This is a genomic window from Lentzea sp. HUAS TT2, assembly GCF_051853195.1.
Lineage (GTDB): Bacteria > Actinomycetota > Actinomycetes > Mycobacteriales > Pseudonocardiaceae > Lentzea.
The window spans coordinates 6376419-6434089 of sequence record NZ_CP196667.1 but is presented as its reverse complement, the minus strand read 5'-3'; the positions used below and the strand labels follow the sequence as shown (position 1 = coordinate 6434089).

General features: G+C 69.7%; 50 protein-coding genes (2 of these 50 cut by a window edge). 22 read left to right on the top strand and 28 right to left on the bottom strand.

Translation table 11 applies throughout. The features are described 5' to 3' along the window. From ACSHWB_RS31305 to ACSHWB_RS31290, 4 genes are all read left to right on the top strand, one after another. On the top strand, positions 1–324 hold the 3' portion of the coding sequence (locus ACSHWB_RS31305) for an SDR family oxidoreductase (RefSeq protein WP_439656873.1). It extends 444 nt beyond the left edge of the window; only the last 324 of its 768 coding nucleotides appear in the window; the start codon falls outside the window, past its left edge; it ends in the stop codon at positions 322–324. Between the two features lie 22 nt (positions 325–346). Next, on the top strand, positions 347–1822 hold the full coding sequence (locus ACSHWB_RS31300) for an FAD-binding oxidoreductase (protein ID WP_439656872.1): 1476 nt from the start codon (positions 347–349) through the stop codon (positions 1820–1822). Next, the gene (locus ACSHWB_RS31295) at positions 1819–3198 is read left to right on the top strand and encodes an FGGY-family carbohydrate kinase (protein WP_439656871.1); all 1380 of its coding nucleotides are present in this window, start codon (positions 1819–1821) and stop codon (positions 3196–3198) included. Before ACSHWB_RS31300 ends, ACSHWB_RS31295 begins: the two co-directional genes overlap by 4 nt. A gap of 87 nt (positions 3199–3285) precedes the next feature. Next, positions 3286–5493: a hypothetical protein gene (locus tag ACSHWB_RS31290; RefSeq protein ID WP_439656870.1), complete on the top strand. Its 2208-nt coding sequence runs from the start codon at positions 3286–3288 to the stop codon at positions 5491–5493. Positions 5494–5697: 204 nt separating this feature from the next. Here ACSHWB_RS31290 and ACSHWB_RS31285 read toward each other — a convergent pair whose 3' ends face one another. Continuing rightward, a complete protein-coding gene (locus ACSHWB_RS31285) occupies positions 5698–6399 on the bottom strand; it encodes an AfsR/SARP family transcriptional regulator (RefSeq protein ID WP_439656869.1) in 702 nt (233 codons plus the stop codon). Positions 6400–6540: 141 nt separating this feature from the next. Between ACSHWB_RS31285 and ACSHWB_RS31280 the strand changes: the two genes are divergently transcribed. The 9 genes from ACSHWB_RS31280 (at position 6541) to ACSHWB_RS31240 (ending at position 20920) form a co-directional block, all read left to right on the top strand. Next, entirely contained in the window at positions 6541–8865 is a 2325-nt protein-coding gene (locus tag ACSHWB_RS31280; protein WP_439656868.1) for a glycoside hydrolase family 3 C-terminal domain-containing protein, read from the top strand. Between the two features lie 9 nt (positions 8866–8874). After that, a complete protein-coding gene (locus tag ACSHWB_RS31275) occupies positions 8875–9498 on the top strand; it encodes a TetR/AcrR family transcriptional regulator (protein ID WP_439656867.1) in 624 nt (207 codons plus the stop codon). Between the two features lie 311 nt (positions 9499–9809). After that, positions 9810–12494 (top strand): BTAD domain-containing putative transcriptional regulator, encoded by a 2685-nt coding sequence (locus ACSHWB_RS31270; RefSeq protein WP_439656866.1) that lies wholly within the window; start codon positions 9810–9812, stop codon positions 12492–12494. Positions 12495–12593: 99 nt separating this feature from the next. Continuing rightward, positions 12594–12773 (top strand): thiazolylpeptide-type bacteriocin, encoded by a 180-nt coding sequence (locus ACSHWB_RS31265; RefSeq protein ID WP_439656865.1) that lies wholly within the window; start codon positions 12594–12596, stop codon positions 12771–12773. Then, a complete protein-coding gene (locus ACSHWB_RS31260; RefSeq protein WP_439656864.1) occupies positions 12770–15187 on the top strand; it encodes a lantibiotic dehydratase in 2418 nt (805 codons plus the stop codon). The genes ACSHWB_RS31265 and ACSHWB_RS31260 overlap by 4 nt, the downstream gene beginning before the upstream one ends. Beyond that, complete coding sequence (locus ACSHWB_RS31255) at positions 15184–16263, top strand: hypothetical protein (RefSeq protein ID WP_439656863.1); 1080 nt, start codon at positions 15184–15186, stop codon at positions 16261–16263. The genes ACSHWB_RS31260 and ACSHWB_RS31255 overlap by 4 nt, the downstream gene beginning before the upstream one ends. After that, entirely contained in the window at positions 16260–17879 is a 1620-nt protein-coding gene (locus ACSHWB_RS31250; protein WP_439656862.1) for a hypothetical protein, read from the top strand. The genes ACSHWB_RS31255 and ACSHWB_RS31250 overlap by 4 nt, the downstream gene beginning before the upstream one ends. Beyond that, positions 17876–19411 carry a YcaO-like family protein gene (locus ACSHWB_RS31245; RefSeq protein ID WP_439656861.1) on the top strand — a complete coding sequence of 512 codons (1536 nt, stop codon included), beginning with the start codon at positions 17876–17878 and terminating at the stop codon, positions 19409–19411. Before ACSHWB_RS31250 ends, ACSHWB_RS31245 begins: the two co-directional genes overlap by 4 nt. A gap of 18 nt (positions 19412–19429) precedes the next feature. Further along, positions 19430–20920, top strand: a complete 1491-nt coding sequence (locus ACSHWB_RS31240) for a thiopeptide-type bacteriocin biosynthesis protein (protein WP_439656860.1) — start codon at positions 19430–19432, stop codon at positions 20918–20920. Between the two features lie 11 nt (positions 20921–20931). On the opposite strand, the gene ACSHWB_RS31235 is transcribed toward ACSHWB_RS31240, so the two are convergent. The 6 genes from ACSHWB_RS31235 to ACSHWB_RS31210 form a co-directional block, all read right to left on the bottom strand. Next, positions 20932–21918, bottom strand: a complete 987-nt coding sequence (locus ACSHWB_RS31235; protein ID WP_439656859.1) for an acyl-CoA dehydrogenase family protein — start codon at positions 21916–21918, stop codon at positions 20932–20934. Further along, positions 21915–23456 carry an aldehyde dehydrogenase family protein gene (locus ACSHWB_RS31230; protein ID WP_439656858.1) on the bottom strand — a complete coding sequence of 514 codons (1542 nt, stop codon included), beginning with the start codon at positions 23454–23456 and terminating at the stop codon, positions 21915–21917. The genes ACSHWB_RS31235 and ACSHWB_RS31230 overlap by 4 nt, the downstream gene beginning before the upstream one ends. A 37-nt stretch (positions 23457–23493) precedes the next feature. Further along, positions 23494–24417: a 2Fe-2S iron-sulfur cluster-binding protein gene (locus ACSHWB_RS31225; RefSeq protein WP_439656857.1), complete on the bottom strand. Its 924-nt coding sequence runs from the start codon at positions 24415–24417 to the stop codon at positions 23494–23496. Then, positions 24414–26183 (bottom strand): NAD(P)H-dependent oxidoreductase subunit E, encoded by a 1770-nt coding sequence (locus ACSHWB_RS31220; RefSeq protein ID WP_439656856.1) that lies wholly within the window; start codon positions 26181–26183, stop codon positions 24414–24416. Before ACSHWB_RS31220 ends, ACSHWB_RS31225 begins: the two co-directional genes overlap by 4 nt. Then, complete coding sequence (locus ACSHWB_RS31215; protein WP_439656855.1) at positions 26184–28109, bottom strand: molybdopterin oxidoreductase family protein; 1926 nt, start codon at positions 28107–28109, stop codon at positions 26184–26186. A gap of 98 nt (positions 28110–28207) precedes the next feature. Then, positions 28208–28786 (bottom strand): TetR/AcrR family transcriptional regulator, encoded by a 579-nt coding sequence (locus tag ACSHWB_RS31210; RefSeq protein WP_439656854.1) that lies wholly within the window; start codon positions 28784–28786, stop codon positions 28208–28210. 92 nt (positions 28787–28878) lie between these two features. On the opposite strand from ACSHWB_RS31210, the gene ACSHWB_RS31205 reads away from it, so the two are divergent. Beyond that, positions 28879–29709, top strand: coding sequence for an alpha/beta fold hydrolase (locus ACSHWB_RS31205; protein ID WP_439656853.1), 831 nt, complete (start codon positions 28879–28881; stop codon positions 29707–29709). On the opposite strand, the gene ACSHWB_RS31200 is transcribed toward ACSHWB_RS31205, so the two are convergent. After that, positions 29699–30736, bottom strand: coding sequence for an aldo/keto reductase (locus tag ACSHWB_RS31200; protein ID WP_439656852.1), 1038 nt, complete (start codon positions 30734–30736; stop codon positions 29699–29701). The genes ACSHWB_RS31205 and ACSHWB_RS31200 overlap by 11 nt on opposite strands. A 112-nt stretch (positions 30737–30848) precedes the next feature. On the opposite strand from ACSHWB_RS31200, the gene ACSHWB_RS31195 reads away from it, so the two are divergent. Next, entirely contained in the window at positions 30849–31727 is an 879-nt protein-coding gene (locus tag ACSHWB_RS31195) for an AraC family transcriptional regulator N-terminal domain-containing protein (protein ID WP_439656851.1), read from the top strand. Here ACSHWB_RS31195 and ACSHWB_RS31190 read toward each other — a convergent pair. After that, the gene (locus ACSHWB_RS31190) at positions 31692–32657 is read right to left on the bottom strand and encodes a BTAD domain-containing putative transcriptional regulator (protein WP_439656850.1); all 966 of its coding nucleotides are present in this window, start codon (positions 32655–32657) and stop codon (positions 31692–31694) included. The two genes, ACSHWB_RS31195 and ACSHWB_RS31190, sit on opposite strands and share 36 nt — an antisense overlap. A 268-nt stretch (positions 32658–32925) precedes the next feature. Between ACSHWB_RS31190 and ACSHWB_RS31185 the strand changes: the two genes are divergently transcribed. After that, a complete protein-coding gene (locus ACSHWB_RS31185) occupies positions 32926–33546 on the top strand; it encodes a hypothetical protein (protein WP_439656849.1) in 621 nt (206 codons plus the stop codon). Between the two features lie 51 nt (positions 33547–33597). Here ACSHWB_RS31185 and ACSHWB_RS31180 read toward each other — a convergent pair whose 3' ends face one another. Continuing rightward, entirely contained in the window at positions 33598–34515 is a 918-nt protein-coding gene (locus ACSHWB_RS31180; RefSeq protein ID WP_439656848.1) for a LysR family transcriptional regulator, read from the bottom strand. A 1-nt stretch (position 34516) separates the two neighbouring features. Beyond that, on the bottom strand, positions 34517–35494 hold the full coding sequence (locus tag ACSHWB_RS31175) for a 2-dehydropantoate 2-reductase (protein ID WP_439656847.1): 978 nt from the start codon (positions 35492–35494) through the stop codon (positions 34517–34519). 111 nt (positions 35495–35605) lie between these two features. On the opposite strand from ACSHWB_RS31175, the gene ACSHWB_RS31170 reads away from it, so the two are divergent. Both ACSHWB_RS31170 and ACSHWB_RS31165 read left to right on the top strand, forming a co-directional pair. Continuing rightward, positions 35606–36331 (top strand): GntR family transcriptional regulator, encoded by a 726-nt coding sequence (locus tag ACSHWB_RS31170; RefSeq protein WP_439656846.1) that lies wholly within the window; start codon positions 35606–35608, stop codon positions 36329–36331. Positions 36332–36597: 266 nt separating this feature from the next. Further along, positions 36598–36783, top strand: coding sequence for a hypothetical protein (locus tag ACSHWB_RS31165; protein WP_439656845.1), 186 nt, complete (start codon positions 36598–36600; stop codon positions 36781–36783). On the opposite strand, the gene ACSHWB_RS31160 is transcribed toward ACSHWB_RS31165, so the two are convergent. The 6 genes from ACSHWB_RS31160 to ACSHWB_RS31135 form a co-directional block, all read right to left on the bottom strand. Next, positions 36774–37787 (bottom strand): TerC family protein, encoded by a 1014-nt coding sequence (locus tag ACSHWB_RS31160; protein ID WP_439664700.1) that lies wholly within the window; start codon positions 37785–37787, stop codon positions 36774–36776. The genes ACSHWB_RS31165 and ACSHWB_RS31160 overlap by 10 nt on opposite strands. Before the next feature lie 31 nt (positions 37788–37818). Next, complete coding sequence (locus ACSHWB_RS31155) at positions 37819–38247, bottom strand: hypothetical protein (protein ID WP_439656844.1); 429 nt, start codon at positions 38245–38247, stop codon at positions 37819–37821. A 1-nt stretch (position 38248) separates the two neighbouring features. Next, a complete protein-coding gene (locus tag ACSHWB_RS31150) occupies positions 38249–39655 on the bottom strand; it encodes an Nramp family divalent metal transporter (RefSeq protein ID WP_439656843.1) in 1407 nt (468 codons plus the stop codon). Positions 39656–39909: 254 nt separating this feature from the next. Continuing rightward, positions 39910–42057 (bottom strand): acetate--CoA ligase family protein, encoded by a 2148-nt coding sequence (locus tag ACSHWB_RS31145; protein ID WP_439656842.1) that lies wholly within the window; start codon positions 42055–42057, stop codon positions 39910–39912. A gap of 21 nt (positions 42058–42078) precedes the next feature. Next, positions 42079–43308, bottom strand: coding sequence for a formyl-CoA transferase (gene frc, locus ACSHWB_RS31140; RefSeq protein WP_439656841.1), 1230 nt, complete (start codon positions 43306–43308; stop codon positions 42079–42081). Between the two features lie 10 nt (positions 43309–43318). Next, entirely contained in the window at positions 43319–45004 is a 1686-nt protein-coding gene (locus ACSHWB_RS31135; protein ID WP_439656840.1) for a thiamine pyrophosphate-binding protein, read from the bottom strand. Positions 45005–45131: 127 nt separating this feature from the next. On the opposite strand from ACSHWB_RS31135, the gene sucC reads away from it, so the two are divergent. Further along, the gene (gene sucC, locus ACSHWB_RS31130) at positions 45132–46232 is read left to right on the top strand and encodes an ADP-forming succinate--CoA ligase subunit beta (protein ID WP_439656839.1); all 1101 of its coding nucleotides are present in this window, start codon (positions 45132–45134) and stop codon (positions 46230–46232) included. Beyond that, entirely contained in the window at positions 46232–47110 is an 879-nt protein-coding gene (gene sucD / locus ACSHWB_RS31125) for a succinate--CoA ligase subunit alpha (RefSeq protein WP_439656838.1), read from the top strand. Before sucC ends, sucD begins: the two co-directional genes overlap by 1 nt. On the opposite strand, the gene ACSHWB_RS31120 is transcribed toward sucD, so the two are convergent. The 8 genes from ACSHWB_RS31120 to ACSHWB_RS31085 all read right to left on the bottom strand — a co-directional run bounded on the left by ACSHWB_RS31120 (position 47107) and on the right by ACSHWB_RS31085 (position 53796). Then, positions 47107–48168, bottom strand: coding sequence for a serine hydrolase domain-containing protein (locus tag ACSHWB_RS31120; RefSeq protein WP_439656837.1), 1062 nt, complete (start codon positions 48166–48168; stop codon positions 47107–47109). The genes sucD and ACSHWB_RS31120 overlap by 4 nt on opposite strands. Continuing rightward, on the bottom strand, positions 48165–48962 hold the full coding sequence (locus tag ACSHWB_RS31115) for a hypothetical protein (protein ID WP_439656836.1): 798 nt from the start codon (positions 48960–48962) through the stop codon (positions 48165–48167). The genes ACSHWB_RS31120 and ACSHWB_RS31115 overlap by 4 nt, the downstream gene beginning before the upstream one ends. After that, positions 48959–49258: a type VII secretion target gene (locus tag ACSHWB_RS31110; protein WP_439656835.1), complete on the bottom strand. Its 300-nt coding sequence runs from the start codon at positions 49256–49258 to the stop codon at positions 48959–48961. The genes ACSHWB_RS31115 and ACSHWB_RS31110 overlap by 4 nt, the downstream gene beginning before the upstream one ends. Then, positions 49255–49599: a YbaB/EbfC family nucleoid-associated protein gene (locus ACSHWB_RS31105; RefSeq protein ID WP_439656834.1), complete on the bottom strand. Its 345-nt coding sequence runs from the start codon at positions 49597–49599 to the stop codon at positions 49255–49257. Before ACSHWB_RS31105 ends, ACSHWB_RS31110 begins: the two co-directional genes overlap by 4 nt. Positions 49600–49612: 13 nt before the next feature. Continuing rightward, positions 49613–50230: an ESX secretion-associated protein EspG gene (locus ACSHWB_RS31100; RefSeq protein WP_439656833.1), complete on the bottom strand. Its 618-nt coding sequence runs from the start codon at positions 50228–50230 to the stop codon at positions 49613–49615. Then, positions 50227–50529 (bottom strand): hypothetical protein, encoded by a 303-nt coding sequence (locus ACSHWB_RS31095; protein ID WP_439656832.1) that lies wholly within the window; start codon positions 50527–50529, stop codon positions 50227–50229. Before ACSHWB_RS31095 ends, ACSHWB_RS31100 begins: the two co-directional genes overlap by 4 nt. Continuing rightward, positions 50526–51593, bottom strand: a complete 1068-nt coding sequence (locus ACSHWB_RS31090) for a hypothetical protein (protein ID WP_439656831.1) — start codon at positions 51591–51593, stop codon at positions 50526–50528. Before ACSHWB_RS31090 ends, ACSHWB_RS31095 begins: the two co-directional genes overlap by 4 nt. A gap of 94 nt (positions 51594–51687) precedes the next feature. Beyond that, the gene (locus ACSHWB_RS31085) at positions 51688–53796 is read right to left on the bottom strand and encodes a helix-turn-helix domain-containing protein (protein WP_439656830.1); all 2109 of its coding nucleotides are present in this window, start codon (positions 53794–53796) and stop codon (positions 51688–51690) included. A gap of 88 nt (positions 53797–53884) precedes the next feature. On the opposite strand from ACSHWB_RS31085, the gene ACSHWB_RS31080 reads away from it, so the two are divergent. Then, positions 53885–54484 carry a DedA family protein gene (locus ACSHWB_RS31080; RefSeq protein WP_439656829.1) on the top strand — a complete coding sequence of 200 codons (600 nt, stop codon included), beginning with the start codon at positions 53885–53887 and terminating at the stop codon, positions 54482–54484. On the opposite strand, the gene ACSHWB_RS31075 is transcribed toward ACSHWB_RS31080, so the two are convergent. Further along, a complete protein-coding gene (locus ACSHWB_RS31075; protein ID WP_439656828.1) occupies positions 54447–55166 on the bottom strand; it encodes an SDR family oxidoreductase in 720 nt (239 codons plus the stop codon). The genes ACSHWB_RS31080 and ACSHWB_RS31075 overlap by 38 nt on opposite strands. 109 nt (positions 55167–55275) lie before the next feature. On the opposite strand from ACSHWB_RS31075, the gene ACSHWB_RS31070 reads away from it, so the two are divergent. Next, on the top strand, positions 55276–56118 hold the full coding sequence (locus tag ACSHWB_RS31070; protein WP_439656827.1) for an alpha/beta fold hydrolase: 843 nt from the start codon (positions 55276–55278) through the stop codon (positions 56116–56118). On the opposite strand, the gene ACSHWB_RS31065 is transcribed toward ACSHWB_RS31070, so the two are convergent. Continuing rightward, a complete protein-coding gene (locus ACSHWB_RS31065; protein ID WP_439656826.1) occupies positions 56093–57196 on the bottom strand; it encodes a macrolide family glycosyltransferase in 1104 nt (367 codons plus the stop codon). The genes ACSHWB_RS31070 and ACSHWB_RS31065 overlap by 26 nt on opposite strands. Positions 57197–57227: 31 nt before the next feature. After that, on the bottom strand, positions 57228–57671 hold the 3' portion of the coding sequence (locus ACSHWB_RS31060) for a Gfo/Idh/MocA family protein (RefSeq protein ID WP_439656825.1). Its footprint extends 468 nt past the window's final position; the window shows 444 of its 912 coding nt (coding positions 469–912); the start codon falls outside the window, past its right edge; it ends in the stop codon at positions 57228–57230.

Here is a 57671-nt window from a genome sequence, read left to right as displayed (position 1 = left end):
TTCTCGTTCCTGGGCGGCCGCCAGTCCCCGGCCTACGCGGCGACCAAGCACGGCATCGCGGGGTTCACCAAGGCCTACTGCGACGAGCTGGCACAGCACAACATCCAGGTCAACGCGCTGGCTCCGGGCTACTTCGCCACGAAGATCACCGAGGCCACCCGGTCCGATCCCGAGACCAACCAGCGCGTGATCGACCACATCCCCGCCGGCCGCTGGGGCGACCCGAGCGACCTCATGGGCGCACTGGTGTTCCTCGCCTGCCGCGCCTCCGACTACGTCAACGGCCACACGCTCGTGGTCGACGGCGGCTATCTCGTCCGCTGACTCTCTCTTCGAAGGCAGAGCCATGTTTCCTGCACCGCCGCCCTCCGTCCCCTCCGCCTCCGACCTGAGCCGCGAGCAGATCGTCGCCGGCCTCACCGAGCTGCTCGGGCCCGCGAAGGTCTCCACCGACGAGCACGAGCTGCGCGAGGCCAGCGTCGACAGGTTCCGCAAGTACACCTCGGTGCACGGGATCTTCACCGGCCCGATCCCGGCCGCGATCGTGACGCCGTCGACCACTCAAGAGGTCTCGGCGGTGCTGGCGTTCGCCAACGACCACCGGATCAACGTGGTCCCGCGCACCGGCCGCACCGCCACCGAGGGCGGCCTGGAGACGCTGGTGGAGGACACCATCGTCCTCGACGGCTCCACAATGGACTCCATCGTCCGGATCGACCCGGTCGACATGATGGTCACCGCGCAGTGCGGTGTTCCGTTGCAGCAGCTGGAGGACGCGCTGCGCGAGCGCGGCCTGACCACCGGCCACTCGCCGCAGTCCAAGCCGCTCGCGCAGATGGGCGGCCTGGTCGCGACCCGGTCGATCGGCCAGTTCTCCACGCTGTACGGCGGGATCGAGGACATGGTCGTCGGCCTGGAGGCGGTGTTCCCGGACGGCACGGTCACCCGGATCAAGAACGTCCCCCGGCGCGCGGCGGGCCCGGACATCCGGCACGTCGTGATCGGCAACGAGGGCGCGCTGTGCGTGATCACCGAGGTCACCGTGAAGCTGTTCCGCTACCAGCCGGAGCACAACCACTACTTCGGCTTCCTCACCGACGACTTCGGCGATGCCGTCGAGCGGCTGCGGACGTTGATCACCGACGGCTACCGGCCTTCAGTGTGCCGCGTCTACTCCCCCGAGGACGCGAACCAGCACTTCAGCCACTTCTCCAACGACAAGAACGTGGTCGTGCTCGTCGCGGAGGGCCCGGAGGGCATCGCGCGGGCCACCGCCGAGGCGATCGAGAAGACGTTCGCGGGCACCGAGGCCGTGGATCCGAAGCTGATCGTCGAGTGGTTCGACAACCTCAACTGGGGCCAGGACAAGATCGACGCCGAGAAGCGCGCGATGCTGGAGACGCGGCACCTCGGCTACACCACCGAGGTCTCCGTCGACTGGTCCAACGTCACACCGCTGTACGAGGCGATCATGAACCGGTTGCGGACCGAGTTCCCGCGCTTCGCCGACCTCACGATGCTCGGCGCGCACTCGTCGCACAGCTACCAGACCGGCACGAACCTCTACTTCGTCTACGACTACGACATCACCTGCGAGCCCGAGCAGGAGATCACCGAGTACCACATCCCGCTCAACGCGATCATCGTCGAGGAGTCGCTGCGGCTGGGCGGTTCGATGGTGCACCACCACGGCATCGGCAAGTACCGCACGCCGTGGACGCGCGAGGAGCACGGCAGCGCCTACCACCTCCTGGAGGTGCTCAAGCGCGGCTTCGACCCGAACGGGATCATGAACGCCGGCACGATCTTCCCGGTGTCATGAGCTACCTGATCGCGATCGACAACGGCTCGCAGAGCACGAAGGTGTCGATCGTCGACGAGGTCGGCCGGGTGCACGCCTCCGCCCAGCGCCCGCTGCGGCCGTACGCGCACCCGAAGCCGGGCCAGGTCGTGCACCCGGACGACGACGTCTGGGACTCGATCGCCGAGGCCTGCACCGAGGCGATGCAACGGTTCACCGGCGCGCCGGGCGAGATCGCGGGTGTCGGGCTGTGCACGATCCGGTTCTGCCGGGCCCTGATGGACTCCAACGGCAGGCTCACCGAGCCGTTGCTGAGCTGGATGGACGACAGGCTCGCGCAGCCTCAACGAGAAGACGACGCGGTCCGGTTCGTCTCGACGTCCTCGGGGTACGTGACGCTGCGGCTCACCGGCGAACGACGCGACACGGCAGGCAACTACGAGGGCATGTGGCCCATCGACCACGAGACGTGGCGCTGGCCGGACTCGTCACCGTCCTATGCAGACACCGGCATGCGGCGCGAGGAGCTGTTCGAGCTGGTCGACCCCGGCGCGTTGCTCGGGACCGTCACCGGCGACGCGGCGAGGGCGACCGGTCTGCCCGCCGGACTGCCGGTGTACGCGACCTCGAACGACAAGGCGGTCGAGGCACTGGGCAGCGGGCTCGGTGACGAGCTCCTGGTCTCGCTCGGCACCTACATCGCCGCGATGACCACCGGGGACCACCACACCGTCGATCCGGAAGGCCGCTTCTGGTCGAACTTCGGCTCGGTGCCGGGCAGATACCTGTACGAGAGCAACGGGATCCGGCGCGGCATGTGGACGGTCAGCTGGTACCGCCAGCTGGTCGACTCGGACCTCGGCGAACTGGAGGCCGGTGCGGCGAACGTCGAACCGGGCTGCGGCGGGCTGATGACCGTACTCGACTGGCTGGCCCCCGGCGACCACCCGTACCGGCGCGGCGCACTCCTCGGGTTCGACGGTTCCCAAGGCCGCTACCACCTCTACCGCTCGATCCTGGAAGGCATCGCGCTGACCATGCACCGGCACAGCGCGTCGATGGCAAAGGCGTTGGGACGCGAGTTCCCGGAACTGATCGTGTCCGGCGGCGGTTCCCGGTCCGACCTGATGATGCAGATCTTCGCCGACGTGTTCGGACGGCCGGTGCGGCGCACGAGGATGAGCGACGCCGCCGGTCTGGGCGCCGCGATCTGCGCGGCGGTCGGCAGCGGCGTGCACCCGGACTGGGACAGCGCGGTCAAGGCCATGGTCACCACGGCCGACGTCTTCACCCCCTCGCCCGCCGAGCCGTACGAGGAGATCGCCCGGGACCACGCCCGCATCACGGAGTACACCGATCCGCTGTTCGCATCAATGAACCAGAACCTTCGCGCCTAAATGCGTGTTGACCGCGTATGTGGCGGTCACCGTCCTCCGCTAGGTTTCCCCAGTCCTGGCTGAGGAAGTGCATTCGAGGGTGAAGCGGTGCTGGTGCCGGAGTCGGCGTTCGAACAGGCGGAACTGGGGTACGGGCAGCTCGTCGCGGTCACCCGGCCACCGGGTGCGGAACGCACGCAGTACCTGGTCCGGGCCGTGGAACTGGCTCAGGCGCAGGGGCTCGCCGTCGTCTGGACGACCTGCCGCGCGGACGCCCCTGCGTACTGGCCGTGGCACTCGATCCTCGCCGGTCTGGGCGGCGACGCGGCGGCACTGGACGCCGAACCCGAGGTGTGCGCGCAGAAGGTCCTCGACGTCCTCCAGCGCACACCCGCGTTGATCCTGATCGACGACGTCGACGTGGCGGGCGAGGAGGCGTTCCAGCTGACGCAGCTGGTGGCCGGGAGCGTGCACCAGCTGCCTGTGGTCATCGTTGTCACCTCCACCGGCACCACCGCCCTCAGCGCCACGGTCCGTCTCGTCCACCGCGCGCACACCGTCCTCGCCGAAGGCCGGATCACCGAGGCACGGGACCTGCTCGACCAGGCCGCGCGCGACGGCGACCCTGAGGCGGCGCTCGGGCTGCCGGGCATGTGGGTCAACAAGTACCGCGGCAGGGCCGATCGCGCGCTGGCGATCGCCCGCCTGCGCGAGGCACTGACCGCCGAGCCGGCCGAACCGTTGCGCACCAGGCTGATCACCAGGCTCGCGGCCGAGCACGCCTACGACCGGCGCGAGACCGAGTCCGTGCTGCAGGCGCTGGAGCAGGCCAGGAACACCGGTGACCAGCTGACGTTGGCCGAGGCCTTGTCGTTGGCACATCACGCGTTGTGGTCCCCTGAGCACACCGCCTTCCGGCTGGCGCTGGCCGACGAGCTGATCTCCGTGGCGTCCGCGGCGGGGCTCGACCTGTTGGCGCTCAGCGGTTTGTGCCGCCGCACGATGGATCTGTTCTGCCTGGGCGACCCGCACGCGGAACGGTCGCAGGTCGAGCTGGCCCGGCGCGCGTCCGGTTACCCGGCCCTGCTGTTCTTCCACTCCGCGATGGACGTGATGCGCACGATCCGCGCGGGACGGTTCGCCGAGGCCGAGCAGAAGTCCCTGGCGTGCCTGCGACTCGGGCTCGAGGCAGGTGACGTGGACGCGGAGACGTTCCACAGCACGCACCTCTTCGCGATCCGGTGGCTGCAGGGCCGCGGCGGCGAGCTGGTCGACCTGGCCGAGCAGGTGACGCACTCCCCCACGTTGCCGGACCTGGAGTTCAGCTTCGAGGCGGCGCTCGCGTTGCTGGCTCTCGAGGCGGGCCAACGGGATCGCGCGCGGTCGGCGTTGCACCGGCTCACCATCAACGGGCTCACAGCCGTCCCGTTGTCCAGCACCTGGATCACGTGCATGTTCTGCGTGGTGCACGTGGCCGCGGCGCTGGGCGAGGCGGAGATCGCCCGCGAGGCCTACCGGCTGCTCGAACCGTTCGCGCCGCTGCCCGTCGTGCCGGCCACCGCGATCGTCTGCTTCGGCTCGACCGAGCTGCTGCTGGGCATCGCCGCCACGACGTTCGGCGACTCCGCGCTCGCCACCGAGCACCTGGAACGCGCCGTCACCACCAACATCCGGCTCGGCAACCTGCCGATGACCGCCTACGCCCGCGCCACCCTCGCCCAGGCCACCGGCGGCGAACGGGGACGGGCGCTGTTCGACGTCGCCATCGACGACGCGAACGCGATCGGCATGACCGCGCGCGCGACGATGTGGGCGCAGGCCCGCGACGGGTTGTCCGGCCTGATCCTGATCCGCAAGGAGAACGTGTGGTGGGTCGTGTCCCACCACGGCAGGGAAATCCGCGTCGAGGACCTGGTGGGCATGCGGTACCTCGCGCGGCTCGTGGCCGATCCCGGCGTCGAGATCTCCGCGCTGGAGCTCGTCGGCGGGCAGGACAGCGGCAACCAGCCGGTGCTCGACCCGGTGGCCCGCGCCGCCTATCTCACCCGCATCCGCGACCTTCGCGCCCAACTCGACGACAACCCGACGCCGCGCGCCGAGGCCGAACTGGAAGCGCTGCTCAGCCATCTCGAACGCGAGACCGGCATGGGCGGGCGCGGCCGGAACTTCGCGGGCCCGGCCGAACGCGCCAGAACGGCCGTGCGCAAGGCGATCCGCCGCGCCATCGACACCATCGCGGCGACCGACCAGCCGACGGCCGACGCGTTGCGCGCAACCGTGACCACGGGCTACCGCTGTTCGTACCAACCGCACTGATCTTGACCACCGCCCGGCCACCGGTTCGCCACCAGGACTTCGCAGAATTGCGGCCAAGGGGAGAACCAGTTCGGACCGGGTCGTGGCTCGCACCCCCCAGGGCGAGCCACGACCTGTCCTGGTCAGTCCTTCCGAGGGGGACGGACTGGCCGGTCGCTGAAGTGCCGTGACCCGCACCCCCGACACGGGTCGCGGCGCTTCAGCTCAGCCCGCCAGCACCGCCGCCTCCCTGCGGCGCAACGCTGAGCCGGGTTCCATGCCGAACTCCTCCACGAGCAGCGCCCGCACCCGCCGGTACGTCCGCAGCGCGTCACCGGCGCGACCGGCACGGTGCTGGGCCTCCATCAGCAGGTCCCACAACGACTCCCGCAGCGGGTACAGCGCGACGAGCCGTTCGAGTTGGGCCACGGCCTCGGCGTAACGGCCGTCCAGGCACAGCGCCGCCGCGTGGTTCTCCTCCGCGAACGCCAGCGCCTCCCGCAGCCGCACGACCTCCGCGGCCGCCCAGCCCTCGACCGGGCAGTCCGCCAGCGGGTCGCCGCGGTGCAGGGCCAGCGCCTGCGTGTAACGGCCGCACCGCAGGTGTTCCTCGAACTCCTCGACATCGACCACGACCTGTGTGACGTCGAGCAGGTAGCCGGGTTCGCGCGTCAGCACCACGCCGTCCGCGCCGGCCAGTTCCAGCGCCCTGCGGACCTTCGCCACGTGCCCCTGCAGCGTCTTGGTGCCCGTGGGCGGCACGTCCTCGCCCCACAGGCCGTCGACCAGTGCCGATCTCGACACCAGGCGGCCGGTTCTGAGCGCCAGCATCGCGAACACGGCCCGCCGCCGTGCCCCGGTGAAGTGCACCGGCCCGTTCGGTCCGCGCACTTCCAGCGGCCCGAGGAGCCGCACCTCGATCTTCATCACCATTCCCCTCCCCTTGGACACAAACCAAGGCGTGCCACGGGTGTGCCGCGTCGCGTCACATCACTGCCAGGTAACCGAGCGATAACGGGCCGATATACCGACCGACCACTCAGTCGGTGCTTCTGGTGTGCTCGGGGCATGGACATCGAGACGGCGATCGCCAAGCTGGACCTGCCCCGAAAGGTCCGGCTGCTGACCGGATCCGCGCTGTTCGCGCTGCACGCGGAGCCGGAGATCGGCCTGGCGTCGCTGAAGGTGTCCGACGGCCCGACCGGTGTCCGCGGCGCCGAGCTCAGGGGCGGCACGATCGCGTGCGTGCTGCCGAACGCCACGTTGCTCGCCCAGCACTGGGACACCGCGCTGGCCCGCGAGGTCGGCGAGGTGCTCGCGGACGAGGCCGCGGCACAACAGGTCCACGTCGTGCTCGGCCCGACGATCAACCTGCACCGCACGGCGCTCGGCGGCAGGCTGTTCGAGGCCTACAGCGAGGATCCGCTGCTCACTGGCGCGATCGCCGCCGCGTACGTGCGCGGCCTGCAGGACAAGGGCATCGCGGCGACGCCGAAGCACTACGTGGCGAACGAGTCCGAGACCGAGCGGCGCACGGCGAGCATGGTGCTGGACGAGAAGACGTTGCGCGAGATCTACCTGCTGCCGTTCGAGATCGTGGTCGAGGACTCGGCGCCGTGGGCGATCATGGCGGCCTACAACCTGGTCAACGGCGTTCCCGCGACCGAGCACACCGAACTGGTCGAGGGCGTGCTGAAGGGCGAGTGGGGGTTCGACGGCCTGCTCATGTCCGACTGGTTCGCCACGAAGTCCACGGCGGCGAGCGCGAACGGCGGCCTCGACCTGGTCATGCCCGGTCCCGGCGGGCCGTGGGAGGACGAGCTGGTCGCGGCCGTGCAGGCAGGCGAGGTCGCGGAGTCGGTCATCGACGACCACCTGGGCCGGTTGCTGCTCCTGGCGTCGCGGACCGGGGCGCTCGGCGAGCAACGCACGTGGCCCGGCGATCTGCCCGCGCCGGACAGCCCGGTGCGCCGTGAGCAGCTGCGGAGGTTCGCGGCGGGTGGCATGACCGTGCTGAAGAACTCCGGTGTGCTGCCGTTGCAGGACTCCCGCGTCGCGCTGATCGGCCGGCACGCGATCGACACCGTGGCGCAGGGCGGCGGTTCGGCAGGGGTGCGGCCGCCGCACGTCATCAGCATCGCGGACGGCCTGACCTCACAGCTCGGCGCCGCGGTGTCCGTTGTGGACGGTGTGGAGGTCCGGCTGCGGTACGCCGCTCCCGGCGCCGGGGTGCTGAAGGACATCCGCGCCACGACCTACGACGCCGACGGCCAGGTCCTGGCGTCGCGCGAGATGGAGATCGCCGAGCTCGCGGCGTACGGCGGCTGGGCGCAGGGTGCCGCGTCGATCGAGGTGTCCGGCGAGGTCGTGCTGGACGAGCCGACGCGGATGCTGGTCGGTGTGCGCGGGTTCGGCGACTGGACCATGGACGTCGGCGGACGGCAGTACGCCACGCTGCTGGCCTGGGCGAACGGCATCGTCGAGGAGGCACTGCTCAAGCCGCCGCACTGGACGGCCGAGGTCCTGCTGTCCCCCGGTGACCGGATCACGGCCCGTGTCCGCGAGGCCAGCGCGCTGGTCGGCCTGATCACCCAGCCGGTACCCCGTTCTCCCGCCGAGGCGATCGGCGCTGCGGTGCGGGCCGCGCGCGAGGCCGACGTGGCGGTCGTGGTCGTCGGGCTCACCGAGGAGCAGGAGACCGAGGGCTTCGACAAGACCACGCTCGCGTTGCCCGGCGAGCAGGACGCGCTGGTCGCGGCGGTGGCCGCGGCCGCTCGGCACACCGTCGTCGTGGTGAACGCAGCGACACCGGTGCTCATGCCGTGGCTCGCGCAGGTCGACGCCGTGCTGTGGGCCGGGCTTCCCGGCCAGGAGGCCGGTGACGCCGTGGCGGCCGCGTTGCTCGGGCACGTCGAACCCGCTGGACGCCTGGTCACGACGTTCCCGCGCGCCGACTCCGACGCGTTGCCGCTGGTCCCTTCCGACGGTGAGCTGGTGTACTCCGAAGGCACTGCGATCGGCTACCGAGGCGCTTCCGACCCGTTGTTCTGGTTCGGGCACGGGCTCGGCTACACGACCTGGGAGTACGGCACCGCCAGCGCGTCCACTGTGGACGGTGTGGTCGGCGCTGTGGCGGTGGAGGTGACCAACACCGGTGACCGGCCCGGCCGCGAGGTCGTGCAGGTCTACCTCCGCCCGGCCGGCGAGCCTGTCCGCCTCATCGGTTTCGCGGTGGCCGACGTCGAGGCAGGTCGGACCGCACGCGTCGAGGTGCCGTGCGACCCGAGGGCCCAGCGGGTGTGGACGGACGGCTGGCAGCCGGTCGGTGGTGAGGTGCTGATCGCCCGCGGCCTCGGCGACGTCCGCGTTACCCTGCCCGCTGATCAGGAGTGAGGTGACGCCGTGTCGGTCCCGCCCCGATACCGGGCCAAGTCGCGGGTGGACGTCTCCGGTGAGGAGTCCAGGGCCAAAGCGGTGGCCGTCGCGACCGAACTGTTCGCGCTGACCGGTTTCAAGGGAACCTCGGTCGCGGCCGTGGCGGCGCGGACGGGACTGTCGCAGTCCGGTCTGCTGCACCACTTCCCGAGCAAGGCCGCGCTGCTGACGGCCGTGCTGGAGGAACGCGACAAGCAGGACGGCGACTTCCTGGCCGGCAGCGCGGGACCTCCGCTGGGCTGGGCGGCGTTCGACGCGCTGGCCGCTCTCGTGGCGCGCAACTCGACGCGGCCACACCTGGTCGGCCTGTTCGTGCGGCTGGCGGCGGAGGCGACCGAACCCGCACATCCCGCGCACACGTGGGTGCGTCAGCACTACAGCGATCTGCAGCGATGGCTGACCGATGCCGTGCGCACAGGTCAAGAACAGGGTGAGATCGCGGCGGACGCACCCGTCGGCACACTGGTGCGCACGACGATCGCGGTGATCGACGGCTTGCAGCAGCAGTGGCTGCTCCAACCGGACGAAGTGTCGATGACCGCCGAGTTCGAGGCGTTCGCGGCAGTCCTGCGCGCCCGCTGGGCGGTCTGACCCCTCTTCCGCAAGGTGGTGGCCCGGTTTCAGTCTGGGGGACCCGTCCGGGCCACCGGTCTTGCGGAAAGTTGGCCGACGTGCGCGGTGACTTTCACACGCCGGCCGGGTTCTGGGGGAACCAGACCCGGCAACTGCGCCGACCCCCACTCCCAGGAGTTTCTCGGGCCTGGCGGCGCAGGTACCGGTTCTGGACACAAAGATGACAGGGGGCGTGCACAGATTTCGCCCAGGCCGCGCACAGACCGCCGCAAAGTGCGCGAGGATGGTCTTGCACCCCAACGCCTGGATCATCGAGGAGCGATATACCCGTGGAGTTCCTGCTGCTCGGCTCGCTGGCGGTTCGGCGGGAGGGCACACTGCTGGAGCTGGGCGGACCCCGGCAGCGCGCGGTGCTCACCATGCTGCTGCTGCACGCGAACGAGGCGGTCAGCGTCGCACAGCTGACGGAGGCGGTCTGGGACTCGCCGCCCGTGTCGCCGGAGTCGAACCTGCGCACGTACGTCGCCGGGTTGCGCAAGGTCCTCGGCGAACGGCTGAAAACCCATCCCGGCCACGGCTACCAGCTCGTGGTCGAGCCGGGCGAGCTGGACCTCGACGCGTTCGACCAGCTCGTGCGCGACGGTGAGAACGCTCTTTCGGACGGTGACACGGAAGCGGCGGCCGACCTCTTCGGCCGCGCGCTGCTGAGCTGGCACGGCATCCCGACCGCCGAGCTGAACGCCGGGCCGTTGCTGCGCGCCGAGTTCACCCGCATCCAGGAGCGCAGGCTCACGGCCGTCGAGCGGTTCGCCAAGGCGTCGCTGGAGCTCGGCCGGTTCGACGACGTGATCGACCGGCTGCGGCGGGAGTCCGCGCTGCACCCGTTGCGCGAGGAGCTCTGGGCCCAGCTGATGCTGGCGCTGGACCGCTCCGGCCGCCGTGGCGAGGCGCTCGAGGCCTATGTGGCGGCCCGCAAGCACATGGTCGAGGTGGTCGGCGTCGAGCCGGGCGCGCGGTTGCGCCAGCTGCAGCAGGTGATCCTCGAAAGCCGGGTGCCCTCGCCCGCGGCTTTGAACGCGCACCGGCAGCTGCCGATGGACATCGCCGAGTTCACCGGGCGGGAGTCCGAGCTGCGGCGGCTGTGCGAACCGGGGCCGCAGACCACCGTCGTGATCTCCGCGATCGAGGGCATGGCCGGTGTCGGCAAGACGAAGCTGGCGGTCCGTGCGGCGCACCGGCTCGTTCAGCGTTACCCGGACGTGCAACTGTGGGCCGACTTGCACGGCTTCGACCCCGACGAGCTGCCCGCGGACCCGTCCGCCGTGCTGGAGAGCTTCCTGCGGCTGCTGGGGGTGCCCGGCGCGCAGATCCCGCCGTCGCTGGAGGAACGGGCGGCACTCTACCGCGACCGGCTGACGGGCACGCGCGCGTTGGTGCTGCTCGACAACGCCGCCGGCGAGGACCAGGTGCTGCCGTTGCTGCCGGGCAGCCCCACCTGCATGGTGCTGATCACCAGCCGCCGCACGCTGCTGCGGCTCGACGGCGTGAAGTCGGTCTTCCTCGACGTCTTCACGCCCGGTGAGGCGCTCGCGCTGCTGTCCAGGATCGCCGGTGAGGACCGGGTGCAGGCCGATCGCGAGGCCGCGCAACGCATCGCGGACCTGTGCGGGCACCTGCCCATCGCCATCGCGCTGGCCGCCAAGCGTCTCGCCCGTCGTCCACAGTGGACGACGCGGGACCTGGTGGCGCAGCTGGAACGGGGAGGCGGTCTCGGCATCCGGGGCGTGTTCGACCTCTCGTACCAGGCGTTGCCGGAGAACCAGAGGCGTCTGTTTCGACTCCTCGGGCTCCACCCGGGAGAGGACGTCACCGCCGACTCGGCCGCCGCACTCGCCGGGCTGACCGCGTACGAGGCCGGCGACCTGCTGGAGACGTTGCTCGACGAACACCTGCTGCAGCAGCACACTCCCGGCCGCTACAGCCTGCACGACCTGTTGCGCGCGTACGCCGTCGAGCAGGTCACGGCCGCCGAACCACCGCCGGCCAGGGCTCTGGCGCGGCGTCGCGTGCTCGACTGGTACGTGCACACGTCGTGGCACAGCGCCCAGCAGCTCAACCCGCAGCGCAAGCTGGAGATCAACCCCGCGGACCCTGCCGTGCACCCGCGCACGTTCGCCGACAGGGACGCCGCCCTGCTGTGGTGCGACACCGAACGCGCGAACCTGGTCGCGGCGGTGCGCGACGCCGCCGAGCACGAGCTGGCGGAGCACTGCTGGAGCCTGGCTCAATGCCTGTGGGACTTCTTCAACCTGCGCAAGCACTGGGCGGACTGGCTGGACACGCACGGCGTCGCGCTCGCCGCCGCGCGCTCGGTCGGTGACCGCGCCGCCGAGGGCCGGATGCTGATCACCCTGGGCATCGCGTTGCGCGAGGTCCGCCGGCACGACGAGTCGATCGAGTGCAACCTGCAGGCGCTCGCGATCTTCCGCGCGATCGGCGACAGGTCCCGGCAGGAACCGACCCTCAACAACCTCGGCATCGTCTACATGGTGCAGGGCCGCTCCGAGGACGCGCTGGCGTGCTACGAGCAGTCCGCCGAGATCGCCCGTGAGCTCGGCAACCTGCACTCCGAAGCCGTGACGCTGAACAACATCGCGCTGCTGCACGCCGACGCGGGCCGGTTCGACATCGCGTTGTCGCGGTACCTGCGGGCGCTGGAGATCCGTCAGGACATCAAGGACCCGTACAGCGAGGCGATCCTGCTCAACAACATCGGCGAGGTGTACCGGGGGCTGCTCGACTTCCCCGAGGCCGCGTCGTACATCGACAGGGCGCTGGAGACGTTCCGGGCGATCGGCGACCTCTACGGGCAGGCCGAGTCGCTGGACAACCTCGGGCTGGCGCTGGACGGGCTCGGCGACCGCCGCGGCGCGGAGAAGTGCTGGCTGGAGTCCGTGACGTTGTTCGAGGAACTGGGCGAGCCCAAGGCCGAGGAGGTCCGCGCCCGGATCTAGGGATCAAGCAAGGCGCGATCCGTGCCGTATCGCGCTTCTTCAGCCTGGCTGAACAGCCCCCGGGCCAGTTCACAACAACTGAAGACGTGAGGACACGGCATGAAGGATCTCTCGTTCGACCCTGACGACCTGGAGCTCGGCGACCTGGCGGTCACCTCCCTGCGCGACTCGGTCGCGCTGCCGGAGTCCGGCGCCTCCGGAGGCGCCTCGTCGTGCTCGTGCGGCAGCTCGTCGTGCAGCAGCTGCACGCAGCCCCAGCTTCCCGCCCAGAACTCGTGAGCGAACGCGTGCAGGGAGAGACCGCGCCATACGCACTCGTGCGCCTGGCGGCCCTGCCGCACCCGGACGGCGCTGCGACGGCAGCGCCGTTCCGGCGGGCGGTGGAGACGTTGGCGGCGCTCGAAGCCTCGCTGCTGTCGCTGGCCGGCCCGGTGTCGGACCTGCTGCACGACAGCGCCGGCACGCACCCCGACACCTACCACCGCACCGTCGTGCTGCCGTTGCGCCGCGACGTCCACAACGGACGGTTGCCGCGGCCCTCCCTTCGCGCGGAGGCTGCCGGGCTCGTCTCGCGGTTTCCGCAGCTGGGCGAGTGGCTGACGGCCATGGACCAGCGGGCCGCCGTGACCGCCGAGATCGAGCAGCTCCTGCCGGACGCCCTCGCCGCCGAACGCGAGCTGCTCGCGTCGTTGTGCGGCAACGAGTCCGTGCGCAAGGCCGCCGTGTTCAGCGGCCGCGACCTCTGGCAGGGCCTCGCCCGCGCCGGCGCCGGGGACAAGCGGTCCCGCAAGGCCGAACCCACCGTGCTGCGCTACGCCCTGCGCGCGACGTCGAAGACCAGTCCCCTGTCCTGGTACGCGGCGGTCGGCTGGGCCACCTGGTCCCCCGACGCCCCCACGCCGGACTGGGGCACGCCGGTCGCCGTCACGCGCGTCAACCAGGTGCTGCTGGCCCGGCTGATCGCAGCCCTGCTCGCCGATCGCAGCCACCTCTTCGACCACCCGCACCGCCTCGCCCCCGACGTGCACCACGACGGCGGCCAGGTGAAGTTCCGCCGGGACGTGCCCGCGCGCGGACCGTTGCGCGCCAACGTCGGCATCGAGGAGGACGTCGAACTCGCGTCCAGCCCGCCGCTGCAGTTCCTGGTCGGCCTCACCGGCGCGAACCCCAAGGGCATCAGCCCCGCCGAGCTCGCCAGCGCGCTCGCGACCCGGCTGCCCGACGGCGAGTCCGACCGAGCGCAGCACTACGTCGCGTTGCTGCTCGACATCAAGCTCCTCGTGCCGGTGCTGCCCGCCGACCCGCAGGACCCCGAGGCCCTGCCCGCGCTGGCCTCGTGGCTGCGCGACACCGGCAGGACCTCGCTGGCCGACCGCCTGATCTCGCTCTACCGCGCCACGCTGGCGTTCGCCGATCTCGACGCCGCGGCACGGCCCGCCGCGCTGGCCGCCCTGTTCTCGTCGTGGGAAGAGCTGGGCTCGATCGTCGGCGTGGAACTCGGCGACGTCACGCCGTTGAACGAGGACGTCGTGCTGCCGCTGCCCGTGCGCCTCGGCCGCGCACACGGCTACGACGGCGTGCGGCAGCTGGCCGGCCTCACCCCGTTGCTGATGCTGTTCGACCGGCACCTGGCGATCCGCCGGCACTCGCGCGACCTGTTCGTCGCGGCGTTCGGTCACGGCCGCTCCGCCCGCCTCGCCGCCTGCGCGCCGTTGATCCACGAGGCCATGTCCGGCGCGCCGACCGGCGGTCTCGGGGCGAGCCGCGCGCAGGTCGCCGACCTGGTGCGGGACGGCATGATCACCGACGAGGTCGTCTCGGCCGCCGAGGACCTGCTGCCGGCGTGGATGAGGACCCGGCCGGTCTCCTACTCGTTCTTCGCGCAGCCGTCACCGGACGGCCTGGTGGTCAACCACGTCTACGACGGCTTCGGCCGCTTCCCCGGCCGGTTCCTCGACCTGCTGCCGCCCGAGGCCTACGCGACCGTCCGGGCCACTTTGGACGGTGTGTTCCCGCGCGGTTTCGCCGAGTACCGGCCGGTGCAGGGATTCAACCCGAACCTGCACCCCTTGCTCGGGCGCGTGGAGATCGGCGAGGACCCGCACTGGGCCGACCACACACCCGACGCCCTGGAAGTCTTCCACGACCAGGAGAACGACGAGCTGCGGTTGCGCCGCCGGGACACCGGAGCGGTGCTCGACGTGCTGTACCTCGGCTACCTCATGCCGATCTCGCTGCCCGACCGCGTTGCCGCCCTGTACTCCGACCTCAACTGCGGCGCGGCCGACCTCACCCCGCTGCAACCCGTGGTCGCTGACGGCGACGTGCGCATCGCCGACCGGCTGCGCTACCGCGACGTCGTGCTCGGCCGCCGTTACTGGGACTTCCCGGCTTCTGCTCTGACGGAACCGTTCTCCACGGTGGCCGGCGCCACCGCACTGCGCGCCCGCTACGGCGTGCCCGCGCAACTGTTCGCGGGCATGGGCGGCGTCATCACCTCCCGCGAGGACTTCGAGGCGCGCGTGAACGGCCCGAAACCGCAGTACGCCGACCTGACCAACGCACTGCACCTGCGCTGCCTGCCTCGCCTGACCTCACGCTACGGCGACCACGTCCGCCTGACCGAGGCACTCCCCGTGCCCTCGGGCCAGGTGCTCGAAGTGGTGGCCGAGACCTACCGGAGGCCCGGATGACCGACGTCGTCTGCTACTACCACGACCCGATCAAGGCACCCCTGCTGCGCGACGGCGTCCTCCCGGCCCTGGCCGCAGCCGAGGCGACGTTCCCCGACGTCACCGGCCACGTCGAACGCCACTGGCGCCACGGCCCGCACGTACGCGTCGTCCTGACCGGCCCGTCCTCCGCGACGGCAGCGCTGCTGGTGGCAACCCTCCTGCGCTCCTACCTGGCCGCACATCCGTCCACAGTGGAACTCTCCGAGGCCGAGCAGCTGGCCCACGCCGAGTCCGCCGCCGTGGCCGAGCTGCTCCTGCCCCCGTTCACCCCGTTCCACCCCAACAACTCCGTGCGCATCGAGCCGACCGACGACACCCACCTGCGCGCCCTGCTCACGGAACAGCACATCGCGGTACGCGCCGAAGGCCTCCGCCTGGGCATCCCGGCCCTGCGCCACTCGCTGTCAGTCTCCCGTCCCACCCTCGCGCTGACCGCGATGGCCGTCCACGCCAGCCGCTACCCGGCAGGCCTGCGCTACGGCTACCACTCGTTCGTCTCGCACGTGGAGGACTTCCTCCTGGCCAGCGACCCAGACGGCGTGCTCCGGTCCAAACTGGACTCGATCTGGACCGCAAACGCTTCCGCCGCTTGCAAGTTGGTCGAACAGGTCGCGTCAGGCCACCCCACCACCCACCTGGAAGCAGCCTGGCAGACCTGGACCATCGCCCTGCGCCTGACCACCCAGGAACGCTACGACGCGGGCCAACTGACCTCAGACCCCAACCCCCGCCACGGCGAACGCGCCTACGAGGTAGGCGACGAGGCAGCAATCCGCCGCTACAACTACGGCGAGCGAACGAAGTTCAGCGAGTACCACACCGCGATGTGGACGGTAGACCTCTCCGACCCCGCGATCGCGCGCTCGATGGCCGTCTACCGCATAGGCACCAACGTCCTCTACCAACTGCTGGCGATCTGCGACGTGACCCCGATGGAACGGTACGCAGCAGCCCACCTCCTCTCCAACGCAGCCCAACAGGTCCTCGGCACCACCTGGGCCGACCAGTTCGCCGCACTGCCGAAGGTGGGGTGACGCGCATGCTCGTGCGGCTGCGCCCGGTCGTCCAGGCCACCCAGACCGCCGACGGCCTGCACCTGCGCGGCTGGGCGTCGAGCTGCACGCTCTCCGGCGGGTCAGGCCTGTGGAAGGTGTGGCAACGCCTTGCGCCGCAACTGTCGGCGGGGCTTCCTCGCGCTGCGCTGTCGGTTCCTTCCGGCACGCCGGAGGCGGTGCGGGCGGCGGTCGAGCTGATCCTGGAGCAGTTGTGGGGACACGACATGCTGGTCGAGATGCCACCGTGGGGCGCCGACGAGCCCTCACAGGAGGTGGCGGACTGGCTGGAGTCCGCTGCCGCGGAGCCGGTGGAGGCTTGGCGACGGCTTCGCGCGGCCACGGTGGTGGTGTCGGCGCGCGGGCCGCTGGAGGGGGCGGCTGTCCGGGCTGCGGAGGCGGTCGGGCTGACGGTGCAGTGCTCGGGGGCGGCCACGACAGAGGAAAAGGCTGTACAGCCCGACGCCCACAGGCACGACACGATCACCGGCCGCGAACTCGTCGCCCCCACCGCCGACCTCGTCGCCTCTGCCGCCGGCCTCACCATCTCTGCGGCCGGCCTCACCGTCCAGGCGGGCTGTGGAACTGAAGCGGGCTACGTCCTCCCACCCACCGCCAATCATCTTCTTTCACTCAACACTGAAGTAACTGTGCGCACCGCCGCAAGGCTCGGCATCACCGGCGAACCACCCGAGATCCTGGCCACTCTCATCGGATCCGCCGCCGTCCACCGCCTCGCCTGCGCCATCGCCGGCCTGCCCGACCCCTCCGCGGCACTCGCCGACACCCGCCAAGCCACCACAGATCCGGCCACCGAGCCCTCCTACCCGATGGCCCTGGTAGCCCACGCAACCCCACTCCGCGCCGCCTACCACCCACTCCTCCAAGGCCCACCACCCTCAGACCCGTGGCAAGCCCTGGAAGCCCTGACCGACAACGAACTGGGCCCGGTGGACACCCCCAGGTTCGGCACCCTCCCCCAGGTCCCGGCCAACCTCGCCACCTCGGGCGACGCCCTGGGCATCGGCACCACCGCCGACGCAGCCCGCCTCAACGCGGCCCTCACCGCACTCAAAACCGACGGCGTGATCGGCATCGACGACGCACATGCCCGAGGCGCGGCCCTGCGACTGGCCGTCCGCCACCACCGAGGCGAGCCGGCCGACGCGAACGAGTGGACCAGCGACCCGACAGCGCACAGGTGGTGGAAGGCGCTGACCGCGAGGTTCGAAGTACCCGCGGTAGTGCGGACAGAGCGGCTGGCACCAGGCGTGTACAAGGCGGAGATCCGCAACGGCCAACGCGTCCTGGCCTGGGCCGTCGAGGCAACGGCCGCGGATGCCGTGGCCTTCGCAGCCCTCGCCGCCACCGGGTACGCCCAGGCAGGCCGCGTCGGTACCGCCCACCTCAACGGCGCCGCCCCGCAGAAACTCACCGACAACCCGGACTGGGTCACCAGGCAATGGCATTGGCCCGCCGACGTCACAACCCGCGAGGAACGGCTCCAGCAGGCGATCGAAAGACTCCCCGGCGTCCGCGTCCGGCCACTCCAGTTGGACCCGGAACTCCGCGCCGCAGGCCTGAAGGCGTACCAATGATCACCTACACCTCCCAGGAACCACCACCCACCAGGGCAGACGGCGCACTGACCCTGATGGGCCCGACGGCCGACATCTGCGTGCGGTGCGCGGAGAACGCACGGCTAGCCGAAGCCCCGCGCCAACACCTGAACCTCCAAGGCCTCACAGCCCCGGCGTTCCAACCCCTGGTAGCAGCACTCCAGGACCAGCAGCACGACACGGTGATCGCGATCCGCACCGACCTCGGCCTGGTAGCCACTCACCAGATCGCCGCAGGCACCTGCTGCGAACCAGAACCCAAGCTGGCAGAACACACCGCCACCCCCAACGGCGAACTCCGCACCCCGAACGACAAGACCACAGTGGACAGGCTGAAAGCACTGGTCGACTTCCGGCACGGACCGATCAGGGCGTTGTTCCGCACGGGCAACCTGCCGCTCGCCACGGTCACCGCCGAGCTCGACTCCCACACCGCCGGCTACGGCCGCACAACGTCGTTCGAAGAGGCCGAACGGATTGCGATCTTCGAAGCCGTCGAACGCCGCAACGGCATGCGCCCGCAAACCCCGAGCACGCTCGAAGCCTCGTTCGCCGAACTGGGACCACACCAGGCAATCGACCCGAAAACCCTGGGACTGAACGACTTCGGCAACACGTACCACCCAGACCTGAAGATCCGCTGGGTACCAGGCTGGTCGTACACGAGAAAGAACCAGATCCAGGTACCGGAGCAGATCGCCTACTGGGCAGCGCCTGGTCAACGGTTCGTCCACGAGACGTCCAACGGCTGCGGGCTGGGCAACAGCCTGACCGAGGCGGTGCTGCACGGCCTGTTCGAGGTGGCCGAACGCGACGCGTTCCTCATGGCCTGGTACGCCCAAACACCCCTCCAAAGAATCAAACTCCCGAAAGACCCGCTGCTGCACCACCTCACCGACAGGCTGGAAGAGCTCGGCTACGAGTTGCTGTTCCTCAACGCCACCAACGACCTGGGCATCCCGGCCGTGCTGACCCTGGCCAGAACCACCAGACCAGGCCTCCCCCAGGCGTTCTTCGCCGCAGGCGCCAGCCCGGACCCCACGAAGGCCATGCGATCGGCAGCGGTGGAGGTGGCCGTCGACGTAGAGGCGTTCGCCGACCGAGTGAGAGAAAACCCAGAGCAGTACCGAAGAGAACGCCTGCTGACCCTCCTCCACGACCCGACCCAGGTCAGGAGCATGGACGACCACGTCGCGGTCAACACCCTGCCAGAGGCACGAGACCGCTACAGCTCCCTGGTCAGCGACGAACCCCCGCGCCCCCTCCCCGACCAGCGAACCCACACCGATCTCCACGACCTGCTCGACCACTACACCGAAACCCTCAAAACCCAAGGCCTGGAATTGATCGCGGTGGACCAGTCCGACCCGCACTCCACCAACACCCTCGGACTGCACTCCGCCAAGGTCATCGTGCCGGGAACTCTGCCCATGACGTTCGGCCACCTGCACCGCCGGACCGGGCTTCCCCGGCTGAACCTCCAGGCGGGCCATCCCCACCCGTTTCCCTGAACCACCGTTGGAGCAGCTGTGACCTGGACCGGCCTGCACTGCAGGGTGAACTGGAACCGAGCGGACCTCGACGCGTTCATCGCCGAGACGCTGGCCCCCGCGATGGCCGGCCACGAGTGGTACTTCCTGCGCTACTGGGAGACCGGCCCACACCTGCGCGTCAGGATCAGGAACGCGCAGAACGCCGACAAGCTCCAGCGACAACTGGAGGAGCTCATCGAGGCCCAGGACTTCGGCCAGCAGCAAGGCGAACCGGACTGGCTGCCGCACGGCGACGTCCGCGAGGTGGAGTACGTCCCGGAGACCGAACGGTACGGCGGCCCGCAGGCGCTGCCGATCGCCGAGGAGGTCTTCTGCCACAGCACCGAGGTGGCGGTCGCCGTGCTCAAGGCGACGCACACCGACAGCGCCCGCCTCACCGCCGCCATCGACCTCACGATCGCGACGGCGAAGGCCCTCGACCTGAACCTGCCACAGGCAGCGAGCTGGTTGCGCAGCCTCGGTTCCGGCTGGCGCAACGTCCAGGAACAGGCCCCCTCGCCGACCATCGGCTCCCAGCACGCCGCCAACCAGCTCCTCGCCAAACGCGGCCGCGACCTGGCCGCGCGCTGGCACCGCGAACCTCGAGGCGCCATCGCCCACTGGCGCACCACGATCAACGAGGCCAAGCAGCGCCTCGACGACTGGCTGCCCTACGTCTGGGCATCGCAGCTGCACATGCTGCTCAACCGCATGGGCATCACCCCCAACGAAGAGCGCATGATCTGCTGGACGACCGCGGCCGCCGCCCTGTCCCCCAACGGTTTGACCGACTTCCACGACGACGGCGAGACCGCGCCGGACCGCCGTTACCTGGAGGCGAGCAAGTTCCTGCCGGGCTTCAGCGACCAGCTTCCCCGCAAGTCGGCGCTACCGAGGCAGTCCTGGCCGTCCACCACCTCACTGCCATCCACAGTGGACACCGACACCCTCAGGGCCCGCAGGACCAGCCGCGACCTGACCGGCGAGCTCAACGCCGGACAGCTCGGGACGCTGCTGTGGAACGCGATGTCCCCGAAGGACGGCAGGTGGCCGTACCCGAGCGCCGGCGCCCAGTACTGCGCCCGGATCAGGCTCATCGCGCTGAACGTCGACGGCCTGGCAAGGGGACGGTACGAGGTCAACGAGGTCGAGCGCGCCCTCACCTGGTTCGGCGAGGCGCCGTCGATCGACGACCTGGAGGCGACCTCGATGTGGTTCGGCGAGGGCGCCACCGAACTCTCCGGCACCCCCGCCGTCCTGGCCCTCTACATCAGGCTCGGCTCGCTGCGGCAGACCTACGGGCTGCGGGCGCTGCGGTTCGCGTTCACCGAAGCCGGTCACCTGGCCCAGAACCTGACGGTGACGGCCGCGAACCACGGCATCAGAACCGGCCTGGTGGGCGGGTTCTACGACGACATCGCCCACGACGTCATCGGGCTCGACGGCGTGAACGACGCACTCGTCTACTTCCTGCCCCTGGCCTCCTAGCCCGCCAACAGTCAGATCTCCACCGAATCCAGCAGGACGTCGACCGTCGGCTCGACCGCGGCCGCCGCCCGCGCGTCCCGGAACCGGCGCTCGATGCCGAGGTCCCGGCGGAAGGCCGCGTCCCCGCACACCTTCATCGCCAGGTCCGTCACCGCGACGGCGGCCTCGGTCGCGGTGACCGCCAGCAGCCGGACGCGGTCGGCCGAACGTTCCGGATGCCACGTCACCGCGGACAGGGTGTCGTTGTACAGCACCCTGAGCGCGTCGGTCCGCAGCCTCATCCGGGCCAGGTCGGACCGCGTGCGCGGATCACCGCCGCCCAGGTGCCCGATCGCCGTCGCCAGTGCGCCCTCCATCAGCCCCAGCGACACCGCGGCCCCGAGCACCATGAACCACGGGAACGCCAGTTCCTCCGACCAGAGCAGGTTGGACGCCGGTACCCGCACGGGATCCGCCTCCACGCAGGTGGCGACGGTGCCCCGCAGGCCCATCCCGGCGTGGTCGGCCGGGACCAGCAGCCCCGGCGCCTCGGCGGGCACGAGCACCAGCTCCGGGCCGCACGACCAGACGTAGCTGTCCGCCTCGCCCGCCGCGATCACCCAGCTCTTGCGCGCCCGCACCTGCACGATGTCGCCGTGCGTCGACATCTCGCCCGACGAACCGAAAGCCGCCAGCGTCGAGAGATGCCGGCCCGCCGCGATCTCGGCACGCAACCAGTGCGGGCCTGCGCGATCGAGCACGGCCGCCGCCGAGTAGTGCGAGCGCAATACAGAAGCCGTTGCGCCGCAAACCTTTGCGACCTCCTCGACCACCCGTCCGGCCGAGCGGACGTCCTGGCCTCCCCCGCCGACCGAGCGGGAGATCGTCATGCCCAGCAGGCCACGCGCGCCCAGGGCGTTCAGGGCAACACGCGGGAATCTGGAGTGCTGGTCGACATCCGCGGCGTTCGGCGCCACCACGGTCTGCACGATGCGGAGCAGGTCCGCCCGGTAGGTCACGTGGGTGGGTAGAGCGAGTAGGAGGGGAAGTTGCCGTAGATGCGTTCGTCGGGCGGGCCCTCCGTCACGGCGTGCACGAGCAACGAACCGCCCACGAACGCACCGCGCCACGAGGCCCCGCGCCCGCCGAACACCTCGTCCCGGTCACCCCGCGACCGCGGCTTGTTGACGCCGACCTTGAACGCCTGGACGTCCTCGCTCAGCCGGCGTGCCGTAGCCTCGTCGTCGCAGGCCAGAGACGCGACCAGGGCGCCGTTCGAGGCGTTCATCGCGGCCAGCAGCTCGGCCTCGGTGTCCACCAGGACGATCGTGTCGACCGGCCCGAACGGCTCCGCGTGGTGCAGCACCGACGACCGCGGCGGGTCGAGGATCGCGACCGGCGCCAGGTAGGCGGCGGTCTGCTGGCCCGGCAGGAACCGGCCGGAATCAAGGGATCCCCGGTACAGCGGCACGCCACCGGCGCGGACCGCCTCGTCGACGACGTCACCGAGCTCCTTGGCCTTCGCGTCGTTGATCAACGGCCCGAAGTCCAGCTCTGGCAGCTCGTCGCCGGGCAAAGCGACGGCGAGCGGATGACCGAACTTCACGTCCCGCACCGCGGGCAGGTAGACGCTGAGGAACTTGTCGAACAGCGACCGCTGCACGACATAGCGGGGATAGGCCGTGCACCGCTGCTTGCCGTAGTCGAACGCCTTGCGGATCTGCGTGCCGAGCATGTCCCAGGAGTCGGTCTCCCAGACGCCCCAGCAGTTCAGGCCCTCCTGCTCCAGGACGTGCCTGCGGTTCGAGTCGACCAGGCGCGTCGCAATAGCGCTGCCGACATCGCGACCGCCCACAAAGGACACACAGCCCAGGAACGACGATCCGACCAGCACCGGTGCGAGTTCCGCCCCGCTTCCGGACACCAGCGTCAACGGCAGCCCCGACCGCACGGCCAGCGCGGTCGCCAGGGTCAGGCAGCTCACGCCACCGTCGGTCGGCGCCTTGGCGATGACGGCGTTGCCCGCCAGCGCCTGCACCAGCATCGCGTGCATCAGCACGCTCATCGGGTAGTTCCACGAGGCGATGTTGCTGACCGGGCCGTTCAACGGCGACCGCCCGGCCAGCATCGAGTCGATCTCCTCGACGTACCAGCGCACACCCTCGATGCAGCGGTCGACGTCGGCCGTGGCGAGCCGCCACGGCTTGCCGATCTCCCACACCAGCAGCAACGACAGCAGGTCGCGGTGCTCGGTGAGGGCGTCCACGGCCTCGGACACCCGCGCCTTGCGTTCGGCCAGCGGCACGGTGCGCCACTCGATGTGCTGGTCGACGGCCGCGACGACCGCCCGTCCCGCGACCTCGAAGTCGAGGAAGGGCGGGCCCGCGATGGTGGAGCCGTCGACCGGGGTGGTGGCGGGCATCGGCTCGCCCGCCCGGCTCCACGCGCCGCCGAAGTGGTTGAGCAGCCGATCGTCGTGGAACGCTTCGGGTGCAACGGAGACGCACCGTGAGTACACGTCGTTCCACGACGTGCCTGGTTTGAGGATCAACGGCATTTGGGCGGCCCTCCACTTCCAGAAGAGACGTCACTGATCAGCGGTTTTGCACGTGCTGCCAGCCGAAACGGCCCTTGATGCACAGGTTCCCGTGCGTGACCGTGCTTTCGTGCGGCGACGTGACCTTCACGATCTCGTTGTCCTGCACGTGCAGGGTGAGGTTGCACCCGACACCGCAGAACGTGCAGATGGTCGTGGTCTGGGTCTGCGCCTCTTCGTCCCAGGTGCCGTCCTCGCGCTTGTCGTGCTCGCGCTTGAAGCTCAGCGCACCGGTCGGACAGACCTCGATGCAGTTCCCGCAGTAGACGCAAGCGCTTTCGGGCAACGGGGTGGAGAACTCCGTGGAGATCCGCGAGTCGAAGCCGCGGCCGGCCACCGAGATCGCGAACGTGTTCTGCCACTGGTCGCCGCACGCGTCGACGCACTTGTAACACATGATGCACTTGCTCAGGTCGCGGACGTACAGCGGATTGTCCACTTTGGTCGGTTGCGCCACGGTGGCAGCGGTCCGGCCGTCGGGTTCCTCGTGCTCACCCGCCCGGCGGTGGTCCCGGTCGGTCGACGGCGGCGCCGGCGGGCCGAAGCGGGAGGGGTCGGCGCCGCACGCGGACATCCACTCGTCCACGTGCGGCGTGGTGGAGAGGTCCGTGGCGGACCCGAGAAGTTCCAGTACCAGCTTGCGGCTGTGCTGCGTGCGTTCGGAGTCCGTGCGCACGACCATGCCCGGCTCGACCTTGCGCGAGCACGACGGCACCAGCGTCCGCGCACCCTCGACCTCGACCATGCAGACGCGACAAGCGTTTGCGGGCTTCAGGGTGTCGCCGTAGCAGAGCGTCGGGATCGACTTGCCCGTCGCCGTGCAGGCGTCCAGGATCGTCGCGCCCTCCGGCACCCGCACGGACTCGCCGTCCAAGGTCAGCTCGACCAGTCGCTTCGGGAGTCCGATCTCGACAATGGTCATGACGCTGCCTCCTCGGCGTATCCCAGGCGGTCGAGGGCTGATTCGATGGCGTTCCAGGCGGTTTGACCCAGTCCGCAGATGGACGAGTCGCGCATGACCTGCCCGACTTCCCGCAGCAGCTGGAGATCAGCGGCCGAAGTGCTCAGCGGGCGTTTGCCGACGAGGCGGTGCATCGCTTCTTCCTGGCGCACGGTCCCGATCCGGCAGGGCACGCACTGCCCGCACGACTCGTCGCGGAAGAACGCGGCGATGCGCAACAGGAAGCTGCCCAGGTCGGCCGTGTCGTCGAGCACCAGCACGACACCGGAGCCGAGCGTGGTCCCGGCGGCACGCGCGTCCTCCATGGTGAGCGGCAGGTCGAGCTCGTCCGGGCGAACGAACCCGCCTGCCGCCCCGCCGAGCAGTACCGCTCGCAGCTCCCGGCCTGGCGGCACGCCACCCGCCAGATCGAGGAGTTCCCCGAGCGTGGTGCCGAACGGCACCTCGTACACGCCCGGACGACTGACGTTGCCCGACAGGCAGAAGAGCTTCGGGCCCGTCGAGGCCTCGGTGCCGATGCGGGTGTAGCCCTCGCACCCCTCTGTGAGGATCACCGGCACGTTGACCAGCGTCTCCACGTTGTTGACCACGGTCGGTTTGCCGAAGAGCCCCGACTCCACCGGGAACGGCGGCTTCGAGCGCGGCTCACCGCGGAAGCCCTCGATGGAGTTGAAGATCGCCGTTTCCTCGCCGCAGATGTACGCACCCGCGCCGCGGCGGATCTCGATCTCGAACGAGAAACCCTCGTGCCCCATGATGTTCTCGCCGAGGAAGTTGCGCTCACGAGCCCGCGCGATGGCGTTGCGCAGCAGGTGCAGCGCCCTCGGATACTCCCCGCGCAAGTACAGATATCCGCGCGAGCAGCCCGCCGCGAACCCGGCGATCGTTATCGACTCGATCACCGCGAACGGGTCGCCCTCCATCAGCAACCGGTCCTTGAACGTGCCGGGCTCGCTCTCGTCCGCGTTGCAGACCAGGTAGTGCGGTCGCACGGGCTGGCGGGCGGTCGCGTCCCACTTGCGTCCTGTCGGGAACGCCGCACCGCCGCGGCCCATCAGCTTCGCGTCGGTGACCTCGCGAATCACCCCGGACGGCCCCAGGTGCAGAGCCGTCCGCAACGCCGCGTAGCCGCCCGTCGCCCGGTAGTCGTCGAGCGACTCCGGGTCGACGACGCCAACCCGCTTGAGCAACCGCAGACCGGCCGCACCGGCCTGCGGCACCTCCGCGCGCTCGCCGTCCACAGGAGAGGGACCGCCGGCCGCCACCGCGATCACCTCACCGGCGTGGGTGGGCGCGAGGAGCTGCTCCTTCGCCACCTCCCCCGCCTCGAACGCGAGCGCGGCAGGAGCCTTCTCGCACACCCCGAGACACGGGCTGCGCAACCAGCCGCTGCGCGCACCCGCCGGGCCGAGCTCGTCGGTCAGCCTGTCGCACAACGCCTTCGCGCCGTTGACCTGGCAGGCCAGGTCGACGCAGACGTGCACGACCTTCGCCTGCCGTTCGGTCAGCGAGAACAGCGAGTAGAAGCTCGCCACCCCGTAGGCCTCGGCCGGAGGGATGTGCAGCACGCGGCAGATGTGGTTCAGCGCGCCCTGGCTGATCCAGCCGACCCTGTCGTTGACCGCGTGCAGGGCGGGCAACAGCTGGTCCCGTCCCATGCCGGTGAACAGGTCCACGACGACGCGTTCGGCCTCGGACGGCTCGACGTCGAGCAGTGTGAGATCCACTCAGCCCACCTTCACCGGAAGCTTCTCGATGCGGATTGCCGCGGCCTTGTACTCGGCCGTTCCCGCGATCGGGCAGGTCGCCTCGATCGTGATGATGTTGACGTCGATCTCGTCGGGGAAGTGGAACGTCATGAACACCAGGCCCGGCGTCAGTCCGTCGTCGATCCGCACCGGCGCCTGGATCTGCCCGCGCCTGCTGGTGATCGCCACCTCCTCGCCCGCGGTGACCCCGAGCATCTCGGCGTCCTGCGGGCACAGGTCGAGCGTCTCGCCCCTGCGCAGCGGCGACTCGAACCCGCTCGACTGGACCCCGGTGTTGTAGGAGTCGAGCCGGCGTCCGGTGGTGAGCCGGAACGGGAAGTCCTCGGTCAGCTCGTCGACGGGCGGGCTGTGCGGCACCGGCGAGAACGTCGCGGGCATGCCGCGCTTGACCGGGTCCTCCTCCCAGAGCCTGCCGTGCAGGAAGCTGGGTTCGAGGGAGTCCTCGCTGGGGCACGGCCACTGGATGCCGCCGAGCTTCTCGAGCCGGTCGTAGGTCATGCCGGTGTGGATGGGCGACAGGCTGCGCAGCTCGTCCCACACGTCCTGGCCGGTCTTGTGCTGCCAGTCCGCGCCGAGCCGCGTCGCGATCTCGCCCATGATCTCGATGTCGTCGCGCGCACCCTCCGGCGGCGTGAGCGCCTTCCTGACCCGCTGGACCCGGCGCTCGCTGTTCGTGAACGTGCCGTCGGTCTCGCACCACGCCGCCGCGGCGGGCAGCACGACGTGCGCGAGCTGCGCTGTCTTGGTGAGGAAGATGTCCTGCACGACCACGTGGTCCAAGTTGGACAGTCGCTTGACCGTGTGCTCGCAGTCGGCCTCGGACTGCACCGGGTTCTCGCCGATGATGTACACGGTGGTCATGTCACCGCGTTCCATCGCCTCCAGCATCTGGGTGAGGTTCCAGCCCTTGGAGGCCTTGAAGTTCGAGCCCCACGCGTCGTTGAACTTCTTGGCGACACCGGGATCGGTGATGTCCTGGAAGCCGGGCAGCCGGTCGGGGATGGCGCCCATGTCGCCGCCGCCCTGCACGTTGTTCTGCCCGCGCAACGGGTTCAGCCCTGCGCCGTACCGCCCGACCTGCCCGGTCAGCAGCGCCAGGTTGATGAGGCTCAGCACGTTGTTGGTGCCGTTGTGGTGCTCGGTGATGCCGAGCGTCCAGCTCAGCTGCCCGCGGTCCGCCTTGGCGTAGGCGTGCGCGAGCTCGCGGATGAGCTCGGCCGGCACCCCGGTCTCCAGCTCGGCGACCGGCAGCGTCCACGGCTCGACGGCCTTCACGAACTCCTGGAAGCCCTCGGTCGCCCGCTCGACGAACGACATGTTCGTGAGGTTCGACGCGATGATCTCCCGCGCGATCGCGTGCGCCAGCGGGATGTCCGTGCCGACGTTGAGCCGCAACCACTTGTGCGCCCACTTGCCGGTGCTGGTCAGCCGCGGGTCCACCACGTACAGCTTCGCGCCCTTGTTGACCGCCTTCAGCACGTGCTGGAAGAAGATCGGGTGCGCCTCCCGCGCGTTCGAGCCCCACAGCACGATCAGGTCGGCGTCCTCGATCTCCTGGTAGGAGGAGGTGCCACCGCCGCTGCCGAACACCTTGGCCAGCCCAGCCACGCTGGGGGCGTGACACGTGCGGTTGCACGAGTCGACGTTGTTCGTGCCGATCACCGCACGCGTGAATTTCTGGGCCATGTAGTTCATCTCGTTGGTGGCCCGCGCACAGGAGAACATGCCGAACGCGTCCGGGCCGCCGTTGGCCACGTTCCTGCGGAAGCCCTCTGCTGCCTTGTCCAGCGCCTCGTCCCAGGTGGCCGGCCGCAGGACTCCCGCGTCGCGCACCAATGGCTGGGTCAGCCGCACGTAGGGCTCGGTCTTCTTCCGCCTGCTCATCGTCTGCACCTCCTCTGCACATACTGTATGCAATCTTCGGTATGCGCTAGCCCCAGATGCGGTTCTGTTGCTCAGCGGCCCGAAGAAGGTGCAACGGGTCAGGAGTGCGCGATCGACTCCTCGATCGACCGCAGCGTCGACTGCAGAACGGCGTCCCGGTGCTCCCCGGCAGGCAGCGCCCGCGCGACCGACACCGCCCCGATGATCCCGGCGACGAGCGCCCAGGCCCGCCGCTGCTGCTCCTCGAAGTCACCGGGCATCGCGGGCAGGACCAGCGCGACCATCCGGGAGATCTGCAGCTGGTAGACCTCGCGCACCGAGTCGCCCGCCCTGGCCACGTCCGCAGTGAGCGCCGCCAGCACGCAGCCGTCGGCGACGCCCTCGCAGTGCTCCTCGCTCAGGTAGCTGTAGACGAGTTCGACCAGCCCGCGGCGCCGTTCGTCCGTGTCGGCGACCTGGAGAGCCTCGAACTCCGGGCTGACGTTCGCACGGATCACCTGCTCCAGGAACCCTTCCTTGCTCCCGAAGTGGGAGTAGATCGCACCGGAGGTGACCTCGGCGGCCGCGGCGAGACCGTCCACGCCGACGCCGTGGAAGCCCTTCTCCTTCAGCCTGCGGCCGGCCGCGGCCAGTATCGCGGCCCTGGCCTGCTCCTTGTGGTCCTTCGCGTACCGCACGCCGAGCTCCCCACTTGACTTCCACCGGGGTCGTGATCATACGATAACGCTCGTTACATAGCGATCGTTATTCTATGAGTCCGTGAGGGATCATGTCTGCAAACTCCGCTGTCACGCGCACTGTCGACGTCGACGGCACCCCGTTCGCCTACCGCGAGATCGGCCTCACCGAGGGCGTGCCGCTGGTGTTCCTGCACCACTTCACCGCGGTGCTCGACGACTGGGATCCCGCCGTGGTCGACGGTCTCGCCGAGCGGCACCGGGTCGTCCTGGTCGACCTGCGCGGAGTGGGCGGCTCCGGCGGCACCACGCCGGACAGCATGGAGGCGATGGCGGCCGACCTCGCCGGGTTCCTGCGCGCCCTGGGGTTCGAGCAGGTCGACCTGCTCGGCGTGTCGATGGGCGGCATGATCGCCCAGGTGCTGGCCCAGCGGGAACCGGGTCTGGTGCGCCGGATGATCCTCGCCGGGACCTCGCCCGCCGGTGACGCCGGTGCCGGCAACGCGCTGACGTTGCTGCAGGGCGCGCTGCACGAGTCGGCGGCGGTGGGCAAGCACCCGAAGCACGTGCTGTTCTTCTCCCCCACCGACTCCAGCCAGCGGGCGGCGGACGAGTTCCTCGCGCGGCTGAACGAGCGGACGGAGGACCGCGACGCCGAGGTGACGAACGAGACGATCGGCGCGCAGGCGACCGCGTTGGCCAAGTGGGAGCAGGGCTCGTCCGAGGGCCTCGCCGCGGTCCACCAGCCGGTGCTCGTCGTCAACGGGGACAACGACGTCATGACCCCGACGATCAGCTCGTTCAACCTCGCGAAGTACCTGCCCAACGCCCAGCTGAGCATCTACCCCGACGCCGGGCACGGTGCCCTGTTCCAGCACCACGAGCTGTTCGTCGAGCAGGCGCTGGAGTTCCTCAGCGCGTGACCAGCGACGGGTAGACCGCGGACGGTCGTCCGTCCACAGTGGCCCCCGCGAACTGCAGCATCGGCGCGAGCTGACGGTTGTTGTCGGCGGGGAAGTTCAGCTTCGGCACCGACACCTCGTCGAGCCTGGCGCGCTGGGCCTCCGACAGGGTGACGTCCAGCGCGCCGAGGTTCGTCTCGAACTGGTCGGCGCGGCGGGCGCCGATCACCACCGAGCTCACGCCCGGTCGCCCGCGCAGCCACGCCAGGGCGACCTGGGCGGCGGGGACACCGATCTCGGTGGCCACCGCGCCGACGGCGTCGATGACGGCCTGCTCGGCGGCGCTGGGCGACTGGCCGCGGTCACCGGAGTGCCTGCCGGACAACAACCCGCCCGCCAGCGGCGACCACGGCAGCACGCCCATGCCCATGGCCTGCGCCATCGGGATCAGCTCACCCTCCGAGGTGCGTTCCAGCAGCGAGTAGCACAGCTGCAACGCGATGATCGGCGACCAGCCGTACCACCGGGCGAGGGTCGCGGCCTCGGCCGTGGCCCACGCCGGGATGTCGGAGAAGCCGACGTAGCGGACCTTGCCGGCGCGCACCTGGTCGTCGAGCGCCCGCAGGGTCTCCTCGACAGGGGTGGCCGGGTCGAAGTTGTGCAGCCAGTAGATGTCGACGTATTCGGTCTGCAGGCGGCGCAGCGAGTCATCCAACTGGTGCACGATCGCCTTGCGGCCCGGCCCGCCGCCGTTCGGGTCGCCGACGTGCAGGTTGCAGAAGAACTTCGTGCCGATCACCACCCGGTCGCGCAACGACGGGCGGCCCGCGAAGAAATCTCCGATGATCTTCTCCGAGTGCCCGGCGGTGTACATGTTGGCGGTGTCGACCGAGTTGCCGCCGCGCTCCACATAGGACGCGAGGATCTTCGTGGACTCCTCGGGGCTGCTGCCCCAGCCCCAGTCCTCGCCGAAGGTCATCGTGCCGAGGGTGAACGGGCTGACGCGCAGGCCGGAGCGGCCGAGAGTGATGTAGGAATCAAGCGACATACCCCGATTGAAGGCCCCTGCGGCGTGATCGCCTAGACCGATGGGCTCGGTCCGTTGCACGATCCGCTCAACCTCGCGGCGATCCGGTCGCGGCGGTGCGAGACTGGGAGCCATGACGCACCTGGACGAGATCCGCCGCGGCATCCTCCGGCACGCCGGCGGACCCGGCAGTCCACTGTGGATCGACGGTGTGTTCGTGTTCGCCTCCGACCGCGTGACCGAGCCCATGTGCACCGTCACCGAACCGGTGCTCACGCTCGTCGCCCAGGGCACCAAACGCACCGTTCTCGGTGCTCACACCTTCGACCACGGCCCCGGCCAGATCGCAGTCGTGACCGTCGACCTCCCGCTGACCGGCCACGTCACCGGCGCCCCGTTCCTCGCGCTGGGCCTGAAGCTGGAACCGAAGACCATCGCCCAGCTGCTCGTCGAGGGCGGCCCTGCGCGCATCCGCCCGCACGACGGCCCCGGCATCGCGATCAGCGACGCCGACGACAGGCTGCTCGATCCGCTCGCCCGGCTGCTGCGCCTGCTCGACGAGCCACGCGACCTGCGCGTGCTCGGCCCGTCCGTGCGGCGCGAGATCCACTGGCGGCTGCTCACCGGCCCGCAGGCCGCGCTGATGCGGCAGGCGGGCACGGCCGACAGCCGCCTGGCCCTGGTCGCGAGCGCCATCGCGTGGATCAAGGCCCGCTACGACCGGGTGATCCGCATCGACGACCTCGCCGCCGACGTCGGCACCAGTGTCCCGACGCTCAACCGGCACTTCCGCGCCGTCACCGCGTTGAGCCCGTTACAGTACCAGAAGCAGATCCGGTTGCAACGGGCCCGCGCCGCCCTCATCGCCGCACCGCACGACGTGGCCGCGGTCGGTTACTCGGTGGGCTACGACAACCCGTCGCAGTTCAGCCGCGAGTACCGGCGGATGTTCGGTGCGCCGCCTGGACAGGACGCGTTACGTCTGCAGACCGCGGCCATCGTGCAGGAGTGAGAACGCTGTCCGGGGCATCGGAACCTCCTGCCGCAGCACCGACTCGTAGGCGTACCTGAGCGCTGGTCCGGGAAGCAGCCCCAGATCGTGGTCGAGCCGGTCGCGGATCCGCTGGAACGCGAGGATCGCGTCGACCTGTCTGCCGGATCTCGCCAGCGACAGGATCAGCCGCGCGTGCAGTTCCTCGTGCCACGGCTCACCACCGACCAGTTCGGCGAGCCACGGCAGGACGTCGTCGCCACACCCGGCGAACGTCAGGTCGGCGAACGCCAGAGCGGTCGCGATCCGCTGCTGCTGCAAGGAGGCCGCACTCGGGTGCTGGCGCAACGCCTCGGGCAGGTCCGCGAGCACCGGACCGCGCCACAGACCGAGAGCCTCAGCGAACGCGTGCGGGTCACCACTGCCACGAGCCCTGGCGGCCTGCTCGGCGAACCTGCACAGATCGACCCTTTCCGGATCGATGTCGAGCCGGTACCCGCAGGACAGTGTCTCGACCGCACCGGAGCCCAGGCGCCTGCGCAACCGCGACACCATCGAGTACAGCAGTTCCCGGTACGTCGCCGGGGGCGTACCCGCCCACAGGACCTCGACGATCTCCGACTGGGAGACGAACCTGTTGACGTGCAACGCGAGCAACCCGACCAGGCAGCGCTGCTGCGGTGAACTGATCACCACGACCCCACCGCCCCTGTGCACCACCAGCGGCCCCAGCACGTCGACGGCCAGCGGGTTTCTCGCCGGCGACTCGAACGCCGCGAGCAGCCGGCGCACCGACTCACGCCGAGGCCGCTCGACCTGGCCGTGCTCGATGTGACGAATGGTCCTGACGGACACCCCGCTGAGCCGCGAGAGCTCGCCCTGGGTCATCCCGCTGCTCGTCCGTTGCTCTCGCAGCACGTCCTTGAGCTCCACGATGTCGAACTCGGTCACCTTCGATCCCCCCAGGATCGGCAACTAGTACCGCCACATGTTGCCCCAAGAGCACCGCGAAGCACCCTTTCCGCTGTGCACGACCGGCTTCACAGCGTCCAGGTTCGCGCCAACGATTCGACCGACCTCCCGTCGGTAGTGTCGGTCCCGGCACCCGCCTGACCAGGCGCGACGGCGACCAGCGAGCCACGACGGCGAGCGGCGCCAGCGGCTCGGAGGTCCAAGCGCCCGACGGCGGCATCAGTTGATCAGCACATGGGGGCTTTGCATGAAGAAGTGGAAGATCGCGGCAGCGGTGGCATCGCTGTCGGCGGCACTCATCGGTGTGGGTGCGCAGGCTCAGGCCCAAGAACTGAAGTTGGACGTGGGCGCACTGGGGTTCGGAAGGCAGGTGACCCCGATTCGCGACACCGGCATGTACTCGGGCCCCGGCCTCAGCACGCCGCGCGTCGGAACGGCGGTGGCCGGTGACAACGTGGCGGCCGTCTGCCAGCTCGTCGACAGCAACGGCAAGCGGATGGTGCTGGGCATCGACCGCAACGGCCGCACCGGCTCACAGTGGGCGAACACCGCCGGCTACATCTGGGACGGCGACATCCGTGAGATCACCTCCGACATTCCCTTCTGCGCCGGTGGGGCGACGATGTTCCCGTCGCGCGACACGGGCATCTACTCCGCGCCCGGCCTGAGCACGCCCCGGGTCGGTACGGCGTGGTTCGACCAGCACGTCGTCGGTGTCTGCGGGATGCTCGACAGCAACGGCGCGGTGATGGTGCTGGGGGTTCAGGTGGCCGGACGCAACGGTGTGCAGTGGGCCAACACCGCCGGATACATGTGGGCCGGTGACTTCCAAGGCGGCGGGACCTTGCCGGCCTGCGGTGCCAGCTAGCCGGTGAACGGGGCCGGTGGGCGGCCACCGGCCCCGTTGCCTCGGGATTGGTCACAGATCGCGGCGATCCAGGTGCTCGTGCAGCAGCCGATCAAGCTCCCCGCGCACGTCCAGCCCGCGGGTGAGCCTCAGCATCGCCCGCGCCAGCATGGACGCCTGCTCCCCCACCACGAGCCCGATCTGGGGCACCCGCTGGGGATCCGCGATGCGCACCACCCGCATCCCCTCCGGCGTGCCGAACATCTGCAGCCACGCGTGGGCGATCACGCTCGACCACTTCCGCGTGGCCACGTGTGCCCACAACGTCGCCACGGTGTCGGCCTCGATCACCGGCACCGGCTGCACCCCGGCGTCGGCGAAGACCGAGTCGAGGATCCGCCGGTTGCGCATCTTGGTGGTCAGCAGGCACAACGGCAGCGCGGCGACATCGGCCCACCGCGCCACCGGACGCGAGGCGATCTCCTCCTCGGCGGGCGTCAGAAGCACATAGCGCTCCTCGTACAACGGCATCGCACGCACCGAACTGTCCACATAGGTCATCGCGATGTCGAGCTCGAACTCCTCCAGCCCGCGCGTGATCTCCACCGACGACAACGACTCCAGCGTCACGCGCACGTGCGGGTAGCGCTCGCAGAACGGTGCCGTCAGCAGAGGTGCGACCGGGAGCGCTGTCGGGATGGCCCCGATCCGGAGCACCCCCGACAGCGACTCCCTCATGCGGGACAGGTCCTGTCGCAGCGCGTCGCGGTCGGCGAGCATGCGGTGCGCCCACAGCAGGACCCGTTCCCCCTCCGGCGTCAGCGACTCGAACCGGCGGCCGCGGGACACGATCGGCACCCCGAGCTCGCGTTCGAGCTTGCTGATCGCCGCCGACAGCGACGGCTGGGACACGTGGCAGGCCTCCGCGGCGCGCGCGAAGTGGCGTTCACGGGCCAGGGCGACCAGGTACTCCAGCTGTCGCAGCAGCAACTCAGGACACCAGCGACGTGCGCGAGAGCAGGTCGATCGCCGCGTAGACGTGCCGCAGCGTCGGTGCCGGCACGCGGGTGAGCTCGGCGATCTCCACCACCGCGGCGATGATCGCGTCGATCTCCAGCCTCTTGCCCGCCTCCAGGTCCTGCAGCATCGACGTCTTGTGGTGCCCGACGCGGCGGGCGCCGTCGATGCGCTTGTCGATGGAGATCTGCGGGTCGCAGCCCGCCGCGCGCGCGATGGTCAGGGTCTCCGCCATCATCTGCGCCACGAGGTCGCGGCTGTCCGAGTGGTCGCAGATCTCCACCATCGTCGCGCGGGTCAGCGCGCTGAGCGGGTTGAACGCCACGTTGCCCATGAGCTTGATCCAGATGTCCTCGCGGACGTCCTTCTCCACCGGGCACTTCAGCCCGCCGGCGATCATCGCCTCGCTCAGCGCGACACAACGCGCAGAGATGCTGCGATCCGGCTCGCCGATCGAGAACCGCGTGCCCTCCAGATGCCGGATCACGCCCGGTGCCTCGATCTCGGTCGAGCAGTAGACGACGCAGCCGATCGCCCGTTCCATGGGCAGCAGGGCGGTGACCGACCCGCCAGGGTCCACGGCCTCGATCCGTTGTCCCTCAAGAGGATGCCCGGTCATGCCGTGGAAGTACCACCACGGGATCCCGTTCTGCGCCGCGATCACGGCGGTGTCCGGGCCCATCAGCGGTGCCAGCAGATCGCCTGACGACGCGTACGAGTACGCCTTCAGACCGAGGAAAACGTAGTCGACCTCTCCCACCTCAGCGGGATCCGAGGTCGCATGTGGACGCGCGGTGAAATCACCACGCGGGCTCAGCACCCGTACGCCGTGCTCACGCATTGCGGCGAGATGGGCTCCACGCGCGATCAGGTGGACTTCCACGCCCGCACGATGCAAAGCCGCACCGACGTAGGCACCGATCGCTCCAGCTCCGAGAACAGCGATCTTCATAGCACGCCCCGCTCTGCCACTCTCCGGAAAGAGATTGCATACAGTATACGGACAACACGCCGACATCTCCAGAAGTGCTTTTTGCATACGAAAAGCTGTATTCTGTCCGGCATGACCTCTTTGCCCAGTGGCCGCCGGGCACCCCGCGGCTCACTCAGTGCCGCCGCGACCCGCCGGGTCGAACGTCCCGCACCGCTGCGACAGGCCGTCTACGACGCTCTGCTCGAGCTCATCGTCAACCGCACCCTCGCCCCCGGCCAGCACCTGGTCGAGGCCGAGCTGGCCGAGTACCTGGGCGTGAGCAGGCAGCCGGTGCGCGAGGCCCTGCAACGACTGCAGACCGACGGCTGGGTCGACCTGCGGCCGGCCCAGGGCGCCTTCGTGCACACCCCGACCGAGGAGGAGGCCGACCAGCTGCTCGCCGTGCGCAGCGTGCTGGAGACCTACTCCGCCAAGCTCGCCGCCGAACACGCGACGGCGGCCGACGTGAAGCTTCTCAAGAAGCTGCAGAAGGCCGGCGAGGAGGCCCTCGTCACCGCGAACGTCGAGCGCCTGGTCAAGGCGAACGCCGACCTGCACGCGGCCGTCGCGGCGATCGGCCGCAACAAGGTCCTCTCCGAGATGATCGGGCTGGTCGACCGCAGGGTGCGCTGGTACTACACCCCGATCGCCCGCCCGCGCAGCCGCGACTCCTGGAACGAGCACGCCGAGCTGGTCGCGGCCATCGCCGAGGGCGACGCGGAGCGGGCCGGCGAGGTCATGCACAACCACGCCGAGCAGACCCGCCAGACCTATCACGACCGCAAGACGCCCGAAAGCTCGACGGACAGCGACTGAACCATCACTCTCAGATCACCCAATTCGGTCATTTGGTACCGTACGGGTGATCCGCGACACGATGGCGGCGGATTGCATACAAAACGCAGTATGCTGAATCGCGACAGGGACGGGGTCAACGGAGACCCGCGAGAGGTTTCCCACCGGGTACCCAGGCGATGGGTGACCAGTGGACAAGACCCCGGCCGCGGCCCTGTTCCTCCCGTGCCACAGCGCCTGTCCGGCTTCTGCGCGCCTCGGGAGCCACCATCGACAGGAGGAAGACCATGTCCCGCTTCAAGAACTTCGCGCGTTCCCTCACCGAGCCGCGTGGCGGTGCCTCCGCCGACGGCCGCGCGCTGGGCCTCGGACTGTCCACCGCGCTGAAGGAACAGCGCAAGGACGCCGAGGCCCAGGCGGCCGTGGCCAAGACTCTCCGCAAGGACAGCGAAGGCCACACGATTCACGGCTGAGAGTCCTTCACAGGAGCGTCATCGCTGTTTCGCGCACTCTCGGCGTCCTCCACGGCGGAGCGGGCAGCCCGGCGTGAGGTGTGCAGGCTCCACACCGTCGTGACGGCCAGCGTCGCCACGATGACCCCGAGAGACACCACGATCGGGATCTCCGGAGCCCACGAGACACCGTGGTGGTGCATCGCCTCGAAGATGAGCTTGAACCCGATGAACGCGAGCACCACCGCGAGGCCCTTGCTCAGGTGCACCAGGCGGTCCAGGAGACCACCCACCAGGAAGAAGAGCTGGCGCAGGCCCATCAACGCGAACGCGTTGGCGGTCAGCACCAGGTACGGCTCCTTGGTGAGCCCGAAGATCGCCGGGATCGAGTCCACCGCGAACAGCAGGTCGGTGGTGCCCACGGCGACCATGACGACCAGCATCGGCGTCACGACGCGCTTGCCGTCGACGCGCGTCGTCAGCGCGGCGCCGTGGTAGACCGTGGTCGCCGGCAGGAACCGCTTCACCGCGCGCAGAGCGGCGTTCTCCGGGACGTCGGCCTCCTCGGTCTCGTGCTGCTTCAGCAGCTTCCACGCCGTGAAGATCAGGAAGGCGCCGAAGAAGTAGAACAGCCAGTCGAACCGCGCGATCGCCTGTGCTCCCAGGGCGATGAACACGGCCCGCAGCAACAGGGCCAGGATGATGCCGACGACGAGCACCTTCTGCCGGTACTCCCGCGGCACGGCGAACCTGGCCATGATGATCACGAACACGAACAGGTTGTCGACGCTCAGCGAGTACTCGGTGATCCAGCCGGCGAAGAACTCACCGCCGTGGCCGGGCCCGGCGAACACCGTGACGCCGAGTCCGAAGAGGACGGCCAGGGCAACGTAGAAGATCACCCAGTACAACGACTCGCGGAACGACGGTTCGTGCGGCTTGCGCACCACCAGGTAGAAGTCGAACGCGATGATGGCGGTGATACCGCCCATCGTCGCGATCCACACCCAGACGGGAAGATCCAACATCCTTGGGCTCCTTCGGCGGAAGGGAAGGTCAGCGGGAGGCGTTGGCGCGCAGGCGCATCGAGATGCGTTCGTGCAGCCACAGGAAACCGATGGCCCAGCCGAAACTCACGATCCCCTGGTAGGCGAGGAAACCGGTCAGGTCCGAGGGCAGCCGGACCTGACCGGTGAGCACGAGGCTCACGGTGACCTCGTGCACCAGCCGTGCCGCGGGGAACGCGATCAGCCAGTACAGGGCCACCGGGGCGAACCGTCCGGCCGGGAGCCGGCCCGCCGCCACCAGCAGACCGAAACCGCCGCCGAACGCGCCCAGCGGCAGGCCGAGCGCGACCGTCGTGACGAGTGCCCACCCGAGCGGCTGGCCGACGAGCGCGGCCAGCCCTCCCGCGATGAGCCCGGCGGCGAGACCGACGAACGCGCCGGGAACCGCTTCTTTGAGATTGCCTTCGCGGATCTGCATGTCAGCCCACCACTACTCCGAACTTGATGAGACTGAAGAACAGCATGCCCAGGTAGAACACCGCTCCGAAGCCGATGATGATGTTCGTGACCAGCTTGGGGCGGATGGGTTTCGGCAGCATCCGGTTGTTCACCAGCAGGAGCACGACGCAGTAGGCGCCCATGGCGAACGTGGACAGGAACGCGAGCACGTCGAGGATGGCTCCCGGTCCGTCGGCCGGTCCGAACAGCAGGATCAGGATGCCGAAGGTGATGACACCCCAGAGGAACCCCGCGTAGAGGTGCGACATGCGGAACTTCTTGGCGCCCTTCACGAAGTGGTACGTCATGTCCGCCTGGCCGCGCGAGAACGAGTCGAACAGACCCAGCGTGGCGTTCAGGCCGATCAACGCGATGAACCCGAGGAACACCGCGCCGAGCACCGGTCCGCCCGCCGACGCGAAGGCGTCCGACATGGCGTTCAGGGCGGCCTCGCGCTCACCGGACTCGATGAGTGCCTTCACGTCCGGGCTGGTCCGTGAAGCCGACTGCGCGAGGACCGTGAAGGAGACCGTGACGAGCATCGTGATGCCCCAGAAGAGGAGCAGCGCGTCGAACGTGACCCAGCGCCGCCAGCCCTTCCACTTCGCGAGCTCCGCCTTGTCCTCGGTGTCGAACATGAAGCCGCGCGACGGCATCTTCTCCTCTTCGCCCGCGTGCCGCAGCCCGCGGACCTTCGGGATGTGCGCGCCCATGCCGGCACCGCTGTCGCGCAGGTGCAGCGTGTACCACATCTGCTGCATGCCGGACGGGCCGGCGAACGCGATCGAGCCGACGATGATCGGGAACCACTCCGGCGACATGGCCTGTGCCGGGAAGTACCCGAACTGGAACATGCCGGCCACCGTGCTCGTCAGGTCGCCCCACGTGCCGACCATCGCCGCGACGACGGCCGTGCTGACGACGAGCAGTCCGATGAGGATGGACAGCAGGTTCTCGAGCAGGTTGTAGATGACCTTGGCGAGGCTGAACAGCACCCCGACCAGGATCAGTCCGACACACGCCGACACCGTCCAGGGTATGCCGGTGATCTTCTCCAGGGCCGCCGCTCCCGCGGAGAGATGGCCCGGCCAGACGTAGACGAGTATCGCGACCACGAAGAAGAACCACATGATCGGTTTGAACACGCGTGCGGCGCCGAAGAAGATGCTCTCCCCCGTCGCCATCGCGTAACGCGCCATCTCGAGCATGACGACGGCCTGCAGCGTCACGCCGATCAGGAAGAGCCACCTGATGTCCGGCCCGAAGACCAGCACCAGTCGTGGCCACATGTAGGACTCGCCCATGCCCACGCCGAGGGCCACCAGGAACACCGTGGGACCGAGCAGGTGGATCGACGGTGGTGCGTCGGGGAGTTTCCTGATGGGCATCGCTTCCAGCCTGCCCGCGGCCCAGACGCGCTCCCGAGAGGATTCAACACTGTCAGGTGGCGTGCTGGTTTCCGTGCGAGCTGCCAGATTTGGATCATCCACGGTTAACAACCTCCAGAGGACCGGCTGTCTTCGTTGACCTCCCTGGCGGGTTCGCGACCGTGGGCGTGTTCACGGTCGCGGACGGGCCATCGCTCCTTGCATGCCGCAAGCGGTTTCCGTCACGACAGCAACGGAAACCGCCAACGACCTAACTACAGCAAGCCGGCAGCACGGGCCCACCGGTACTTGGCACCCAGTACTGCGACAGGCTTCTCCGTCGTGTACGGATACGCAACCACTCCGTTGCGGTACAGGTACTCGCTCGCTTCCTCGACCTCGACGTCACCCGCGAGCGAGGCGACGACGGGCTTGTGGATCCCGTTCGCCCGGTACTCCTCCACGACGTCGACCACGAGCTTCGCGAACACCATCGGTGGCGTGACGATGGTGTGCCAGTAGCCCAGGATCAACGAGTGGATGCGGTCGTCGGCGAGACCGAGCGCGATGGTGTTCCGGTACGTCGAAGGGGGTTCGCCGCCGGTGATGTCGACGGGGTTGCCGGCGGCGCCGAACGGCGGGATGAACTTCCGGAACGCCGCGTCCAGGTCGTCCGGGATGCTCATGAGGCTGAGACCGTTGTCCACACAGGCGTCCGAGAGCAGCACGCCCGAGCCGCCCGCACCGGTGATGATGACGACGTTCTCGCCCTTCGGCGTGGCCAGCAGCGGGATTCCGCGCGCGTACTCCAGCAGGTCGTTCAGGCCGGGTGCGCGGATCACGCCGCTCTGCCTGAGGATGTCGTCGTAGACCCGGTCGTTGCCGGCCAGTGCGCCGGTGTGCGAACTCGCGGCCTTGGCACCCTGGTCGGTCCGTCCGGCTTTGAGTACCACGACCGGTTTCTTTTCCGAGACGCGTTTCGCCGTTTCCGCGAAGGACCGGCCGTCCTTGAGGTCCTCCAGGTGCATCGCGACGAGCTGGGTGTTCGGGTCGGACTCGAAGAACGTCAGCAGGTCGTCCTCGTCGATGTCGGCCTTGTTGCCCACACCGACGATCGACGAGACGCCCATGCCCGCAGAACGGCTGAATCCGAGGATCGCCATACCGATTCCGCCACTTTGCGACGTGAGGGCGACGCCGCCCTTGACGTCGTACGGCGTGCAGAACGTCGCTGAGAGGTTCTCCGGCGTGTAGTAGTAGCCGTAGATGTTCGGGCCGAGGATGCGGACGCCGTGCTTGCGCGCGATCGTCACGATCTCGTCCTGCAGCTCGATGTTGCCCGTCTCGCCGAAGCCGGACGGGATCATGATCGCGCCGCCGACGCCCTTCTTGCCGACCTCTTCCAAAGCCGCCGGCACGAACTTGGCAGGGATGGCGAACACCGCGACGTCGATGTCCCCTGGGACGTCGGCGATGCCGGCGAACGCCTTGCGGTCGAGGATCTCGTCGGCCTTGGGGTTGATCGGGTAGATCTCACCCTGGTAGCCGCCGTTGACGAGGTTCTTCATCACCGAGTTGCCGATCTTGCCCTCTTCGTTCGAGGCGCCGATCACGGCGACAGCGTTCGGCCTCATGATCCGGTTCATCGAGGCGAGGATCTCGTCCTGCGTGAACCGGTGCGGTTGTCTGGCCGCGTCCTCGTCGACCAGGATCCGCACGTCGACCGCGGTGGCACCGGAAGGCGTTGCCAGCACGGGGTTCAGGTCGACCTCCGCGAGCTGCGGGAAGTCCGTGACCAGGTCCGAGACGCGGTGGATCAGGTCGGCGAGCTTGTCCGCGTCGACACCCTCCGCGCCGCGGACACCGCGGAGGATCTCCGCCGCCGCGATGCCGTTGACCATGGAGAGCGCTTCGGTCCTGCTCGTGGGCGCCAGCCGGAACGTGACGTCCTTGAGCACCTCGACCAGGATGCCGCCGAGGCCGAACGCGACGATCTTGCCGAAGGTCTCGTCGGTGGTGGCGCCCACGATGACCTCGTGGACCTCTTTCCCGGACTGCAGCTGCTGCTGGACCTGGACACCGGTGATGTCGGCGTCGGCCTTGTAGTTCTTGGCGTTGTGGATGATCGTGCGGTAGCCCTCGGCGACCTCGGCCGCGTTCTTCAGGCCCACCAGCACGCCGCCGGCCTCGGTCTTGTGCAGGACGTCCGGCGAGACGATCTTGAGCACGACCGGGTAGCCGATCTCCTCGGCGAACGCGACGGCGCCCTCCGACGACTTCGCCAGCGCCTCGGCCGGGGTCGCGATCCCGTAGGCGTCGCAGACCCGCTTGCCCTCCGGTGCGGTGAGCGACGAGCGTCCCTCCGCCCGCACCTTCGCGAGTACCTTCTCGACCGCGGCGCGGTCGTAGCCGTTGTCCGGCATGGATTTCTTCTCCCCTGAGGATTAGATGACGCCGGCGGCGCGCAGACCGGCCAGGCGGTCCGCGCTGTAGCCGAGTGCTCCGAGGACCTCGTCGTTGTGCTCACCGAGCAGCGGCGGCCGCTGGACCTCGACGGTGCTGTCGGAGAGCTTGAGCGGGTTGCCGACCGTCTTGAACGAGCCGCGTTCGGGGTGCTCGACCTCGACCACGGTGCCGAGCTCTGCCAGCGTCTCGTCCTCGATGATCTCCTTGGTGGACAGGATGGGTCCGCACGGGATGTTGTGGGCGTTGAGCTTGTCCATCACCTCCCACTTGGTGTGCTTCTCCGTCCACTCCTCAATCAGCGCGAACGCCTTGTCCAGCTTGGAGAGCCGGACTTCCGGCGTGTTCCAGGCCGGGTCCTCGGCGAGCTCCGGCCTGCCGATCAGCTCGGTCAGCGGGGCCCAGCCGACGGGCTGGATGATCACGTAGATGTAGTCGTTGGGGCCGCCGGGGGCACAGCGCACCGCCCAGCCGGGCTGGCCACCACCGGATGCGTTGCCGGAGCGGGGCACCTCGTCCCCGAACTGCTCGTTCGGGTACTCCCCCAGCGGCCCGTGGGTGAGCCGCTGCTGGTCGCGCAGCTTCACCCGGCACAGGTTCAGGACGGCGTCCTGCATCGCGACCTGGACGCGCTGGCCGCGCCCGGTGTTGGTCCGTTGGTACAGCGCGGCCAGGATCGCGGCCACCAGGTGGATGCCGGTGCCCGAGTCGCCGATCTGCGCGCCGGTGGCGAGCGGTGGCCCCTCCTCGAAGCCGGTGGTGCTCATCGAGCCGCCCATCGCCTGCGCGATCACCTCGTACGCCTTGAAGTCGGCGTAGCGGCCGGGCCCGAAGCCCTTGATCGACGCGTAGATGAGCCTGTCGTTGAGCGCCTGCAGCTTCTCCCACGGGTAGCCGAACCGCTCGACGACGCCGGGGCCGAAGTTCTCGACGAGGACGTCGACGTCGGCGATGAGCTTCTCGAAGACCTCTTTGCCTTCAGGGGCCTTCATGTTGAGGGTGATGCTCCGCTTGTTGCAGTTGAGCATCGTGAAGTAGAGACTGTCCACTTCGGGCAGATCCCGCAGCTGACCGCGGGTGATGTCGCCCTTGCCGGGGGTCTCCAGCTTGATGACGTCCGCGCCCAGCCAGGCGAGCAGCTGGGTCGACGACGGTCCGGACTGCACGTGCGTCATGTCGAGGACTTTGACGCCCTCCAAGGCCTTGGCCATGTCAGCTCACCTACTTGTACATCGTCTGGTTCATGGTTCCGGGCGCGTACACGTCGGGGTCGATCCACACGTTGATCAGCGAGGGCTTGCCGGACTCGCGGGCGCGCTGCAACGCGGGCCCGATGTCCTTGGGGTCGCGCACTTCCTCGCCGTAGCCGCCGAGCATCTTGGCGAACTGGTCGTAGCGCACGTCGCCGAGCGTGTTGCCGACGCGCTCGCGCTCCAGCCCGTACTTGGCCGCCTGGCCGTAGCGGATCTGGTTCATCGACGAGTTGTTGCCGACGATGCCGACGAACGGCAGGTCGTAGCGGACCAGCGTCTCGAAGTCCCAGCCGGTGAGGCTGAACGCGCCGTCGCCGAACAGGGCCACGACCTCCTTGTCCGGCCTGGCCAGTTTCGCGGCCAGCACGAACGGGATGCCGACGCCGAGCGTCCCCAGTGGACCGGGGTCCATCCAGTGGCCAGGCGACTTGGGCTGCACGACCTGGCCGGAGAACGTGACGACGTCGCCGCCGTCGCCGATGTAGATGGAGTCCTCGGTGAGGAAGTCGTTGATCTCGCTCACCAGCCGGTACGGGTGGATCGGCATGTCCTCGGAGAGCAGGTGCTCCGAGCGCTTCTGCCGGGCCTTCTCCTCGACCGCCTGCAGTTCCTCCAGCCACACCTTGCGGCCCATCGCGCCGTTGTCCTCGCGGCCCGACGCGGCCGCCGTGACGCTGGACAGGACCAGGTCGGCGTCACCGACGATGCCGAGGTCGACGTCGCGGTTCTTGCCGACCGTGCGGTAGTCGAGGTCGATCTGGACGACCGTCGCGTTCGCGGAAAGCCTTCGGCCGTAGCCCATCCGGAAGTCGAACGGGGTGCCGACGATCACGATGACGTCGGCGTTGTCGAAGGCGTAGCGGCGCGACAGCTGGAAGTGGTGCGGGTCGCCGGGCGGGAGGGTGCCGCGACCAGCGCCGTTCATGTAGGCGGGGATGTTGAGGGTGCGGACGAGGTCGATCGCGGAGTCCGTGGCGCGCGTCGTCCACACCTGGCTGCCCAGCAGGATCGCGGGTTTCCTGGCGTGCACCAGCAGGTCCGCGAGCTTCTCGATGTCCGCCGGGTCACCGACGCTGCGCGTGGACGCGCGGTAGTGGCCCGCTTCCGGTACTCGTGCCGTGCTCACCGGCACCTTGGCGTCCAGGACGTCGCGCGGGATCTCCAGGAACGACGGGCCCGGCGCGCCGGCGTTGGCCTCGCGGAACGCCATCGACACCATGTCCGCGATGCGGGCGGTGTGCGGGACGTTCGCCGCGAACTTCGTGATCGGCGTCATCATGTCCACGTGCGGGAGGTCCTGCAGTGAGCCCATCTTGTGCTGGCTCAACGCACCCTGGCCGCCGATCAGCAGCATCGGGCTCTCCGCGCGGAACGCGTTGGCGACGCCCGTGACGGCGTCGGTCGTGCCTGGCCCCGCCGTGACGACGGCGCAACCGGGCTTGCCGGTGATGCGGGCGTACCCGTCGGCCGCGTGCGCCGCGACCTGTTCGTGCCGGACGTCGATGACGGCGATTCCCTCGTCCACGCAGCCGTCGTAGATGTCGATGATGTGCCCGCCGCACAGCGTGAAGATGGTGTCGACGCCCTCGGCTTTGAGCGCCTTGGCCACCAGGTGGCCTCCAGAAATCGACTCCGGCTCCGCGGAACTCGTCATCGGCGATCAGCTCCCCTTTGGCGCTTCGACTGTAGATTGCATACCGTATGAGGTAGGCATATCGTTACTCCGCTACCAACCGGATGTCCATAGATGGCCGCAAGTTTTCGGCGAGAGGACGTAGACGGTGGATCTTTTCGAACACGAGGCGCGGGACCTCTTCGAGCGGTACGGGGTGCCCGTTCCGCGTGGTCTCGTGGCGGACACTCCTGACTCCGCGCGCGAGGCCGCCTCCCGGCTCGGCGGCACTGTCGTCGTGAAGGCTCAGGTGAAGACCGGCGGGCGCGGCAAGGCCGGCGGCATCAAAGTCGCTTCGACACCGGACGAAGCAGCGGCAGCGGCCACCGCCGTCCTGGGGATGGACATCAAGGGCCACACCGTGCACAAGGTCCTGGTCACCGAGGCGAGCGAGATCGCCGAGGAGTACTACCTGTCGTTTCTTCTTGATCGTGCCAACAGGACGTTCATCGGCATGGCCTCGGCCACCGGGGGCATGGAGATCGAGGAGATGGCCGACTCCATCACTCGAATGCCAGCTTCGACCTTCGACGCATCTGCGGTGTTCCCACCGGAGATCGCCGAGGAGGTGAACGCCGTCGCTTCCGCCCTGTGGAAGGTGTTCGTGTCCGAGGACGCGACGCTGGTCGAGGTGAATCCGTTGGCACGCACCAAGGACGGCCGGATCGTCGCCCTGGACGGCAAAGTGACGCTGGACGACAACGCGGCGTTCCGGCACTCTCGACCCGAGGACAGCGCCGTGGGCGACCCGCTGGAGGTGCGGGCCGCCGAGAAGGGGCTGAACTACGTCAAGCTCGACGGCAGCGTCGGTGTGATCGGCAACGGCGCGGGGCTCGTCATGTCCACTTTGGACGTCGTGGCGCTGGCCGGTGCCGCGCCCGCGAACTTCCTCGACATCGGCGGCGGCGCCTCGGCCCAGGTGATGGCCGACGGTCTCGACGTCATCCTCTCGGACCCGGCGGTCCGCAGCGTGTTCGTGAACGTGTTCGGCGGCATCACCGCGTGCGACGCGGTGGCCAACGGGATCGTGCAGGCCCTCGGCATCCTGGGCGACAAGGCCGACAAGCCGCTGGTCGTGCGGCTCGACGGCAACAACGCCGACGCGGGCCACCGCATCCTCGACGAGGCACGACACCCGCTGATCACCGTGGCGCACACGATGGACGACGCGGCGGGCCGTGCCGCCGCACTCGCCGGCAAGGAGTCCTGATGGCGATCTTCCTCGACGAGCACAGCCGCGTGATCGTGCAGGGCATGACGGGGGCGGAGGGTGCCAAGCACACCCGCCGCATGCTCGCGGCCGGCACGCGGGTCGTGGGCGGTGTGAACGCGCGCAAGGCTGGCACGTCCGTCGCGTTCGACGACGTGACGCTGCCGGTGTACGGCACGGTCGCCCAGGCTATGTCGGAGACCGGCGCGAACGTGTCGGTGCTCTTCGTCCCGCCCGCCAACACCTGCGACGCGGTGATCGAGGCGATCGACGCGGAGATCGGCCTGGCCGTGGTGATCACGGAAGGCGTCCCGGTCCACGACACGGCACGCTTCTGGGCTCATGCCCAGGGCAGGTCGACGCGGATCATCGGCCCGAACTGTCCCGGCATCATCAGTCCCGGCAAGTCCAACGCGGGCATCATCCCCGCGGACAGCACCAAGCCGGGGTCGATCGGCCTCGTGTCGAAGTCGGGAACGCTGACTTACCAGCTGATGCACGAGCTGAAGGACTTCGGCTTCACCACGTGCGTCGGCATCGGCGGCGACCCGATCGTCGGCACCACGCACATCGACGCCATCGCGGCGTTCGAGGCGGACCCGGAGACCGAGCTGATCGTGATGATCGGCGAGATCGGCGGTGACGCGGAGGAACGGGCGGCGGAGTTCGTGCGGGACAACGTGACCAAGCCCGTGGTCGGCTACGTCGCCGGCTTCACCGCGCCCGAGGGCAAGACGATGGGCCACGCGGGCGCCATCGTCTCGGGGTCCTCGGGCACGGCGGAGGCCAAGAAGCTGGCCATGGAGGCGGTCGGGATCAAGGTCGGCAAGACGCCGTCCGAGACCGCGGCGCTGGCCAGGGCGATCCTGACCAGCTAACCCGAGCAGATCGCCCGGTCGGCCACGTCGACGGCCGAGGGCTTGCCTGAGCCCTGCCAGTTCGTGTTGGTCACGACCGACGCGAACCGGCCGTCGTCGGTGGTCAGGGTGAACGAGTAGTGCCCTGTGGTCAGGGCACCGTTGTGACCCCACGCGACCACGCCGCACGACAGCGGCACCTTCACCAGGGCCAGGCCGTAGACGTCTGCCGGGCCGAACGTGCGCTTCATCTCCGCCAGCGCCGCGGGTGAGACGAGCCTCCCGCCGACCACCGCGCGGTAGAACCGCTGGAGATCGTCCAAAGTGGACTCCACAGCACCGGCGGTGCTCCAGAACGACAGCTCGACGGTGGTGGTCGCCTCGGTCCAGAAGAAGAGCCGGCCGAGGCGGCCACCCAGGTAGCCGTTCAGGAAGGGCGTCCTCAGCGCACGGTCACCGGGTGCCGGGAAGCGCGTCCCGGTCAGGCCGAGCGGGCTGATGATCCGCTCGGTGATCGCGTCGCCGGCCTGCCTGCCGGTGAGGCGTTCGATCAGCAGGCCCAGCACCAGGTAGCCGACGTTCGAGTAGTTCTGAGCGGCACCGGGGGCGTTCTGGGCGGGCTCGTCCATCGCCGAGCGGACGAGCTCGGCCAGCGCGTACACACCGCCCTGGCCTGCCTTCGCGTCACGGACGTCACGGACGAGACCGCTGGTGTGCTGCAGCAGCTGGCGGACGGTGATCACATCACCGTCGTAGTTGCCGGTGACCACGCCGGGCAGGTACCGGGAGATCGGGGCGTCCAGCTCGGCGCGGCCCTCGTCGACGAGCTGCAGCACGACCACGGCGGTGAACGTCTTGGTCTGACTGCCGATCCGGAAGTGGTCGGCGGCGGTGATCGGGCGCTGCTCGTGGAGCTTCCCGGTGCCGGTCGACCGCGTACCGGACCCCGTGTGCACGGCGGCACCCGGTCCCGCCTGCGCCAGGTACTGGTCGAGCACGGTCTGCACGGCGTCGTCGGCCTTCGCCGGCGTGACGCCGAGGAGCAGCAGCGAGCAGACGAGCACGGCGAGGCGCTTCACGCGGTCGCCTCCTTGACGGTCGGGAGCTCGGCCGAGCCCGATGCCTTGTCCCCGATCACCGACATCGCCTGCTTCACGATCTTCAGCACCGCCTGCGCACCCTCGACCAGCTTGACCAGGTTCTCGCCGCTGGCCAGCAGCTCACCGAGCCTGGCGGCGATCTGCGCACCGCACTCCACGGCGATCTGCACGCACTGCGGGATGGCCACGGCGATGCTCTGCCCGAACGTCGCGGCCGCCGCGGCGATCGCCTGGGTCATGATCGGCACGATCTTGCCGACCGCCTCGGTGATCAGCCGCGTCACCTCGGCGACGACCTGTGCGACGACCTCGCCCGCCTTGATCAGCGCGGTGGCGTTGGTCAGCGCGGTCTCGGCGACGGACAGCACGCCGTCGACGAGCTCCTTGCCGGTCTTGGCGTACTCGGCGGCGCTGTCGCCGGTCCAGCCGTCGGTCTCGCTGCCCGCTTTCGCGCCGTACTCGTCCGCCAGGGTGGTCGCGGCCTTGCCGGCGTTCTGGAACTCACCCGCGCCCTGCTGGACGCCGTCCGGGTTGCCGCGCAACTGGTTCAGCGGCTCGTCCAGGAACGAGATCATCGGCGTGAGGAAGCCGACGCCCGCGCTGTCCAGTGCCTGCAACGGTTTCCCGTTCGAGCCCAGCTCGCTCATCGGGGCCTTGGGCGTGGCGGCCAGGCCGGACGACAGCCACTCGTCGCCCGCGATGGCGTTGGTGGTGGTGCGGAGCTCGTTCAGCAGCGCGGCGATCGTGCCCGCGTCCGTGGTGGTGGCGGTCATCGGCCCGCCCCCGTGATGTCCTCGGCGTTGCGCTCGTCGGTGCGCTGGTAGTTCTCTGCGGTCCGGCGCATGCCCTCGCCGACTTTGTCCATTGTGGACGCGACGTGGGCGAAGGCGCCCATCGTCTCCCCCATCGGGCCGCTCAGTCCGGTGGTGAGGAACTGGGCGAACGAGCCGAGCGACTCCTGGCCCAGCTGGTCGGGCAGCCGGGTGCCGGTCTCCGACAGCCGGTCGGCGTACCCGGTCAGCGTCCTGGCGTGGCGGCGCAACTGTTCGTGGTCGGCGGTGAAGCTCATCTCACGGCCTCCGGCAGGTGCCTGGTGATCTGGTGCAGCGCGTCGCTTTCGCCCAGGTAGTCCGCCATGACCTCGGTCATCCGCGTGCTCGCCAGGCGTTGTGCCTCCCGCGCGGTGCTGACGATCAGCATCGCGAGCGTGTCGACGTCGAGCCTGCGGGCCGCCGGCGTCAGCGCGACGTCGCCGAGCACGCCGCCCGCGTTCACCGTCACGGTGACCTCACCGCGTGGCGAGGTAGCGCTCGCCCCGACCTCGGCCAGGCTCGCGCTCGCCGACCGCGCGCTGTACGCGACGCGCTCCAGGCGTTCCTGGTAGTCCGCCAGCCACTGTGCTGGATCCACTTCTCCCCCTCTTCTAGGCTCGCGCGACCGCGGCGAGCTCACCGATCACGCGGACCAGGTCGTGGTGCCGCATCGGGTTGACGCTCACCCAGCCGTCATCACCGACGTCGACCCGCACCCGTCCGCCCGCACTGTCCAACCAGGACACTTCCTGCCGCCGGCCTCCCCTGATCACGCCCGCCTGCCCCTGCCCGGTGACCTCCAGGTCGAGCCCGGCACCGGGCGGCAGCGTGATGGGCATGAGCTGCGCGGCCCTGGCCTCCGGGACCAGCGCCACGAGCTCGTCGCCGAGCGTCTCCGCCTCGACGTGCGTCACCCGGACCGTGCTGCCGGTCTGCGTGCACACCAGCGCGTCGTCGCCGTAGACCATCGCCACGGCACCCGTTCCCGGTACGACGAGGTCGACCACGGCGGTGTGCTCGTACAGCGCGGTGACCAGTTCGGCGGCCATGCCCGTGGGCCCGTGCACCGCGGCCAGTCCGCGCGCCTGCAACCCGTGGCCGGCCTCGGCGAGCAGGCTCGCGCGTTCGTCCGCTCGTTTGCCGAAGGACGGCACCCGCAGCGGGAACGGCCAGCGCACCCCGGCGTGCGTGGCGAGCAGGTCCATCTCCACGAGGTCGAAGGCGATCATCGCGCCGCCTTGCGCGCCTGTTCGGCGTCGGTCTCGGTGTATGTGGTCCTGATCTCCGCGAGCATCTGCCGGAACTCGCGCACCTCGCGTTCGGCCGCACTCACCTCACCCGCGAGCCCGGACCCGGCGTCCTTGAGCCGGCGCGACAGGTCCTGGGCGGGCGGCGCGGTGCCGAGCAACGGCTGCCGCTCGGCCAGCCTGCTCGCCGTCGCCACCAGGTCCGCGGTCAGCTCGGCCAGTCTGGTCAGCGTCTTCACCCGGTCCTGCAACTGGTCGGGCGCGACCTCGAAGCCGGTCACCGTTCCTCCCCGATCACGGCGGGCGACACGCGCTCGGTCACCGCGAACAGGTCGTGGTCGAGCGTCGGCATCTGGTTCTCGTGCGGCTGGTCCTCGTCCTTGCGCGCCGCACCCGGCGGAGGCGCGCCCATCGCGTTGTTCTGGGCGGCGGTTCTCGGGTCCGCGGTGAGCGTTCCGGTGGCGGCGATCCCGCCGTGCTGGCCGAACATCACGCCGGCGCGCGTGCCGGGGGTGAGCTGCTGGCTGACCGGGGTGGTGGCGGTTCCGATCACCGGGCCTCGCGTGGTCGCCACCGGACCGCCACCGCCCCCTCCCACGAGACGTTGCCACGGCACGCCACCTGAGCTGGGGGTCTTCACCTGGGGCACGGCCGCGGCACGCGGTGTGGGCGCGGCCTGCGGGACGTTGCCTCGGGCGTCGTCGATGAGACGGCCGCTGCCGTTGAGGCTGGACTCGTAGGTCTGCATCGCGCGGACGGCCTGGGCCTTCTGCTGGTCGGCCGAGGCGGCGCCGAAGTAGAAGTAGAAACCCGATGCCGGTGGCGTTGAGGCGCTCGGCAGGGTCATCGGTGCCGGTGCGCTGGGTAGTTGAAACGGTGCTGGTGCGCTCGGCAATGCGAAGGACGCTGGCGCGGCCGGCAACTGGAATGGTGCGCTGGGCGATCCCGGCACCGTCGGCAGCCCCGCGAACGCCGGCACAGTCGTCCCGGGAGCCGGTGGCGGCGGCATCGCGGCCCTGGCGGAGGCCAGCGCGTCCGCCGAGTCCTGCGCGGCCCGCTCCCCCGCGGCGGCCAACTCGCAGATCTTCTCCACCCGCTCGGCCAGCGCCCCCAGCCGGGCCGCGGCCTCCTCCGCCGCGGCCCCCGCCCACCCGTCGAGCAACGCGGCCCGCTGCTCCCGCAGCACCTCGGCGTGCGCCACCAGGGCGGCGCGGTGGCGCGTCCACTCGTCGGCGACGGTGCTCACGTCGGCGACGTCGGCGTCCTGCCACAGCATCTTGTGCAGTTCTTCGTGGCTGTACGCCTCCCAGTTGATCGCGCTGGGCGGCGGTTCGTTGCCTGACACCCCTGAGATCCCTCCCTCGTCCCGGCACACGATCACACCGGGCCAAACGAGGGAACAGGCCAGCCGACCGGCCACATGTGGCCGGTCGCCCTGATCAGCGCAAACGCGCGAAATGCTCCTGCAGGCGCGCGTGCCGGAACTGGTAGACCGCACCGGCCCGCCGCAGCACGCCACGCCGGTAGGCGTCGTCGAGGAACGCCGGCAACCCCCACGGCAGCCGTCCGGTGAGCGGCAGCCAGACGCGCGCGAACACCACCCACTGCCCCCACGCGGTCAGGCTCAGCACGTACGCGAGCCCGCCGCCGACACCGCCGACGAGGCCGAGCGAGAGGGCCGTCGTCGGGCTCCACACCACCTCGAACCGCAACGCCGTCAACCCGCTCGCGACGACCCCGGTGGCCACCATGACGAACACCGCGAACACCGGCACCATCGCCGCCACGAGCCTGAGCACCGCGCGCCGGTTCGCCTTCAGCAACCCGCCGGGACTGCCCGCCGACCGCACGTCCAGCGGCGCCTCCATCGCGGCGACCACGGCGAACACCAACGAAGCGCCGAACCCGAACACCAGCGCGAACACGCCGACGTCGACCAGCACCCCCGCTGTCATGTCGTACCCCGGCGTGACCAGCAGGAACGCCATCGCGCGCACGAGCCCGTACGCGCCGCCGACCGCCCCGCCGAACGCGAGCCCGAGCAGACCGCGTGACCACACCCGCCGACCGGCACGACCGCGCAGCCGCAGCCGGGTCCGCACGGGTTCGAGCGGCGTCCTGCGCACCACCCACCAGTGCGCCGCCCCGAACAGCACCCCGGTGACCAGCCCGATCATCGCCGCGAACCACAGGCCCCGCATGGTCAGCCCACCCACCAGCACGGCCTCCAGCAGGAAGTCCGACACCCCCACCGCGAGCCCCACCGCAGACCCGGTCACCACCGAGGACGTGCCGAACCGCCACCACGCCACGTCGTGCGTGCCGAGCCGCGTCAGGTGATCGGCGAGATGCCCGAGCCACGGTCGCACACGATCTGCATGCGTCCCGTATACAGCCGGTACGAAGCTGCTGAGCAGGTGTCTTTCGATCTCCTCCGGCTCGTACAGGTCCAGCAACGCGGCCGGATCGTGGTCGGGGGTGTCGCTGTAGATCCGCCGCGCCAGCGCCACCATCAACGGCGTCGTCAGCACCTCGGCCAGCGGGCCGCCGCCCCGCACCTCGTCCAGCACCGGCTTCCAGACGTTGCCGCCCGGCCCGGTCTTGCGGGTGGTGCGCGGCAGGTACGCCTCGAGGTCGTCGCACGTCAGATCGGCCAGCACGACCGCGGCGGCGGACGTCAGCACGTCCGTGCCCTCGACCGCGTCGCGGTACTCGTCCACACGGCTGGTCAGCAGCAACGGCAGAGTGGTGGTGTTCAGCGCGTTGAGCGCCGGCCGGTGCAACCCGGCCGCGATCTCGTCGAACCCGTCCAGCACGGGCAACACCCGCTGCGCGTCGACCAGCGCCGCCGCCAGGGTCCCGCCGCTGGGCCCCGGAGCAGCGAGGAACGGGTGGTCGCGGGTCAGCTGGTCGGCGAGCCAGTCGCGCAGGCCGACGCGTTCGGGATGCCACGCGCCGAGGCTGAAGATCACCGGCACCGGGTCGGCCGGCTGGCGGGCACCGAGCAGGTCGAGCACGAACCGCGTGGTCAGCACCGTCTTGCCGGACCCCGCCCGGCCAAGGACGACCAGCCGTCGCGACCCGATCCGGCGATACACCTCGACGACCTGGTCCAGCCGCCCGCCCAAAGAGGCCTCACCGCCGACGTTGAGCCAGCTGTCCATCCACGCCGCGGGCGCCGCGTCCCACCGCACCGGCAACGGCACCGGGTCGTGGACCTGCCGCTGCTCCTCCTCGCGCCGCCACCGGGCCTCGACCGCGACCTTCACCGTCTCCACGGCCTCGTGCAGCGGGTCGAACCGCACAGGTTCCACCACCAGCGGTTCATCGCGCCCTGCGGCGGAGAACAACTCCGCGCGTTCGGCACCGGTGAGCTCCAGTGCGTCGGCCAACGCGCGCACGGTGCCCATGCGCGGATCGGTCCGTTCGCCGGTCTCCAGCCCACGCACCGTGCGCGTCCCCACAGCAGCACGCCCCGCGAGCGCTTCCTGGCTCAATCCCGCCCGCTGCCGCCATTGACGCAGCAGTAAGCCGAACTGGCTCGCCACAACCGCCCCCTCGTCCAGATGATCAGCAGGGTACCGAGACGGCCGCGTCTCGTGGCCGATCCCGCCCGGTTGGAGGAAGATCACGGATGTGCTGACCGAGTGGCTCCTCGCCGTTCCACCGTTGCTGGTCTACGTCGTCGTGGGCCTGGTGGTCGGCGTCGAGAGCATGGGGATCCCGTTGCCGGGCGAGGTCGTGCTCGTCGCGGCGGCGCTGATGGCCTCGCACCACGACGGCATCTCACCGCTGTGGGTCGGCATCGCCGCGTCCGCGGGGGCGATCATCGGCGACAGCATCGGGTACGCGCTGGGCAAGCGGTTCGGGCCGCGGATCTTCGGCTGGGCGGGCGAGAAGTTCCCCAGCCACTTCAGTCCGGACAGGATCGGCCGCGCCCAGGCGCTGTTCGAACGCCACGGCGCCTGGGCGGTCTTCTTCGGCCGGTTCGTGGCGTTGCTGCGGATCCTGTCCGGTCCGCTCGCGGCCACGATGGGCATGCACTACGGGAAGTTCCTGCTGGCCAACGCAGCTGGCGGCATCGCGTGGGCCGGGGGCACGACAGCGGCCGTCTACCTCGTGGGAGAGGCCGCCGAGCACTACCTCGCCGAGTTCTCGTGGATCGCGCTCGTCGTCGTGCTCGTCGCGGTGATCGGGTTCAGCGTCCGAGGCCGCTTCCGCCGTTCACCCCGATGACCTGCGCCGTGATGTGCCCCGCCTCCGGCGAGGTCAGGAACGCGATCGTCGCGGCCACGTCGGCCGGGGTGCCCGCACGGCCGTTCGCCGCGTTGCCGACGAGCTTCTTGCGCCGCTCCTCGCTCAGCGTGTCGCCGAAGAACTCCGTGTCGTCCGTGACGCCCGGTGACACCACGTTGACCGTGATCCCCCTGCCTCCCAACGAGAACGCGAGGTCCGCCGTCCACGCCTCGACCGAGGCCTTCGCGGCACCGTAGGAACCCGAACCACGCCGGCCCGCGATCGAGCCGAGCGTCACCACCCGCGCGTTGTCGGCCAGGCGCGGCTCCAGCGCGGTCGTCACGAGGACGGCGCTGATCACGTTGGCCTCGTAGCTCGCGACCCACAGGTCCCGCACCTCGGCCAGGTTCTCCGGAGCGGGACGGCGACGAGCCACGTTGCCACCCGCGTTGTTCACGAGAACGTCCACTTGCGACGGAAGGTCGTTCAGCACCTCCCCGACCGCCTCCGGATCCGTCGCGTCGAACGCCACCGCCCTCGCGCCGATCTCCTCAGCCGCCGCCTTCAGCACGTCCTCCCTGCGTCCGGTGATCACCACCTCCAGACCCTGCTCCACGAGCCGGGCCGCCACCGCTTTGCCGATGCCCGTGCCGCCGCCGGTCACCACTGCTGTTCGCGTCATGCGGGCCTTGATACCAGTGGGGAACATGCAGGTCGATCGGTTTGTCGACCCGCCGGAGTTCACGTCTGTGACTAGGCTGCTCAGACCCGACTCCGCTGGGGAGAACCTGATGAAATCCCACGTTCTGGACACTGGCGACGCGGCCATCACCTACGACGTGAGCGGCGAGGGCGGCCGTCCGTTGATGATGATCGGCCAGCCGATGGACGCGAGCGGCTTCGTCGCGCTGCGCGAGCAGTTCCCCGACCGCACGGTGATCACCTACGACCCGCGCGGGCTCGGCAGGAGCACCCGTTCGGACGGTCGCACCGACAACACGCCCGAGATCCAGGCCGCGGACGTCCACGCGGTGATCGAGGCCGTCGGCGGTCCGGTCGACCTGTTCGCGTCCAGCGGCGGCGCGGTCACGGCACTCGAACTGGTGGCGGCCTACCCGGACGACGTCGTCACGCTCGTCGCGCACGAGCCGCCGATCATCGACGTGCTGCCCGACGCGGCCGCCGCCCGCAAGGCGCGCGACGCGTTCATGAACGCCTACCAGGCCAAGGGCTGGGGCGCGGGCATGGCCGCGTTCATGCAGATGAGCTCGTGGCAGGGCGAGTACACCGACGAGTACTTCGCGCTGCCGCTGCCCGATCCCGCGCAGTTCGGGATGCCGGCCGAGGACGACGGCAAGCGCGAAGACCCGTTGCTCGGGACCTCCTCGCTCGCCATCACCGACTACTACCCGCGGGTGCAGGACCTGGCGGCCGCGCCCACCCGCGTCGTGATCGCCGTGGGCGAGGAGACCGGCGACGCGTTCACCGCGCGCACGGCCGTCCACACGGCACGGCTGCTCGGCCAGGAGGCCACCGTGTTCCCCAGTCACCACGGCGGTTTCCTGGGTGGCGAGTTCGGCTACGCGGGCAAGCCGGAGGAGTTCGGCGTCAAACTGCGCGAGGTGCTCGGCTGAGGATGATCTCGGCGGCTCTCGCGGCACCGCCTCCCTGAGCGATGGCGGCACGCATCCGGTCGAGGTTCTGCCGGATCGTGCCGCTGGACGCCACCCGTTCCACGGCCGCGCGCAGGCCGGTGTGGTCGTCGACCCGTTCGCCCAGGCCGAGTTCGGTCACGCGGTCGGCGTTCGCGGCCTGTTCCGGTGTCTGCGGGACGACGACCAGCGGCACGCCCTGATGCAGCGCCTCCATCGTGGAGTTCATCCCGCCGTGGCTGATGAACGCCTTGGCGTGCCTCAACACCGCGGGCTGCGGGAACCACGGCTGGACGTCGGCGTGTTCCGTGCCCTCCACGTCCTTCGCGGTCATCGCGACCTGCCAGGCGCCGTCGCCGAACTGGTCGAGGCACGCCCGGTAGAAGTCGCCGTCGCTCATGATCGAGCCGAGCGAGACGAACAGCAGCGGCACGTCGTCGCGGCGCGGCGACCACTCCTCGTCGAGCCTGCTGCCCAGCACGGGGCCGACGAAGTGGAACGACTCGTCGAACGTCTCCTCGCGCGGCTGGAACTCGCGCGGCACGAACACGAGGCTGCACGCCTCGGGTGCCTCGATGGTGCTCGCGATGTCGAGCTCGACGTCGTACCGGCTGGTGAACGCCGCGAGGTCGTCGGCGACATATCGCGCCAGGCTCGCGTCCATGAGGTTGTAATGCGCGTTGGATGCAGTGTGTGGCACTGTGCGTACAGCCGGTATACCGAGTGTGCGCGCGACGAGCCTGGCAGGCCAGTTCGTGGAGTCGTAGCAGATCAGGTCGGGTTCGGCGGTCCGGCAGTGGTCGAGCAGGACCGGGTAGGTCGCGCTCATCGCCCGGAAGTAGTGCGGAAACCACTCGTCGATCGGGTTGGCGGTGACGGGCCGGAAGTCGGGCAGCGCGGGGAGTTCCACCCACCGCGCGCCCGCTCCGATCACCACCTCGGCGTGCTCGGCGCCGGTCGCGTACTCGACCTCGGCGCCGCGTCCGGTCAGCTCCTCGACGACCGCGAGGGTCGGCGTGACGTGTCCATGGCCTGCGAGCGTGACGAACAAGATCCCCATTGGCCCGATCCTGCCGAACGGGGTCAACCGGTTATCGCAGGAAGGCCTCGACGACCTCGGCCACGCGCAGCCCGCTGGCGAAGTCCGCCAGGTCACGCGGGTGCTCACCGCGCACGGCCTGGGCGAACAGCGTGAGCCGCGAGTAGTCGGATCCGGTCTGCTCCAGCGGCACCGGTTCCCACGCGCCGCCGTCCGAAGTGGACAGCAGGGCCCACTGGTCGAGGCGCAGCGACCGTTCGGTGCCCCAGGCGGTCCACTCGTAGATCTCGGGCCCCGCCAGTCCGGAGAACGCCGACACGTGCACCGGCACGCCACTGCCGCGCAGCAGTCCGCGGGCCGCGACCTCGGCCGCGCCGGGTTCGGGGAAGTCCGACGACACCGACTCGACCGTGAGTGGGCCGAGCATCCGGTCGGTCAGATAGACGAAGTGCGACAACACCTCGCGGACGAACCCGCCCTGCTCGGACCGCGACAG

What these genes read in the sequence shown, in the direction of transcription:
- ACSHWB_RS31300 (WP_439656872.1), top strand. Translation starts at nt 347, where the DNA reads ATGTTTCCTGCACCGCCGCCCTCCGTCCCCTCCGCCTCCGACCTGAGC.
- ACSHWB_RS31295 (WP_439656871.1), top strand. Translation starts at nt 1,819, where the DNA reads ATGAGCTACCTGATCGCGATCGACAACGGCTCGCAGAGCACGAAGGTG.
- ACSHWB_RS31285 (WP_439656869.1), bottom strand. Translation starts at nt 6,399, where the DNA reads ATGAAGATCGAGGTGCGGCTCCTCGGGCCGCTGGAAGTGCGCGGACCG.
- ACSHWB_RS31280 (WP_439656868.1), top strand. Translation starts at nt 6,541, where the DNA reads ATGGACATCGAGACGGCGATCGCCAAGCTGGACCTGCCCCGAAAGGTC.
- ACSHWB_RS31265 (WP_439656865.1), top strand. Translation starts at nt 12,594, where the DNA reads ATGAAGGATCTCTCGTTCGACCCTGACGACCTGGAGCTCGGCGACCTG.
- ACSHWB_RS31255 (WP_439656863.1), top strand. Translation starts at nt 15,184, where the DNA reads ATGACCGACGTCGTCTGCTACTACCACGACCCGATCAAGGCACCCCTG.
- ACSHWB_RS31245 (WP_439656861.1), top strand. Translation starts at nt 17,876, where the DNA reads ATGATCACCTACACCTCCCAGGAACCACCACCCACCAGGGCAGACGGC.
- ACSHWB_RS31230 (WP_439656858.1), bottom strand. Translation starts at nt 23,456, where the DNA reads ATGCCGTTGATCCTCAAACCAGGCACGTCGTGGAACGACGTGTACTCA.
- ACSHWB_RS31225 (WP_439656857.1), bottom strand. Translation starts at nt 24,417, where the DNA reads ATGACCATTGTCGAGATCGGACTCCCGAAGCGACTGGTCGAGCTGACC.
- ACSHWB_RS31215 (WP_439656855.1), bottom strand. Translation starts at nt 28,109, where the DNA reads ATGAGCAGGCGGAAGAAGACCGAGCCCTACGTGCGGCTGACCCAGCCA.
- ACSHWB_RS31205 (WP_439656853.1), top strand. Translation starts at nt 28,879, where the DNA reads ATGTCTGCAAACTCCGCTGTCACGCGCACTGTCGACGTCGACGGCACC.
- ACSHWB_RS31200 (WP_439656852.1), bottom strand. Translation starts at nt 30,736, where the DNA reads ATGTCGCTTGATTCCTACATCACTCTCGGCCGCTCCGGCCTGCGCGTC.
- ACSHWB_RS31195 (WP_439656851.1), top strand. Translation starts at nt 30,849, where the DNA reads ATGACGCACCTGGACGAGATCCGCCGCGGCATCCTCCGGCACGCCGGC.
- ACSHWB_RS31185 (WP_439656849.1), top strand. Translation starts at nt 32,926, where the DNA reads ATGAAGAAGTGGAAGATCGCGGCAGCGGTGGCATCGCTGTCGGCGGCA.
- ACSHWB_RS31175 (WP_439656847.1), bottom strand. Translation starts at nt 35,494, where the DNA reads ATGAAGATCGCTGTTCTCGGAGCTGGAGCGATCGGTGCCTACGTCGGT.
- ACSHWB_RS31170 (WP_439656846.1), top strand. Translation starts at nt 35,606, where the DNA reads ATGACCTCTTTGCCCAGTGGCCGCCGGGCACCCCGCGGCTCACTCAGT.
- ACSHWB_RS31165 (WP_439656845.1), top strand. Translation starts at nt 36,598, where the DNA reads ATGTCCCGCTTCAAGAACTTCGCGCGTTCCCTCACCGAGCCGCGTGGC.
- ACSHWB_RS31155 (WP_439656844.1), bottom strand. Translation starts at nt 38,247, where the DNA reads ATGCAGATCCGCGAAGGCAATCTCAAAGAAGCGGTTCCCGGCGCGTTC.
- ACSHWB_RS31150 (WP_439656843.1), bottom strand. Translation starts at nt 39,655, where the DNA reads ATGCCCATCAGGAAACTCCCCGACGCACCACCGTCGATCCACCTGCTC.
- ACSHWB_RS31145 (WP_439656842.1), bottom strand. Translation starts at nt 42,057, where the DNA reads ATGCCGGACAACGGCTACGACCGCGCCGCGGTCGAGAAGGTACTCGCG.
- frc (WP_439656841.1), bottom strand. Translation starts at nt 43,308, where the DNA reads ATGGCCAAGGCCTTGGAGGGCGTCAAAGTCCTCGACATGACGCACGTG.
- ACSHWB_RS31135 (WP_439656840.1), bottom strand. Translation starts at nt 45,004, where the DNA reads ATGACGAGTTCCGCGGAGCCGGAGTCGATTTCTGGAGGCCACCTGGTG.
- sucD (WP_439656838.1), top strand. Translation starts at nt 46,232, where the DNA reads ATGGCGATCTTCCTCGACGAGCACAGCCGCGTGATCGTGCAGGGCATG.
- ACSHWB_RS31115 (WP_439656836.1), bottom strand. Translation starts at nt 48,962, where the DNA reads ATGACCGCCACCACCACGGACGCGGGCACGATCGCCGCGCTGCTGAAC.
- ACSHWB_RS31110 (WP_439656835.1), bottom strand. Translation starts at nt 49,258, where the DNA reads ATGAGCTTCACCGCCGACCACGAACAGTTGCGCCGCCACGCCAGGACG.
- ACSHWB_RS31100 (WP_439656833.1), bottom strand. Translation starts at nt 50,230, where the DNA reads ATGATCGCCTTCGACCTCGTGGAGATGGACCTGCTCGCCACGCACGCC.
- ACSHWB_RS31075 (WP_439656828.1), bottom strand. Translation starts at nt 55,166, where the DNA reads ATGACGCGAACAGCAGTGGTGACCGGCGGCGGCACGGGCATCGGCAAA.
- ACSHWB_RS31070 (WP_439656827.1), top strand. Translation starts at nt 55,276, where the DNA reads ATGAAATCCCACGTTCTGGACACTGGCGACGCGGCCATCACCTACGAC.
- ACSHWB_RS31065 (WP_439656826.1), bottom strand. Translation starts at nt 57,196, where the DNA reads ATGGGGATCTTGTTCGTCACGCTCGCAGGCCATGGACACGTCACGCCG.